Here is a 57671-nt window from a genome sequence, read left to right as displayed (position 1 = left end):
AATGGGATTTGTATTGCAGCAGCCATTTTTGACAAGTGCAATTATTGGTGCAACCACAATGGAACAGCTAAAAGAGAACATCGATACAATTGATGTGTTTTTATCAAAAGAAATTCTAACTGAGATCGCAGCGGTTCAGGCAATAATTCCTGATCCTGCGCCTTAATCAGATTTAAAAAATAAACAAGAATTCCACAAATTTTCACTAATTCATAATGTGAAAGTTTGTGGAATTTTTTATGTAAATAATTTGGGATAGTTAGTCTAATTCGTGTTTACAAATCAAATTCTTCACCAATAGCTAAAGAATCTGTTGGAATTGCTGTTGAATCCGGAGCTTTAATTCGTATTAATGAACGCGCACTTCCTGAGATGTAAACCGGAGAAAGTCCGCCAATAGTATCTTCAGAAACCAAAACGCCACGACGTAACATTAAGTTGCTTAAAAACTTTTGATTTTGTACTGCGAAGTCTTTCAAATTTCCCTGATCGTTAAACTGATACATGAATTTTCTTGGTTTTGGGATAATCGTTGCCAGAAATAAACATTCATTTAAGCTCAGGTTTGAAGGGCTTTTTTGAAAATAGAAATGACTTGCTTCGCCAATTCCGTATACATTTGGTCCCCATTCTATAATGTTAAAATATACTTCGAGCATTCTTTCTTTGCTTACTACACGATTGTTCTCGAGGATATAAACCAGTAGAATTTCTTCCAGCTTACGAGAAAGTGTTTTTTCGCGAGTCAAAAAGACATTTTTAATCAATTGCATGCTTATAGTACTGGCGCCACGCGAGAATTTTTTGGTTCTGATATTCTTCAGAATAGATTGTTTGAAGGCTTCATTTATAAATCCGCGATGCGAGAAAAAAGAAGGATCTTCAGTTGTAAGAACACATTTTCGTAAATAAGGCGAAATCTGGTCTAATGGCGTATAATTAGGATTGCCATTTCCAACCAAAACGGGACGTTGCAAAACATTTTGAATAATCGCACGATAAACAAATTCTCCATTGAGCTTGTTAAGATCAGCTTCACCGTATTTAGTGATTTTTAAATCTTCTTTATTCAGTTTACTGTCAAAAACTAACGTATTTGGTTTGTTTTTATTGAATTTAAAATCCAGTTTATAGTCAAAATTTCCCGTTGCTTCCATTCCCTGAAAATGTGTAAACAATCCGTCAGGTAAAGAAACAATAAAGTCCTGTGCCTGCATTTTAGGAATATTGACTTTCAAAGTATAAATCGTATCCTTTTCTGTACTATACGAGATATAAGGTTTTACTTTTATCTTGTTCAGTTGCATGCTCGAAGTGCTGTCAATAGAGATAAAATCATCTCCCAATAAAAAGCGATAATCAAAACGTGCATTTTTAATGATTACATCTTTGCTGGCAATTTTTGGGTGGTTGATTTTTAAATTGGTAATAGATGTGTAACCATCAATATGCAATTCACTGCCATCTTTTTCTATGTTCTGAACGTTTAGGCGAATCGAATCAAAACTTGCTTTTAAGTTGTAGCGTTCGTCTAAATAGGGAACGCGGATCGCTCCGGTATCTAGGTTGAAAAAACGAATATCGGCTTTTTTATTTCTTGGGTCGGCAAATCCTTTTATGTTCCAGCGCTGATCAAAATCTTTGCTTTGTACATGAAGATTAGTTTCGAGCTGTTTGTTGTCTAAAACAAGTTTATTGACTGCTACAGAGGTTTTTTTGCCATTATCATCAATCTTAAAATTCAGGTTTTCTAATCTCATGTCTGTTGGAACAAGATTCAGCAATTTTGAGATAATTCGATAGGCAAAAGTCGCGTATTTGCGTTTTTCGTTTTTATCAGTATCCGTTTTATCCTTTTTTAGGAAAGCATCAAAATTACGGACATTTCCTTTTTTGACTAACTGAATATAACCGTTGTTTACTTTTAAAGTTCCAATCTGGACATCGCCAATTAATAAGTTAGATAAACTTATACTGGTTTCAATTTTTTCGATGTTGCAAAGTGTATCAGCATTTTTGGGAACTAAAACCACATTGGTTAATTTAATTCCGTTAAGTCCGTCAAACGTAGCTGATTTTACAGAAAATGTGCTGTTATATTCTGTATTCATTTTGTTGGTTACTTTTGCAATTGCTTGTTTTAAAAGCGAATCACGAAAAAAGTAAAAACCTAAAAAAAGCACTACCAATACTGTGACAAGTATTATTAGTGCTTTGAATATTTTTTGTTTTGGAAATTTCATAAAGTAAAATTATAACAGAATTACCCAAAAAGAATGCCGGCAACATCTTCGATTTTAGCGACAAGCTCAATCTTGATTCCGGTATTTTTTAAGGCAATTTTGTTGTACTTAGATACAAAGATAGTGGTGAAACCTAATTTTTCGGCTTCCTGAATGCGTTGATCCACGCGATTTACAGGGCGAATTTCTCCGGAAAGTCCTACTTCGCCGGCAAAACAAAAGCCTTTTGTTACCGGAATATCTTCGTTTGATGATAAAATGGCGGCAACAACTGCTAAATCAATTGCAGGATCATCAACAGAAATCCCTCCGGTTACATTCAAAAAGACATCTTTTGCCCCTAAACGAAATCCGGCTCTTTTTTCTAAAACGGCCAGAATCATGTTTAATCTTTTTGCATTATATCCTGTTGTGCTTCTTTGTGGAGTTCCGTAAACTGCCGTACTTACAAGCGATTGTATTTCGATCATTAGCGGGCGCATACCTTCCATGGTTGTGGCAATAGCAGTTCCCGACATTTCTTCGTCTTTGTGTGAGATCAGTATTTCTGACGGATTGCTTACTTCTCGTAAACCGCTTCCCAGCATTTCATAAATTCCCAATTCGGCAGTAGAACCAAAACGGTTTTTTAGAGAACGCAAAATTCGGTACACGTGATTTCGATCGCCTTCAAATTGCAAGACAGTATCTACCATATGTTCCAGAATTTTTGGTCCGGCGATATTACCGTCTTTTGTAATATGTCCAATTAAAATAACCGGAATATTGGTTTCTTTGGCAAATTTGATAAGTTCAGCGGTTGTTTCTCTAATTTGAGAAATACTTCCGGCAGTTGATTCGATGTAATCCGTATGTAAAGTCTGGATAGAATCTATAATAACAATTTCAGGCTGAATTGCTTCAATTTGCTTGAATATATTCTGCGTTTTTGTTTCCGTCAAAATATAGCAATTATCGCTATTTGGCGTTATTCTTTCGGCACGCATTTTTATTTGTTTCTGACTTTCTTCACCGGAAACATATAAAGTTTTGTAAGGTAGTTTTAATGAGATTTGAAGTAAAAGTGTGCTTTTTCCAATTCCGGGTTCTCCTCCTAAAAGGATTAAAGATCCAGGAACAATTCCGCCACCCAAAACACGGTTCAATTCACCATCTGTAGTGTCCATTCGGATTTCCTGAGCCGAATCGATTTCGTTAATTTTTAATGGGCGAGGTGCTTTGCTGCCTGAGGTTGGTTCACTTTTCCAGGCTACTTTTTCTTGTTTCTGAATAATTTCTTCAGCAATAGTATTCCATTCCTTGCACGCATTGCATTGCCCTTGCCATTTGGCATATTGGGTTCCGCAGTTTTGGCAAAAAAAGGAAGTTTTAACTTTTGACATTATTTAGTAGTTTTTTCAAGTGTTTTCATCTGGTCGATTTTCTCATACATCAGATCTTTGTTCAAATCTCCAATTGGCTCCATTTGCGAGGCATTTTGGTATTTTTTTGATGCTCTTTTCGGATCCCCCATTTTTTCATACATCAATCCTAATTCATATTCACCTAACATTGCTTTTGGATAGTTTACATTTCCAATTTCGGCCATTTTGCCTAATTCGTCGTAAGCATTCTTTTTCAAAATAAGTGTTTCTATGATTTTGAAATCACTCATTCTTACCGGAATCTGAACTCCCATAACTTTAGACATAACATTGTATTTGTTCTCCAGATAATCTGCATATCCTGTTTCAAGAATAGCAATTTTGTTGTTGTATTCGGCAGAATTTATTGGTCTGTAAACTTCAAATATTTGATATAAAGCACTTGGGATTGCGTGTAAAACCTCAGTATAATGTGTTGTGCCTTTAAATAAATCATATTTATAATTGACTAACGGATTATTGGCAATTTTAATGTTGCTGTCTAATTTTTCGATAGGCTCTTTTATTTTTTTATTGTCTCCGTCAGCCACAGATAAGTAATAAAACAATGGTTCCGTTACTTTTGCAAATTTCTCCGGAATTCTAACTTCCATTTTATTTGCAAGTTCAGGACTAAAAGAAATATAAGCATTAAAAAGAGGCTTTTCTTTATATAAATAAAAATTAATAAAGCTTGCTGTTACATCATGTCCGGCAATAATCCTAAATGGCGTTGTACGGTATTTTTTTTCGATGTAAGGAACTAATTCCGCACCAATAAATTCAAAAAAATCAGCTCCTTTTTCAAACGGAAGTCCGGTATTTTGATCAATTGTTGTGTCGTCTTCACGTTCATCGTTTTTATTTTGATGAACACCAATTATAATTACTTCGGGCAAATCTCCCCAATATGAGCCATAACTTAATGCTCCGGAAAAAGGGTCGAATAAATAATCTCCATCTAATAAATATAAAACAGGATATTTTTTTTCAGGATTAGCTTCGTAAGATTCGGGAAGACCTATGGTTATTCTTCTTTCTGTACCAAGTTTTTCAGATTTGATGTTGTCGAATGTTTTCTGCGAAAAGACAGAAACAGAAATTAAAGTAAGCAGTAAATAAACTTTTTTCATGATTTGGGCATTTCAGTGAATTAAAAAGTATTGAAATAGTGTAGCAATATAATACTTTATTTGCTTTTTTGTTTATGTAGGAATTTAAAAAAGCAATGGTACTATTAGATTAAGCCTATTTTGATCAAGGCATAAGAAATCGTGTTTGTTCAAAAATTATTTTTGACAAACAAATACAGATAGTAAAGTGTAAAAGGAAAACTTAGGTTAGCGAATTATCGTTTTCATTAGGGAAAATGATCCATGGCTTGAAGGTTTTAGCTTCTTCAAATTCCAGGGTTGCATAGGATATAATGATAATGATATCGTCTTTTTGAACTTTTCTTGCAGCAGGTCCGTTCAGGGTGATTTCTCCTGAGTTTTTCTCTCCTTTTATAGCGTAAGTTTCAAAGCGTTCGCCATTATTGATATTTACAATAGATACTTTTTCACCTTCAATAATGTTTGAGGCTTCCAGTAAAGTTTCATCAATAGTAATACTGCCAATATAATTTAAATCAGCTCCAGTTACTTTTACACGATGAATTTTTGATTTTATAACTTGAATTTGCATGGTGCAAAGGTAATTTAATTTAATGAAATGGTGTCAATCAACCTTATAGAATTAACAAATACTGCTATAAATGCACGGTAGTTTTTGTCTTTACTTTTGTGATCGATTGGTAATAATGTAGATTCGTCAGCTATTACAAAATATTCTAAGTCAAAACGTTTGTTGTCTTTGAAGGAATTTTCTACAAATTTTATCGTTTCTTCAGGACTTCCGTTTTTAAAAATTTCTTTTGCTTCAGTCAAAGTTTTATAAATAATAGCTGCTTCTTTGCGTTCTTCCGGAGTTAATCGTTCATTTCTGGAACTCATTGCTAATTGATTGTCTTCTCTAAAAATAGGACAGCCAATAACATTTACGGGCAGATGTGTTTTTTCGACCATTTTTTTAACAATCTGCAATTGTTGAAAATCCTTCTCTCCAAAATAAGCATTTGTTGGTGTTACGATTTCAAATAGCCTTTTTACGATCGTGCCAACGCCATTAAAATGTCCGGGCCTGAATTTTCCTTCCATTTGATTTTCCAATCCGTCAAAATCAAAAGACTGTGAAATGGTATGTCCTTCGTAAATATCATCTACAGTTGGGGCATAAAGAATTATTTTGTCACTTAGATTACGCATTTTTTTTACGTCTTCTTCAAGTGTTCTAGGATATTTCTCCAGGTCTTCAGGGTTGTTAAATTGGGTTGGATTTACAAAAATACTTACAACGGTATCGTCGTTTTCTTTAATTGATCTTTGCATTAACGCCAGATGACCTTGGTGTAAAGCGCCCATTGTTGGTACAAATCCGATGGTTGAATTTGTGGTTTTGATAGTTTTCAAATAGGCTATCAAAGCTACTTTACCGTAGAAAATATGCATGGCAGTATTATTAAAATTTAGTGCAAACATAATATATTAGTTATAAACTGCATAAATTTTTGTAATTTTGCAACGTTTTTATTACCAAAAATTAAGTAAAATACTATTATGAAAGATAAGAGGATATTATATGTATCATCTGAAGTCGTGCCTTATTTGGCTGAAAATGAGGTTTCTTTAATGTCTTATGACGTTCCAAAAATGATCAACGATCAAGGAGGCCAGATAAGAATTTTCATGCCAAGATATGGAAATATCAACGAAAGAAGACACCAGTTACATGAAGTTATTAGACTTTCAGGAATGAATTTGGTAGTGAATGACTTAGATATGCCGTTGATTATCAAGGTGGCTTCAATTCCTAAGGAGAGAATTCAGGTTTATTTTATTGATAACGACGAATATTTTAAACGTAAGGCAACCTTTGCTGACGAAGAAGGAGTTCTATATCCTGACAATGACGAAAGAGCGATATTTTTTGCTAAAGGAGTTGTTGAAACGGTTAAAAAACTAAATTGGGTTCCGGATATCATTCACGTTCATGGCTGGCTGGCAGCAATGTTGCCAATTTACATGAAGCATTATTATAAAAATGAAGCTTTATTTTCTGAAACAAAAATTGTAACCTCTGTTTATGGGCAATCTTTTGATGAAAATCTTGATTTAGAAATGATTAATAAGGTGAAATTTGATGGAGTTCCGCATGAAGCGGTCTCTGATTTAGAAACGCCAAATTATGAAAATGTATTAAAAGCCAGTATATTACACTCTGATGCTGTAATTATTGCATCAGAAAATGTATCTCCAAGTTTAACAAAATTTATAGAATCTTCAGGAAAACCTTTTTTACCTTTCGCCACGAAAGATGCATTCGCTGAAGCGTATACAAATTTCTATAAAACGATGGGTCTTTAAATTTTAACTTTATTATTAAACATGTATAATACTTCTTTTATTAAGAAAATTCTATTAGTTGCAACAGTTGTTCTTTTATATTCTTGCGATAAAGATTTTAATGCGATTGGTGATGGTTTGATCGGAGACGATCATTTTGGTCTTGAATCTGAAAACTATGATGTTTTAGCGTATAATCAAGAAGTAACTCCGGTTCAGTCAAATGGACTTACGCTTAATGGATTAGGTATTTATGATAGTGATGCTTTTGGTACAACTACAGCTGGTTTTGTATCTCAGGTTGCTTTGTCTACAGATGCTCCAACTATTGGCGATATAACAGGAATTGATAATGTGATTCAAAGTGTTGTTCTTAGTGTTCCTTATTTTAGCCATGTTAAAACTACAAATACTGACGGAAGTCGTGTTTATGCTTTAGACTCTATTTATGGAGACCCGAACGGTAAGATTAAATTAAGTGTTTACGAGTCAGGTGTTCAAATGCGTAATTCTTATTTTGAAGGAGGTTCGCAATTTGCTCAATTGTATTATACAGATCAGAATACTGATTTTGACAGTTATAAAATAGAAAATGCGGATACTGGTAAACCTTTAAATGATGATCCAAATGTATTGCAGAACGAAGAATTCTTTTTTAGTGCTGCAGAAATTGTAGATATAACTAAAGATGACGCAGGTAAAGACGTTACCACTAGAGTTGCTCCGGAAATGCGTTTGAACTTAAATAAAAATTATTTCCTGAATAAAATTCTCAAAGCCGATGCTTCAAAGCTTTCTTCTGCTACTATTTTTCAAGAGTATTTTAGAGGATTGTATTTTAAAGCAGAAAGATCAGGAAGTAATCCTGTGAATATGGCATTGTTAGATTTTGCCAAAGCTGGTAATGCAAAAATTACGATTAAATATAAAGCTAAAACAGCCAGTACAACAGATGATGCAAATTTAACTGAAGATAAAACGTTAGTTATAAATTTATCAGGAGCTCAGGCGAGTTTGTATCAGGATAATAAAAATCCTGCTTTTGACACTGCGATAAAAAATCCTAATAAAACTGCAGGTGACGAAAGACTTTATCTAAAAGGAGGTCAGGGTTCTCTTGCTGTGATTGAACTTACCGGATTTGCTGCTAAATTAGCTGAACTAAGAACTAATAGCTGGCTGGTAAATGAGGCAAATTTGATTTTTTCTATAGATTCAGATAAAATGAAAAATACCTATGAGCCAAAACGAGTTTACTTATACGATTTAGATAATAGCATACCAATTTTAGATTATAGTACAGATGGAACATCAAGTATTACTACTGATTCTAAAATGACAAAGGTGGTTTATAGCGGTATTATCAATGTAGATGCTACTACTAAAAGAGGAACCACATACAAAATTAGATTAACGAGCCATATTCGTAATATAATTAAAAATGCAACTGTAAAAAATGTGAGGTTAGGATTAGTGGTCACTGGAGATATAAATACGATAACTTCAGGTAAATTGAAACTTAAAAATGATGTTATTTCAGATGCACCACGAGCTTCAGTAATGAGTCCGTTAGGCACAATATTATTTGGAGGAAATATTCCTTCAACCGATGTGAATTATGCTAAAAGACTTCAGCTGCAAGTGTACTACACGAAACCAAATTAATAAATAATATATGTGTGGAATTGTTGGATATATCGGTCATAGAGAGGCTTATCCTATAGTTATAAAAGGATTAAAGCGGCTAGAGTACAGAGGATATGATAGTGCCGGTGTCATGTTATATGATGATGAAACTGGCGTAAAAGTTTGTAAAACTAAAGGTAAGGTTTCAGATCTTGAAGCAAAAGCAAAAGAAGATCTTACTACAAACGGAAATATAGGGATTGGTCATACACGTTGGGCAACGCATGGTGTGCCAAATGATGTAAACTCACACCCTCACCTTTCTAATTCAGGTGAGTTGGTTATTATTCATAATGGAATCATTGAGAATTATGCACCGCTTAAAGAAGAATTAATCAAAAGGGGATATACTTTTAAGTCAGATACAGATACTGAAGTTTTAGTTAACTTAATTGAAGAAGTTCAAAAGAAAGAAGGAATAAAGTTAGGGAAAGCAGTTCAGATCGCTTTAAATCAGGTAGTAGGAGCATATGCAATTGCTGTTTTTGATAAAAAGAACCCTAACGAAATTGTTGCTGCAAGATTAGGTAGTCCGTTAGCAATTGGGGTTGGAGAAGGGGAATATTTTATTGCTTCTGATGCTTCGCCTTTTATTGAATATACTTCGAATGCAATTTATCTTGAAGATGGTGAAATGGCAAACATTAGATTGCACAAGCCTCTTAAAGTTAGAAAAATTAAAGACGACTCTTTAGTAGATCCTTATATTCAGGAACTTCAAATGAATTTGGAGCAGATAGAAAAAGGAGGTTACGATCATTTCATGCTTAAAGAAATCTACGAGCAGCCAAGTGTAATTAAAGATACGTACAGAGGAAGACTTCATGCAAACGAAGGTATTGTTCAAATGGCAGGTGTTGAGGATAATTTAGAAAAATTCTTAAACGCTGACAGAATAATTATTGTGGCTTGCGGTACTTCATGGCATGCAGGTTTAGTAGCTGAATATATTTTTGAAGAGTTTACACGTATTCCTGTTGAAGTAGAATATGCTTCTGAATTTAGATACAGAAACCCAATTATCAATAAAAATGACGTGGTTATCGCAATCTCTCAATCCGGAGAAACGGCAGATACTATGGCAGCTATTAAATTAGCAAAAGAAAATGGTGCTTTTGTTTTTGGGGTATGTAATGTTGTTGGTTCTTCTATTTCAAGAGAAAGTCATGCAGGTGCTTATACACACGCAGGACCGGAAATTGGAGTAGCTTCTACAAAAGCATTTACAACACAAATCACGGTTTTAACGATGATCGCATTGCGTTTAGGTAAAGCTAAAGGTACTTTGTCAAACACTGATTTTCATACCTACTTACAGGAGTTAGAAATAATCCCTGAAAAAGTAGCAGAAGCGTTAGAAACGAATGACAGGGCAAAAGAGATTGCAGCAGCTTTTAAAGATGCTCCAAACTGTTTGTACTTAGGTCGTGGTTATAATTTTCCGGTTGCGTTAGAAGGTGCTTTAAAACTTAAGGAGATCTCTTATATTCATGCTGAAGGTTATCCTGCTGCCGAAATGAAACATGGTCCTATTGCTTTGATCGATGAGCATATGCCGGTTATTGTTATTGCGCCTAAACAAGGACATTACGATAAAATTGTAAGTAACATTCAGGAGATTAAATCCAGAAGCGGTAAAATTATCGCTGTAGTTACCAAAGGGGATACTCAGGTTCGTGAATTGGCAGATTATGTAATTGAAATCCCTGAGACTTCAGATGCATTGTCTCCATTAATTACCACAATACCTTTGCAGTTGCTTTCGTACTATATTGCTGTAATGAGAGGCTGTAATGTCGATCAGCCACGTAACTTAGCAAAATCAGTTACTGTAGAATAAGCAGATTAAAATATTTATAGGTTAAAAAAGCGAGATTTAGGTCTCGCTTTTTTTTTGTGCCTTATTTTAGATGTTAACAAATGGAACTAAACTGATTTAATAATATAATTTATGAGGTTTTATCCAGCGGGTCTGTTAATTGTATGATTTTTATTTTACTTTAATGTTATTTAACAGTAATTGTTTTACTTATTGAAATATATAAAACATTTTTGTAAGAAATATTCTAGTATCTGCCATATGATAAAATTTCTACTTATAATTTCGTTTTTATTGTGTTTCACTTCCCGGGCTCAGACAAAAATTACCTTTAGTTATGATGCTGCAGGAAACCAGACCAGCAGAATATTGTGTATAAATTGCCTTTCTAAAACAGCAAAAGAAGTTAAAGAAATTGAGGTGATTACAAATGATGATTTAGATCCGTTTTTCGAAAAAGATGTAATCTCCTATTATCCAAATCCTGTAAAAGAAGAGTTGTATCTGCAATGGCAATTAATTAAGGAGAATTATGTTACCTCAGTTAATGTCTATTCTGTCACAGGACAACTTTTAAGATCCTATTCAGGAAATGAAAGGCTTAATAGTTTAAATATCCCTTTTCAAACTTATCCTGCCGGATTTTACCTCGTATTGCTTTCGTACAAAGACGGAGGGGAGAAATCAATTAAAATCATCAAACAATAAAGCCATTAACTATGAAGAACTTTTACTATACAATGTTATTTTTAATAGTGAGCTTATTTGTTTCTGCGCAAACATCGTCTGAAGTTGGTATTACTGAAGGGCAATTGTCTGTTTCATTATCAGGAAGTGCTAATTACACCATTCCTATTGCTGTTCCTCCGGGCATCAATGGGGTTGTGCCACAAATTAGTTTGTCTTATAATAGTCAGTCCGGTAATGGTATAGCAGGATATGGATGGAATGTTTCCGGGGTTTCTGCCATTACCAGAATTCCTGCAACAAAATTTCATGACGACGTAGTTGGTGCTGTTGCATTTAACGATTTAGACCGTTTTGCCTTTGATGGTCAACGCTTGCTGGTAAAAAACGGAACTGGTAGTGCTTATGGAGCAAACGGGACAGTATATGAAACGGAGAGTTTTTCGAATGTTAAGATTACATCTTATGGTGTTCATCCTAATGGTTCAAATTACGGACCTGCTTATTTTATAGTTGAGTATCCTGACGGATCAAAAGCATATTACGGAAACTCAGGTGATTCCTGTTCCATAACAGATTGGGCAATTACATATTGGGAAAATCCTCAGGGTGTCAGAATTAGTTATACCTATTTTTTATCTGATAATATACTAAGTATTGCCAGTATTAATTACGGAACCCTGCGAACAGCAACGCCAATTAATCAGGTAAAATTTATCTACAAGCAAAAGCAAAGGCCTGAACAAGTATTTGTGGGAGGAAAAAGTATGGTGAGAAATTCTATTTTAGATAAAATAGAAGTAACTGGAAATGGTATTGGATTTAGAAATTATGTATTAAGTCATGATATTACATCCCTGGGATATCAAAGGTTAAATGGTATTACGGAAAAAAGCGGCGATAATACCAGAAGTTATAATCCAACAATATTTGAATATAGTACTGAAACGAATGATAACGCCTTAAAAGTCAAAAATTCAGGAACCATTGATATAGCCGGTGTTGACTATACTAATACGGAATACGTTTCAGGTGATTTTGACGGGGATGGTCAGCTGGATCTTATTTTATATCCTAAAACGGGAGATAATAAAAAAAAGGAATATCGCCTCTATACAAATATCGCGGCTAATCTTAATTTAAGCACTAAACAGACCGTTGGTTCATTCGAAGAAATTTTTCCTTTAACAGGATTAAGTTCGGATAATAAGTTAATGGCCAGGCAGGCTTGGGTAGTGGTCAAAACAAATAGCTTTGCTACTCATGTTAAAGGGCCTACGGGTATTTATGTAGATAATGAAAAAGAATATATTTTTCCACAATTTACGCGTAAGTATATTTATCCTTGTGGCGGAGCAGAGCCAATGCTACAATCTGTTGACACTAAAAATACAGCATCTAATTTAACGGCAAATCCGCCTAAATATAAAGACGGAAGCGTAGAAAGTGATATTGCTAAAATATATGTCAGCGGAGATTTTAATGGTGATGGGCTTACCGATATTGTTGTTATAGAAAAACCGCTTACTTATTATATCCATAAAGATTGCTCAACCACAATTGCTCAGAAATATACCGGTGGTAAAACCTATTTTGTGAATCTGGATAAAAGAGTATCATCAAATTTTGTAAATCAATCGGGATTCCTTGATATCTCAGAGGACAGTAAAGTAATTGTAGCAGATTTTAACGGAGATGGCAAATCAGATATATATGTATTTGATAAAGGGAAAGTTTCTGTTTATGAGTTAGATCAGGCTAATCAGTTTAAATTATTATTTACCCAGCCTGATGAGGGAATTGTTTTAGATAAGCAAATTTTGATGGGCGATTTTAATGGTGATGGAAAAACTGATTTTGTTATACCTAATGAGTTAAATAAAGACAGCTGGAACTTTTTTCTTGCTACAGGTTCGTCATTTAATAAAATAAATTCACCTATTGGAATTTTATATGAGTATGGAAAAGTAGATTATTTTCAAGTAGTAGATAATGACGGTACTATCAGATATCCTTATAGCCTAAAAGAAAGCAGCTACATTGCTAATGATTATAATGGAGATGGAAAGACAGATATTTTGTACCAGCAAAATTTGACAGCTGCACAGGATGGATTTTATGGTAAGACGGGATCTCCAATAATAACAAAATTGATTTTGTACGAAAATCAAATTTTTGCAGATAAGCAAATCAAATTTGCTGCGATTGGTGCTCCGGAGGAAGTTACAGGAATAAGAAGAAATTCTGTCGCCATATTTACCAATCATAATGAAATAAATAAAAATTTAGAATATTCCGTAATTAGTGATAATCTTATTCGGTCATTTAACAGTCCAAAAGACAATCGACAGGATGTCCTTGTCAGAAAGATTATTACCGGAAATAAAGTAGAAGAAGCCATTACTTATGAACCTTTAAAATATGCCTATAATAAAACATATTCTGGAAGCCCTGCTGTAGAGTACTATCCTAATTTTGATGTTCTGGTTGCTCCGGGTTTTCAGGTCGTTTCAAAATTAGAAAAACGCAGTCAGGACGTTTTTAAACAGCAATCTTTTAGTTATTATGGTGCAGTATCAAATGTTCAGGGTCTGGGATTTCTGGGTTTTAGGTCCACAGTCAGAACCAATTGGTACGATCGTGATGATGCTGTCATTTCAAGTATTTCTCGCAATGATATTACTTTAAGAGGTGCCAATACTGAAAATTATACTGTATTAGGAATGCACGACCCTTTGAGGGTTACAGATAATCAAATCGATAGTGTAATTATAAAAGAAGGATCTTATACCGTAACAGGAACAGATAATCTGGTGGCGACACAAAGTATCATCTTAAAGCCGGATACCTGGATAAAACCGGGCAGTACATTTTTAGCAAAAATAGATGAAGAAGCTAATAATTCATTTAATACCCCGATTAATTACATCACTAAATCCAGATTGAATTATGAAAGCGAATTACTGCCTAATAAAGTTTTTAAAATAAAAAACACAAATACCAAGCATTATAATGGCTTGGATAATACGAGTTCAGAAACGTATGCAGAATATGATTTTTATAACAATCCGCTAAAATCTACGACGCTTTTAAAAGAATCAGGAGGTATTGTACAAACGACGGTTTCAAATGTTAGTTATAATGCCCCAACCGTATCTCCGTATATAATAGGGAGACCTTCCGGAAAAAATCAAAGGGTTGCGATTTCCGGAGATGTGATGACTACCGAAGAATTGTATTTTTATGAAAATAGCTTATTAACCCAAATTAAGAAAAAAGGAACCAATACAGATTATATTACAGAAGACAATAGCTATGATGCTTTTGGTAATATTACGCAAAAGACAATCACGGCATCCGGGCTTCCGGCAAGAATTACCAGTTATGGATACGATCCTACAGGGCGTTTTTTAACAAAAAGTACAGATATCGAAGGATTATCAACATCATTTGTTTATAATGCGGACGGTTCATTACAATCTGAAACAAACCCTTACGGGTTAACTACATCGTATTTGTATGATTCATGGTTTAAAAAAACAACCACTACAGATTATCTCGGGAAAAAGAATAGTTATGCTTATGCACGATCAGGTAACAAAACAATTGTAACGACTACAGCTGATGATGGCAGTATCATTCAGGAAACATTTGATGATTTAGGCAGAAAGACAAAAGCAGGCAGTAAAACCATAATGGGCACTTTTGCCTATGTTGATTATGTATATGATATTCAGGACCGCAATTATAAAGTAAGTGAACCTTATTTTGGATCATCAGGAACCCAGTGGAATGAAACTTTATATGACGTTTACGGCAGGGTAAAACAAAATATATCCTTTACAGGAAAAAGTACAGATATCAACTATTCCGGGCTTACCACAACTGTAAACGACGGAACAAAATCTAAAACATCTGTAAAAAATGCCATAGGCAATGTAGTATCAATGACAGATACTCCGGGCGGAACTATCGCATACACCTATTTTGCTAACGGAAATCTTAAAGAATCAAATTATGCCGGTGTAAAAACCACTATTAAACAAGATGGCTGGGGACGAAAAACAGAACTGAACGATTCCTCTGCAGGAGTTTACACCTATGCCTATAATGCATTTGGGGAAACCACAAGCGAAACTACGCCCAACGGAGCGACAACTTACCTATTAAATGCCGTTGGTAAAGTCACGCAAAAAACAATCAATGGTACACTTACAAATTCTAAAACAACGTATGATTATGATTCTTTAAGCAAGTTATTATCAGGCAGTACGTTTGAAGATTTTAATAATGACAGAAGTAAAATCAGTAATTTATTTGGTTATGATGATGCAAAAAGAATTGCTGCTACAGTCGAAACAACACCTTATGCCCAATTTACAAAGGAATTTAAATATGATGATTTTGGACGCATTGATACCGAGACTTCAACAGCATTTGCAGGAGGGAAATCAAGTTCAAAAACCATAAAAAACACCTATAAATATGGATTGCATTGGCAAATAAAAGACAATGCGACGGGTGCACTGTTATGGCAAACCAATACAGTTAATGCAAGAGGACAGCTTATCAATGCACATAACGGACCAACCATCGTAACCAACGAATATGATACTTATGGTTTTGCGTCTCAGTTTAAGTATACCAAAACAGCGGGTGGGGCAAATATTTTGATCTTAAATACTGTTTTTGATGCTAAAAAAGGCAATCTAACCAGTAGAAGTAATAGTTTGTTTAACAGGAACGAAAGCTTTGCATATGATGCACTGGACCGCTTAACAGAGTTTACAAATATTCAGGGCGCGCAGGAAAAACAATTGTACGACGATCAGGGCAGGATTACGCAAAACGGTCTGGGAGCCTACAGTTACTCAAAAGAAAAGCCGTATCAAAATGAAGCAATTGCACTTTTGCCGGAATCACTATCATATTATACGACCAAACCAAGACAAATTATTACCTACAATGCTTTTAAGAGTCCGGTACAAATTGAAGACAAAGACATTGATAAAATAAGTTTTTTATACAATGATGACAATAGCCGTACAGCCATGTTTTATGGAGGATTGCAGGATAAAATAAAGGATAGGCCATTACGCAAATATTATTCTGCTGATGGCAGTATGGAAATTAAGGAAAACAGCGTAACAGGTACCTTTGAGTTTATAACCTATATTGGCGGTGATGGCTATACTGCACCAATAGTATTTAGAAGTAACGGGACAACACAAGATTATTTATATTTACAACGGGATTATCAGGGATCGATAGTGGCGATAACGAACCAGGCAGGTACAGTTGTAGAAAAAAGATTGTTTGATGCCTGGGGAGCCATTGTAAGCGTACAGGACGGTGCAGGAAATATATTGGCAGGATTAACGGTTTTAGATCGAGGTTATACCGGTCATGAGCATTTGCAAAGTGTAGGGCTCATTAATATGAACGGTCGTATTTATGATCCTAAATTGCATCGTTTTTTACAGCCGGATAATTTTGTGCAAGACCCATATAATACACAGAATTTTAACCGTTATGGATATTGTTGGAATAATCCATTAAAGTATTCAGATGTTAGTGGAGAATGGATTCATATTGTTGTCGGGGCAATAATTGGAGGTGTCGTAAATTGGGGAGTTCATGGTTTCAGGATGGACATCGAGGGGCTTAAAGCGTTTGGTATTGGAGCTGGGGCAGGAGCTATTGGAGCAGCGACAGGAGGCGCGGCATTTGCGGCTGCAGGAGGTGCTGCAGGCGGTGTTGGTGGGTTTGCTGCCGGAGCATTTAGCGGTGCTGTAGGCACAATGTATTCTTCTATGTTTTTAAGTATAGGGAATAATGCTGCTTTTGGTGATCCTATGATGTCGGGAAAGGAATTTATCGTAGGAATAGCTTTTGGGGCAATTACCGGAGGGTTAATAAATGGTGTTACAGCAGTAGCAAATGGAAAAACATTCATAACCGGGGGTACGCCAAAAATTGCCGTACAACCCATAACAATTGCACCAGCAGGTATAACAGAGGCAAAAGGTGGAGCACAAATAGAAGGAAAAACAGATCTTAAAATTGCAAACGCTGCCAAAACTACCACCGCACCAACTGGAGAAGCTAATGTTGCAAAAAACATTAATATTGATAATGGCTATGTTGATGTTTCTAAAAATCCAGATTTTAAGAAAATTGTAGATTTAGAAGAAGTAGTTGTACATGGAAATTCTTTAAAAAGTACAAAACCAACATGGGGATATAAACTATATGATAATGATGGGACTTTCTTAAAAAATGGAATAACAAATAAGTTAATTCCTGAAGCGAGATATACTAAGACTTTTATGTTGGATAAGAAAATGGTTCCTTTTAAACAATTTTCAAATAGATTAGATGCGTGGAATTGGGAATATCAACAAAACTTAATAGAAAGAGGTCCATTAAACTTAAATATGCACTAATTATGAATGATAATATTTTTGGTTGTTTTATGAAAATTGGTTTTGACTCAAATAAAAATGAGCAAGACTTTATAAATTTAGATAAGGTGTTTACGCCATATATATGGGGAGATAGAGGGATTAGTAATAATTTAAAAAAGTTGAAACATGAAGATTATGGTAAAGATCTAATTCTTGGATTATTTCAATTTAACGTAGAGCCAACAGCCTTTGAATTGGAAAAACTTAAAGAAATAGAATCCTATAGAAAAAAGGAAAAATCTATTGGTATGCCGATAATTATTAATGATGAGAATTTCTTTAGTAAAAGTGAATCAGAGCGTTATGCCTTTTTAAAAGAATCTATTTTGCAAAAAATGGATTTGCTTTCAGAAGTCGTAAAAAAGAAAAAATTAGATACTAATATAGAGTTATTAAAATCTGATTTAAAAAATATTTTAATAACAATATGAAAACAGTATTGATAGAGATTTATTTAAGCAATAATCTGGAAAAATCAGATTTAGAATTTCGTCAAATTATCACAGGTACAATTGAGGAAAGGGGTTTAGGCGAAGTAGTTGAGGAAACTTCTGCATCAAATATGTTAGAAATCGTTATTGAAGTAGAAGAAAACAAAGAAATTACAGAAGATTTAGAGGGTTTACTGTTGTCTTTAGGATTTACGAATTTTAAAATACAAGATATTTTTATTGATGAAGAGTAATCTTCTGTAGAATATAATGTACTGGAAAATTAAATGAATTTAAAGATAATAAAATATTATATATAATAGAAAATGAAAAAGAAGTGTTCAAATTGTGAAGAAGAAAATGAAGGAAATTCAAAATATTGTAGAACCCGCTCTACGAAGTGTTCCTAATCAGTGCTGCGCGAATGTCTCTGACTTCGCTAAATATGATTATAGAAATGGGGTAAGTGAAAATTTAAATATCACATATTTTTTTAAAGAATATGATATAAATAAAGTTCTAAATTCTAAACCTAAACGAGTTTTTTTAAATAATTAGTAACGGATATGTTAGAAAAATTAAATTTGATTTATAAGAAATCATGCTATACAAGATCAAGCAATTCATAATTTAAAAATTGGACTATTGGATAAAAGACAAAGAGGTTTTGAAAATCAATCTTGGGATTGGAAAGGTTATAGTCAATATAGAACAGATAATATATTCACATCATGGTAAAGTTTTCAATAGTATTAATATTAATTGCGATAGTTTCATGTAATTCAGTTATTCATAATAAAAGTGACCTTATCGATCCCAAAATCGTGAGAAGTCAAATTGTGACATTAAAATTAAATGGCTTTTATTACTGTGAACTATCAAAATTAAATATTATCGATTCAAAAGCAATTATGACATTTCTTTTGTATGAAAATGGATATGTAATAAACGATGGAATATATTTTGGTAACTCTACTAACTATTGCACATCAGTTAATAATAATGAAAATTCAATCGCAAATTCAATAAATAAATATAAATCAAGGCTTAAACTACTTGGTAATGCTAAATTTAATTCTTGTAAGATTAAAAATGGAGATATTAATGGGAAAGGTTTATTTCTAATAAAAAATGATTCAATCATAATACAATATTTTAAAGCAGAATTGAAAAATGAAAAAAAAGATTCTTTTAACGATTACTTTTTATACGAATTAAAAGGAATTATCATTAATGATCAATCATTTCATTTAATGAAATTAAAAGATTATAGAAGAAATAAAGAATATGAAATAGATCAACTGTATAAATTTGAAAATGATGAAAATGTACCACGGATAGATAATCGATTTCTTTAATTGTTATTCTTGATATTTGAACCCTAGCTTTGCGAAGTCTCGTGACTATGTAGAGATAACGATGGGTTAAGATTTGAGAACTGTAAAAAGAATATTAGAATAGGTACGAAGTCGGGAGACTTCGCAAAGCAATAGTGGCTTTTAATTTACACTTCGAAGAGCTGAGGACAGTTTGGAATGTCAATATTAGGAGGTGCTGTTATTGGTGGCATAAGTGGTGGAATTAATCCTGTAAGTTTGACAGCAAGTGCAGTAGGAGAGGCGGTTGCTACCGGTTTTGTAGCGGCAATTCTGCCAGCATATGGAGTACAGGTTGGCGATTGGAGTTTTAATATCTCACCAGCGATTGCATTTGGAAATGTTTCAGGAATAGGAGCGAGTATATCAGCAAGTTATAGTAGTGGGGATTTTAGTTACTCAGCAGGTGTTGGTATTATGAGTAACAGTAATTATAATGGTTTTGGGAAAAATGGTTTAGAAATAAGAAAATCTATTCTTGTAGCTTATGATGATGGAAAAACTGGATTTAGTTTAGGTACTAATATCTGGAGTGGAAACGGTGGTATCGAAGAGTTTAAGCAAAGAACAGGAATGTTTGGTATTCATAGCGGAGATTTTAGGGCTATGTATGAAAATGATGGTGGACCAATTTTAAAAAAAGGTCTTGGTGATGCTGGGGATAGTTATAGAACGGCAGCTTTGAATTTGTCTATAGGAAAATTTACTGCTGGGTTTAATTTGTTTACTGGAAGAAGAAGCGAAGCAGATCAGTTAAATGAAACAAACAATTATGGTATTGCTTATAAAGATAGATTTGGCGTTTATCACAAAAATGCAGCTGTTAATGAGCAAGGAAATAAATATAGATTAGGAGCATTGACTGTTGGATATGGTGCATATAGAGTTGGAGTAAATAGCGAGCATGTGCGTCATGCTATACAGAATAGTGTTATCCACAGAATGATTGATGATAGAGAATTTATGAATACTTCTTGGGACTGGAAAGGATATGGTCAGTATAAAACATCTAATATATTTACATCATGGTAAAAAAAATATTAATTTTCAGTTTATTGTTGTTTTTAACAAATTGTTATTATCAGCGGACTAATTCTGGAAAAAAAAGATATACAATTAATTTGTATAAGATGAAACTAATAAATAATGATAATACAGTTAAAGTGGTTGACACAACAAAACTATATGAATTACAATCTGTTTTCAGCTTAACTGATAATAACTATCTAAATCCATTTAAGCGCAGATATTTGAAATTTTATAGAGGGAATAAAGTTGCTATGTTTTATTCTTTTAATATAGATGATATCGGTACTTTGGATCCTGAAAAAGCAGATATGGGATATTATAATTACAGTAATGGAAAAATTACGACACAAATATATTTTGAAAGTCCTCAAAGTGAAGGATATATTAAAGAAAAATATATAATAATTAAAAATGATGCAAACATAATCAAATTTAAAGGCAATAATTATATTGATGAATACAAAATTCTAGATTTACCCAAAGAGTTTTTAATTTATAAACCTGATTGGTAGGGCTATAGTCCCTAACTCTGCGAAGTCTCCTGACTTTGTAGCGACAAAGATTGGTTAAGATTTGAGAAGTGTAAAAGGAATATTGGAATAGGTACGAAGTCGGGAGACTTCGCACAGCGGGGAGTATGTTAGGTTTTAGCGCTATTGGCGGTGGACTAACAGGATTGAATGAATTTAAATCACAACCGTCATACATACCTCAAACACCATCTCCATTAATAAATTCCTTAGAGTTAAGACCAATAACTCCTTTGAATGTAAATCCTAGTTTAGTAATTCCAAAATTTATAATTCCAACACGAAATATTATTCCTCCTACTTCTTATGCTCCTAAGTTCAAGCCACAATTTAAAGGATAATTTATTTAAACATTATTTATTATGAAAGATTTTTTTAATCAAGAAAATCATACCAAAACAGTTGTAGTGATTTTTATATTTATAATCATATGTGTCATTTTTTATTTTGTAAAGAATTTTAAATCAATTGATAATCAGCTTAAAATTTTATTAATGATATTAATTGTAGGATTAGTAGCGGGTATTTGTTTAATTCGTGAACAAGATAAAAATGTTGAATTGTTAAAAAATAATTTTTATTTAACTACGGGGAGTATAGAGCAATATATTGTTACTAATCTTAAAGGAAAAGGAGATACAGGCAATTCCATAAAATATATTTACTCTGTTGATAATCATTTTTTTGTTCATTCTTATGGTGAGAACTATTATGTTGACATTCCAAATGATAAACCTGATTTAAGTCTTTTATATCTTGTTATTTACGAAAAGGTAAATCCTAAGAATAGTTTTATTCTTTTGAATTATCCTGTTAATTCGTCTCAGGATTTAGAGCGGTACAAAGATCTATTTAAGGATAAAATTCCTGACGATGCTATTAAACAAAATTAAATAAGTGTCCTGCGAATTTATAACTTCTAAAAGTCAGTTCTTCGAAGTTCCCTCATGAAAACGTATTGCTCTGCGAAGTCTCCTGATTTTGTAGCGACAAAGATTGGTTAATATTTAAGAACAGTAAAAAGATATTAGAATAGGTACGAAGTCGGGAGACTTCGCAAAGCAATAGTAGCTTTTAAGTTACACTGCGAAGAGTAGGGTACTTTATATTAAATAGAAATATAATACCACTTAATATTTCCATATCAATCCCAATAAGATAAAGTTCATTGTAAATGAACAGGAAATAATGCAAATAATACCAGTACACTTTTTATAATTCATAGATTGTGTTCAAGAGGTAAATCCTCACTTATCGATGTTTTTTCTCATCGATTACAATACCAAATTTCATAAATACCACCAAAAACTTTATTACTAACCACACTTTCTATTTGCAAAAAATGGAAGGTGGATTTTAAATTTAAAACTATGAAAATTAGAGATTTTTTTGATTTCCAGAACGGGCCAAAAACCACAATAAACCTATTGATTTTGATGTTGCTTTTTGGTTTCTATTTTTTTATAAAAAAATACCTGTTTTGAGAAGGATTTAATGAAATCTCTGTTATATGTGATTTTGAGGATGTGTTCAAAAATTAAAAAAATTGCTGGATTTTATTGCGTAGTGGTAGATCCTAATTAATATAATTAAAAATAAAAGAAATGAAAGCTAATAAAATAATAACTTTTGCAATTGCCTTAGTTTGTATAATGACAACGAAAGCGCAAACTTTAAACCCGACTAATTTTATAACAGTTCCTGGTGCTGCAGATGCTTTTAAGGGAGGATATACTTTTTCTTATGCAACAGCAGGAACACCGTGGAACGGTGCATTAATAAGTTTTGGAGGGTTAGATAATAGATACGACTGTCAAATTAGTGCTGATTACGGTCCGCATGGGGGTAATCGAATTTCTTTTAGAACTAAAAGTTCGGATTTTAATCCTGAAGGTACTTGGAATTCATGGAACGAATTAGCCACTCGCGGAGAAAATAATTTTGAAGGGATTCAAACATTCTATGGTGGTTTATCGGTTAGAAATTTATCAAATAGTAATAACAGTTCTGCTATAATGATTTCACATTCTATTGCAAATGGCAATCTTGTAACTTTTGGTACCTCTATTAGGTCAATCACGGAAAGTGAAGGTTCTAATATTTACGGAATGCAGTTTTTTACACAGGATTCGCATGGAACCGGTCAAACAGAAAAGGTGAGAATTCAGGGAAATGGTAATGTTGGTATCGGTACCACAAATCCGGACTCTAAACTTACAGTTGCTGGAAACATTCATGCCGGTGAAGTAAAAGTAACCGTAAATGCTGGACAAGTTCCAGATTATGTTTTTGCAAACGACTACAAATTAAAATCATTGCAGGAAGTTGAAAACTATATTAAACAAAATAATCATTTACCTGAAATACCATCAGCTCAGGAAATAGAGAAGAGTGGTTTGATGCTGGCAGAAATGAATATGAACTTGCTTAAGAAAATGGAAGAAATGACTTTATATATGATCGAACAAAACAAGAAATTATTGATTTGAAAAATCGATTAGAAAAAGTAGAGAATAAGTAAAAGTAACTATACGAAAAGATGAATGTTAAAAAAGCGAGATTGAGGTCTCGCTTTTTTTTATTGTCATATTTTTTTTCTTGAAGGTGTATTTTTATTAAATCCTCATTTTTTTAATTAAAAATAATATGTATGCATAGTATTAAGGGTTTTGAAACTTTGATATTTGATTTTAATTTAATAAATCTAATTGACGAATAGTTAAAATTGTAACGAAATTAATATAGAATATTGATTTTATTTAACATTTTTTTATTAATATCAAAATTATTTGTATTTTGGCTATATAAACTAACCAAAAACAAACCTAAATGAGAGTATATTTACTAATTATGTTGTTTTTCAGCGGAATATCCTTCGCTCAAAATACAATTACCGGTTCTGTTACTGATGGTAACAAACAATCTATTCCTGGTGCTAACGTAAGTGTTGTGGGAGAACGAAGCGGTACTTCAACCGACTTTGATGGTACATTTAAACTAAGCACTTCTGTAAAGTTACCCTTGACGATTAAAGTAACGGCAGTAGGGTTTGAATCTAAAACGATTAATGTAACGTCGACGAATCAAAAAGTAGATGTAGTTTTAAAAGATGAAGAAACTAAACTGGATGAAATTGTTGTTTCGGCTTCGAGGACTCCTGAAAGGGTAATTGAGTCGCCTGTTACTATTGAAAGAATGGGGATTCAGGAAATTAGAAATACTACCGCGCCAACTTTTTATGATGGTTTGGAAAATTTAAAAGAGGTAAATTTTAATACAAGTAGTATTTCGTTTAAATCTATTAATACGCGTGGTTTTGCTTCTGTGGCTAATACTCGTTTTATGCAATTAGTTGACGGAATGGATAATTCTTCTCCGGCATTAAACTTTGTGTTAGGAAATTTAATAGGGATCTCGGATATAGATGTAGCTAATGTGGAACTTTTGCCTGGTGCTTCTTCGGCACTTTACGGAGCAAATGCTTTTAATGGTATTATGTTTATGAATAGTAAAAGTCCTTTTACAAATGAAGGAATTAGTGTTTACTATAAATACGGTCAGACAACTCAAAAAGCTGCCGGAACAAATGATTATAATGATTTTGGAATTAGGGCTGCAAAAGCATTTACCAAACATTTTGCGTTAAAAGCTAATTTCACATATATGGAAGCAACAGAGTGGATTGCTGCCGATACCAGAAGTATGACAGGTGGTTCTATTGGACATGCAAATAATCAAAATTATGATGGATTAAATATTTATGGTGATGAGGTAACTACTTTTATCCCTAATGTGGGGCAAGTAAGCAGAACCGGTTATCGTGAACAAGATGTGACTGATAATAAAGTTAAAAACGTAAAAGCAGATTTCTCTGCTCATATCAGACCTTTTGCTGATGATACAGAAATTATCATGCAGTATAAAATTGGTTTGGGAAGTACAATTTATCAGGGAGCTAATAGATATGCTTTGAAGGATTTTATGATGCAACAAGGAAAAGTTGAAGTAAAAGGGAAAAACTTTTTTGCGAGAGTATATGCTACAGATGAAGATGCTGGAAATTCATATGATATGAGATTTGCTGCATGGAATGTTAACAGAGCTGCAAAATCAGATCAGGAGTGGTTTACTAATTATGCAACAGCTTATCAGTTATCTGGTGCTGTTATGGGTACAAACGCAAATGAATCTGCTGCAATCGCAAGAAATTTTGCAGATTATAATGTACTTCCTGCTCAAATTTCTTTTATTCCTAAACCTAAAGGTTCTGCAAGATTCGAACCAGGTTCTGCTCAATTTAATAATGCTCTTGCAACGGTTGTTTCTAATCCTGATTTAACTCAGGGGGCAAAATTTATTGATCATTCAAAATTATATCACTCTGATGTGAATTACAATTTCAGAGACATGATTAAATGGGCTGAGATTCAGGTTGGTGGTTCATGGAGAGAATATGTAATGGATTCTGAAGGAACTATTTTTACAGATTATGACGGTCCAATCAGTTATAGAGAATATGGAGCTTATGGTCAGTTGACTAAAAAATTCATGGACGACAGATTGAAATTTACAGGATCATTACGTTATGATAAAAGTCAAAACTTTGACGGTAATTTATCTCCAAGAGTTTCATTTGTTTATTCTGCCGGAGAATCTAAAAGACATAATTTCAGATTGTCTTATCAAACAGGTTTCCGTAACCCAACAACACAAGATCAATATATTGGTTTAGATTTAGGGCCATTTGCATTAATTGGTTCAGCTCCGGAAAATTTAGATCGTTTTCAGGAAACTGTTAATGTAAGTGCTGCAGGACAAACAGTCGCAGGTCAGCCTGCTACGATCGCAATGTCTGGTCAAAATGCGTATCACAATGCATATACAGTAGCTTCTGTTCAGGCATTTGCTGCATCAGCTAATCCTGCTGATCTTAAAGTAGCTAATATTGGATTGGTTAAACCGGAGCAGGTTCAGGCTTTTGAAGTAGGATATCGTTCAGTGGTTCAAAATGATTTGTCAATCGATTTGAATGCTTATTATAATATTTATAATGATTTCATGAATACGGCCAGAGTAATATCTCCTTATTATGGAACTGTAGGAACGGATGCAACAAATCCATCAGTACAACAAACATATCAGGCACTGGCTTTTGGAGATCGAAGAGTTTATCAGGTGTATACTAATACTACTGCTCAGGTTTCGTCACTAGGTTTTGGTGTTGGTTTGTCTAAAAAAGTATATAAAGATTTTGAAGTAGGTGCAAATTATAACTATGCGCAGTTTGATTTTAATCAGGCAGACGATCCAAGTTTTATAGCAGGTTTTAATACGCCAAAACATAGAATTAAAGCATCTCTTGGAAATGCTAAAGTGATTAAAAATTTAGGTTTTAATATTAATGTAAGATGGAATACAGAATATTTATGGCAATCTTCTTTTGGAGATGGAATTGTTCCGGAAAACACAGTGCTTGATGCTCAGATAAATTATGCTTTGACAAAATGGAAATCAGTTTTTAAAGTTGGGGCAACAAACCTTTTCGGATCAGATTATATCCAGGTAATTGGGGCAGGAGCAATTGGTCAGCAATGGTTTGTTTCCTGGACAATTAATCCGTAATTATAAAAGTAGTGAGATGAAGCAGGTTTCTTTCTTTTTGTTTTTTAAATAAATAAAGTGGAAAGACGTAATAATTTTAAACTTAATAAGATGATAAAAAATATGAAATGGCTATTATTGGTTTCTTTAACCTTTATGGCATGTAATAATGATGATAGTAATGATACTCCTGCCGAAGTTCCGGTTGTTCCAGGATCAGCAGTTTTTACAAAATACATAGCACTTGGAGATTCGTTTGCTGCCGGTTATAGTGATGGTGCTTTGTTTGCAAAAGGACAGAGTAATTCATATGCCAATATCTTATCGCAGCAATTTGCAGCGGCAGGTGGCGGAGCTTTTACAACGCCTTTAATGCTGGATAATACCGGAGGGTTTTCTTCCGGAGGTGTGCAAGTGGCTAAATTTCCAACAAGATTAATCTTTAATCCGGCTACAAGTGCTCCTGTGAATATTCCGGGGGTTTCCGGAACTGCAATAACCGCGCATTTAACGGGAACTTTTAGTAATATGGGAATTCCTGGTGCAAAAAGTTTTCACTTAATTGCACCCGGATATGGAAATCTTGCCGGGGTTTTTGCAACTCCTGCTACAGCAAATCCTTATTTTGCACGTTTTTCTTCTTCGCCTACGACTAGTGTTCTGGCTGATGCTGTAGCGCAGGCTCCTACATTCTTTTCTTTGTTTATTGGAGGAAATGATGTTTTGGGTTATGCTACAAACGGAGGAGTGCCTACTTCTCAGGATCCTGTTTTGGGAGACGATATAACCCCAACAGCAACTTTTAATTTTGCATACAATACATTGGTTACTACCTTGACTGCAAATGGTGCAAAAGGGGTAGTTGCAAATTTGCCTTACATTACAACTTTGCCGCATTTTACAACAGTTCCTTATAATCCGCTTACGGCAAAATCAATTGGAAAAGATAATGAAACAGTTGGTCTGGCAACTATTAAGTTGCTTAATGCGCAATTATATGGTCCGCTAAAACAAGCTTTAACTGCTTTTGGTGCGGGAGACAGAATTAATTTATTGTCTGAAACGTCTACAAGTCCTGTGTTGATAAAAGATGAAACACTGCCTAATTTGTCTGCACAGTTAGCAGCAGCATTTACCCCAACACTGGGAGCACAGACTGCAGCTTTTTATGGGGCAATATTTGGTCAGGCAAGACAGGCCAAAGCTACAGATTTGTTATTGTTAACGACCAGAGCTGCTATTGGTACAGCGCCAACTGCTCTTGATTCTGGTGTAGGAATTGCACCTCCATATCCATTAAATGCATTTGGAGTATCATTTCCATTACAAGATAAACATGTGTTGATTCCATCTGAGATTGCTGAAATTAAAGTAGCAACAGATGCTTATAATGTCATAATTGCCGCCGCCGCAGAGGCAAAAGGATTGGCTTTTGTTGATACAAGAAGTGTATTGACGCAGTTGTCCAGCGGAGGAATTCGTTTTGGTAATTTTACAATGACTTCTTCTTATGCTGTTGGTGGGGCTTTTTCTTTGGATGGTATACATCCAAGTCCAAGAGGTTACGGTTTAATTGCAAATATATTTATAGATGCTATTAATGCAAAATACGGCTCAACGTTACGTTATGTAGATTTGGCTTTATATCCAATTCAATATGGTGCAACGATAAAATAATGCCAATTTTTTTAGTAAGAAAGTCACTCATTTGCAAAATGTAGTGGCTTTTTTTATTTTTGTAAAAAAATGCTTTTTTCGGTATTTGAAGCCTGACTTTTAGGAATCAAACAAAATAATAGTATTTTTTATAAAAAAAAATTGATTTTATATTTTAAAAAATTATCTTTGCGCTCTGAAAAAAGAGGTATTTTCGATAAACCTAAATAGCTATTTAATAAATACATAAGTAATGTCAAAAGTAATAGGAAAAGTTGCTCAAATCATTGGACCAGTAGTTGACGTAGTTTTCAACGGTAAGGATGTTGAACTTCCAAAAATTTATGATTCACTAGAAATCACTAAAAAAGACGGAACATTATTAGTTCTAGAAGTGCAATCTCACATTGGAGAAAACACTGTTCGTACCATTTCTATGGACTCTACAGACGGTTTGTCTAGAGGATATGAAGTAGTTGGAACTGGTAATCCAATCCAAATGCCAATCGGTCCAGATGTATATGGAAGATTATTTAATGTAATTGGAGATGCAATTGATGGTTTAGGAAACTTGCCAAAAACAGGAGAAAACGGTTTGTCTATTCACAGACAAGCACCTAAATTCGAAGATTTATCAACTTCATCTGAAGTTTTATTCACAGGTATTAAAGTAATCGATTTGATTGAGCCTTATGCAAAAGGTGGTAAAATTGGATTGTTTGGTGGTGCTGGTGTTGGTAAAACTGTATTGATTCAGGAGTTGATCAACAATATCGCAAAAGGTCACGGTGGACTTTCTGTATTCGCAGGAGTAGGAGAAAGAACACGTGAAGGAAATGACTTGCTTCGTGAGATGTTAGAGTCAGGAATTATTAAATACGGGGATGATTTCATGCACTCTATGGAAAATGGAGGATGGGATTTATCTAAAGTAGATATGCCAGGAATGAGAGAGTCTAAAGCTACTTTCGTTTTCGGACAAATGAATGAGCCTCCTGGAGCTCGTGCACGTGTGGCACTTTCAGGATTATCTATCGCTGAGTATTTCCGTGATGGAGCTGGAACTGATCAAGGTAAAGACGTATTGTTTTTCGTTGATAACATCTTCCGTTTTACACAAGCAGGTTCTGAGGTATCAGCACTTTTAGGACGTATGCCTTCTGCAGTAGGATATCAGCCAACTCTAGCAACAGAGATGGGAGCAATGCAAGAGCGTATTACATCTACAAACAAAGGATCTATTACATCTGTACAAGCGGTTTACGTTCCTGCGGATGATTTAACTGACCCGGCACCGGCAACAACATTTGCTCACTTAGATGCTACAACTGTATTGTCTCGTAAAATTGCTGAGTTAGGTATTTATCCAGCGGTTGACCCGTTAGATTCTACTTCAAGAATTTTGACTCCTCAAATCTTAGGAAATGAGCATTACGACTGTGCACAAAGAGTAAAAGAGATTCTTCAAAAATACAAACAATTGCAGGATATTATCGCGATTCTTGGTATGGAAGAGTTATCTGAAGAAGATAAATTATCAGTATCAAGAGCACGTCGTGTTCAACGTTTCTTGTCTCAACCTTTCCACGTAGCGGAGCAATTTACAGGTATTCCTGGAGTTTTGGTTGACATTAAAGATACTATCAAAGGATTCAACATGATTATCGACGGTGAGTTAGATCATCTTCCTGAAGCAGCTTTCAACTTAAAAGGTTCTATTCAGGATGCTATCGAAGCTGGAGAAAAAATGTTAGCTGAAGCATAATCTAGTTCTCAGTATTCTGTCGCAGTATTCAGTACTGAGACTCTTAACTGAGACTGTTAACTAAAAAAATATGATTTTAGAAATAGTATCACCAGAGGCAAAATTATTTTCAGGAGAAGTAACATCTGTTACATTGCCTGGAGTTGATGGAAGCTTTCAAATATTGAATAATCACGCTCCTATTGTTTCTATTCTGGAAAAAGGAACTGTAAAAATTGCAGCGCCAAGTTTTAATTTTTCTAAAGACGTAGCGAGTAAATTCACGAGAGTAAACGACCAGACTTATACATTAGAGATTCAGTCAGGTACTATCGAGATGAAAGACAATAAAGTAATTGTTTTAGTTGACTAAGACAATTTTAAAATAATTTTTAAAAGCCATTCGCTGCGGTGAATGGCTTTTTTTATTTTTGAAAAATGAAAAATCCTCAGCAATATAAATTAGTTTACAGTTCAGATCGACCTTTCTGGCATTTTTTGATTTCTATTCCCCTGTATTTTTTTATGTTTCATACAATATGTAAAACAGTTGAATTGTTTTATTATGGAAGAATTTGGCATGCGGTATACTTTATCACTGCTGTCTTTTTTTTATTTGTTTGTGCTGCAGGAGTAACATTTACGAAGAGAGTTTACACTGATTTAAAAGACAAAAAAGTTCGCTTTAATTTTACATTATTTGGAATTCCTTTGTGTAAAGACACCGTATTTGAGGATGTTAAATATGTTTCGGTTTACAAAAATCACACAGACAGGGATTTTGAAGTAAATATTTATCTCACAGAAACTAAAAAGAAACCCATTTCGGTATATTTAGATTCAAAACAGGCTTTCAAACTGGCAACGAGTATTGCAGCCGGATTAGAGGTTGATTTACTCGATGCAACAGAAAAAGGAAATTTTATCTGGGTAGAAAAAGAAAAACTGAAATAAACAGAAGTCGATAATCAAATCTGTCTTTTTATTTTTACATTTGAACTATTAGAATCTCTTTATAAAATATTGATTATTTATAAAAGCTCAGTAAGCTTTTATTATTTCGTTTTATCAGCTTGATAAAACGCAATTAATTATGTCAAATTTTATAAAGTAATATATGAAAAATATAAAAAAAGTTGCTGTTTTAGGCGGTGGCGGAAGAACTGGAAATTATCTTGTAAACCAGTTATTAAAAGAAGGATTCAGCATAAAACTTCTGCTGCGAAATCCGGAGAATTTTACCATTAAAAGTTCACAAATCGAAATTATCAAAGGTGATGCCCTGGAGATTGAATCCATAAAAGTATTACTAGAGGATTGTCAGGCTGTAATTAGCACGGTTGGTCAGCGAAAAGAGGAACCTCTTGTTGCAAGTTCAGCCACCAACAATATTTTGAAAATAATGAACAATTACAAAATTGAACGTTATGTTTTATTGGCTGGGTTAAACATTGATACGCCATTTGATAAAAAAAGTCCCAAAACTACTTCGGCTACAGAATGGATGAAAACAAACTTTCCTGTAATTCAGGAAGACCGTCAAAAAACATATGATCTTTTGGTCGAAAGTGATGTCAATTGGACTCAGGTTCGGGTTCCGTTTATTGAATTTAATGATATGAGTTCTCAGATTTCAGTAAGTTTAGAGGATTGCTTGGGCGATAAAATCAGTGCAATTGATATTGCTAAATTTATGATTCAGGAAATGTCTGAGTCTAAATTTAGCAGAGAATCACCTTTTATAAGCTCGATTTAGAAAGTAAATTAAAAACAGCGGGTATTATCAAACCCGCTGTTTATTTAATATCAACTTCAATTTCATAACTTTGTTTTTATGAAATTACCGGAAAACCTTATTCAGAAGCTTGAAAACCGAAAGCAAAATAATTCATTAAGACAATTGCCAAGTTTTAATAACCTTGTTGATTTTTCGTCTAATGATTATATTGGATTTTCTAGGTCAGAAACGATTTTCAGATTATCACACCATTATTTAATAGAAAATGATATTATACAAAATGGTGCAACAGGTTCTCGTTTAATTTCGGGCAATCATGCCGCATATCAAATTGCAGAAACGTTTATTGCGCAATTTCATGAGGCTGAATCGGCTTTAATATTTAATTCGGGTTACGATGCCAATGTTGGTTTTTTTAGCGCTGTACCGCAGCGTAATGATGTTATACTTTATGATGAATTAAGTCATGCATCTATTCGCGACGGAATCATAATGTCTAATGCCAAATCGTATAAATTCAATCACAATGATTTTGAAGATCTGGAGCATCTTATCCTGAAATTTCCGGATACGAATATTTATATTGTTACTGAAACCGTTTTTTCGATGGATGGTGATAGTCCAAATCTGGAAGAATTAGTAGAGTTGTCTGAAAAATACAATTGCTATTTAGTCGTTGACGAAGCTCATACTTTAGGTGTTTTTGGAGAAAAAGGCGAAGGTTTAGCACAATACCTTCAAATACATAACAGGATCTTTGCCAGAATCATGACTTTTGGGAAAGGTTTAGGGTGCCACGGTTCCGTAATTTTAGGAAGTATAGATCTTAAGGAATATTTAGTAAACTTTGCCAGAAGTTTTATTTATACAACAGGATTATCACCACATTCAGTTGCTACAATCCTGGTAGCATATCAGCAATTAGAAGTTGAAAAACAAACTATCGAAAAATTGCGTCAAAATATTATCTTGTTTAATCAACAGAAAAATTTATTAGGACTGAAACCAATGTTTGTTCGAAGCAAATCAGCAATACAATCAGCGATAGTTCCAGGAAACGAAAACGTAAAGCGATTAGCACAACAATTGCAAGACAAAGGTTTTGATGTAAAAGCAATTCTTTCGCCAACAGTTCCGGAAGGTCAGGAGCGTTTGCGTTTTTGCATCCATAGTTATAACTCTGAAGATGAAATTAACCAAATATTAGAATTGTTAAGGGATTTTGTGTTTTAAGATTTAACATTGTCTCACAGAGTATAATCCCGTTCCAATTATCCAGCCTTCGACTCCGCCCCAAGATGACACTTAGATCTTTTGAAGGACCTTATTTTTATAGGTTTTCTAAAAAACTTTAATTTTTTTTGTAACGTTTTGACTGTTTGATTACTTACGAGTCGTAATCAAATAAACCAAAATAATTATGAAAACTATAATCACTTCAATTAAAAGAATCATTTGTAATGTATTGCTTTTTTTAACCTCATTGCAAGTAACCTATTCATTGGTAAACCATCATCTATACGGTAAACCTTATCCCCATCTTTTTATTATAATTGTTTGTTTGCTTGTGGCGACTTTCGCTTCGATAAAAAAAGAACAATACAGTAAAAAATAGAGGAGTTTTAATTATCAAATCAATCTATAACATTAATCAATCTACAAAATGAAAAATTTATTTAAAGCAACAGTAATCGTAATCGTTTTAATTTTTAGTACAACGACTCAGGCACAAACAAACTCACCAAAACTAGAGAATTCACTTTTATGGGAAGTATCAGGAAACGGATTATCAAAGCCTACTTATTTATATGGAACGATACATATGATTTGTTCAGGAGATTATTTTCTTTCGGAAAAAACAAAAAAAGCATTTGATGTATCTGAGAAATTAATTTTAGAAGTTAATCTTGATGATCCAACGCAAATGACTGATATGCAGCAAATGGTAATGGGAAAAGAACCTTTAAGTAAAAGTTTAACTCCGGAACAATTGACTAAATTAGATGCGATATTGAAAAAATCCGGCGGAATAACCCTTCAGCAAGTTGATTCTTTTAGTTTAATGAGTGTTATGAGTTTGATCTTATCAAAAAGTTTTGAATGTAGCGATATGAAGTTTTATGAAATGGATTTTATAGCAAGTGCAAAGAAACGTAAGGAACAAATTGGGGGATTAGAAACCGTAAAATCTCAATTTAAATCGTTTGAAAATGCTTATTCTGTAAATGAAATGATTGCAATGCTGGAGGAATCTGATACAGAATTATCGAAAGATATGGTTGTGGCTTACAAACAAGAAAAATTAGAAGATTTATATGAAATTATAACAGCCGAAAAAGTAATGAACGATAAAGCAAAAAAATATATGCTTTATGAGAGAAATATAAATTGGGCAAAAATTTTGCCTGAAATGATGAAAAATGAAAGCTTATTTGTGGCAGTTGGATCGGCACATTTAGCGGGTGATTTAGGATTAATTAATTTACTGAGAAAAGCAGGATACATAGTAAAACCAGTAACGAAATAGTATCGTTTTGAAAGAGAAAGAACAAGAATTTTTAAAAAGGATCGAAAGTCATAAAGGAATTTTATACAAGGTTTCTAAAATGTACATGGATAATCCTGATGATCAGCAAGATTTGTTTCAGGAGATTATTTGTCAGCTTTGGAAATCGTATGATTCTTTTAGAAACGAAAGTCAGTTTTCGACCTGGATGTATCGTGTTGCAGTAAATACAGCAATTGTTTTTTTAAGAAAAGAAAAACGAAAAGTAGATAAATATGAAATAGCTTCTGAAAATATCAAAGACGATGAAAGCGATTCTAATATCAAAGAAAGTCAGATCGATCATTTTTATAAAGCTGTTCAGAAATTGGAGAAAATAGATAAGGCAATTATTTTCTATCAGTTAGAAGGCTTTTCTCACAAAGAAATAGGAGAAAACCTGGGAATATCAGAAGGAAATGCAAGAGTAAAATTAAACAGGGCAAAAGAAAAATTAAAAGAAATAATTAAAAATCAAGGATATGGATTTTAACGATATACAAAACGCATGGAACAACGAAAAGACAGATAATATTATTGTTCCGGATAATTTGTCAAAAATACAATCAGCGAATATGCCATTGGATAAGATTAGAAAAAATTTACGTAAAGAGCTTTTCGGACAGATTTTAGCTTTGTTAGTTATAGGTTTTTTGCCATTACATAGTGAGTTTCCGTCAAGATTAACAGGCCCTTATTATTTTATATATGGAATAATCATCGCAATAAGTATTTATTATCTGGCACAACTCTTTCTATTTTACAAGAGATTGGATAAAGCTGCATTGACTACCAAAGACAGTTTATATGAAACCTATTATGATATTAGGCTTAATATGCAGCTTTATAAAACCTTTACCTTTGTACTGGCTCCTTTTTTGATGATTTATCTGGCAGGCTATTTATTTTTTAAAAATCATGAGTCAATAGAAATTTTGAATGGAAATTTTGAAAACGGAAAATTACTTGTAAAAGTTGCTATTTTAGTGATAACAATATTACTGATTGGTGTGTTTACAGAATGGTGGGTGAGTTTTTATTATGGAAAATATGCCAGAGAAATCAAGAAAGTAATTGATGAACTAAAAGAAGAAAAATAAAAAATAATCCAACCCGTCGTAATGATGGGTTTTGTTTTTTAATGGTATTTTTGTGGCATTGCCCACACATAAACTGATCTAACAATTTACACAGATTATTTGTTTTGAGTTAGCAATTAATTTAAAAATCCGCTTTGATCTTTTTAATAGGTGTTATCCGGAATCTATTTATTATGAAAATATTTGTAACAGGAATTTCTACCGATGTAGGTAAAACGATAAGCTCTGCAATTATTGTTGAGGCTTTAGAAGCTGATTATTGGAAGCCCATTCAGGCCGGAGATTTAGATAATTCTGATAGTCATAAAATAAAATCGAAAATTTCCAATAAGAAAACTAAAGTCTTCGAAAATAGTTATAAGCTAAATACACCAGCAAGTCCGCATTTAGCAGCAGAAATTGATGGAATCAGGATTACTTTAAATCAAATCGCTGAACCGGAAACAAATAATCATTTAGTGATTGAAGGTGCAGGAGGAATTTTTGTTCCCTTGAATGAAACAGATACTATTATAGATTTAATCAAACCCAATTATAAAGTAATCGTTGTTTCCAGACATTATTTAGGAAGTATCAATCATACATTATTGACCGTTGAAGCAATTAGAAATCGTGGTTTTGAAGTTGCCGGGATTCTCTTTAGCGGAAACGAAAACAAATCGACTGAAAGTTTAATTCTAAATAAAACCGGAATTAAATTGATAGGAAGAATTGAAGAGGAGCCTTATTTTGATCAAAATGTAATTCGTGAATACGCCGATTTGTTCAGGGATAATTTACTTGGCTTGTAGAAAAAGAACATAGAATAAAGAAAATAGACTTTCCTATCTTTGTCTGAATTATAGAGTTTAGTCTTTTTTCTATACTCTGATATCTATATTCTAAATATGACATTAACAGAAAAAGACAGCCAATACCTTTGGCATCCTTATACACAACATAAAACTGCACAGGCTCCAATTGCAATTTCAAGAGGTGAAGGCGCTTTGTTATGGGACGAAAACGGAAAGGAATATATTGATGCAATTGCTTCCTGGTGGGTGAATCCGTTTGGGCACAGTAATACATTTATTGCCAATGCGATTTACAAACAATTAACAACTTTAGAGCATGTTTTGTTTGGAGGTTTTACACATGAACCCGCTATAAAAGTGGCTGAAAAACTAATTGAGATTTTACCTAAAAATCAGCAAAAAATCTTCTTTTCTGATAACGGTTCAACTGCAGTTGAAGTAGCGATAAAAGTAGCGTTGCAATATTTTTTTAACAAAAATGAAAAACGAACAACAATAATTGCTTTCGAAAATGCATTTCACGGAGATACTTTTGCAGCAATGGCAGCAAGCGGAATCTCATTTTACACACAAGCTTTTCAGGGAATGTTTATAGATGTTGTTCGAATTCCTGTTCCTGTAAAAGGTAAGGAACAGGAAAGTTTTGATGCCTTAAAAAATGTGATCGAAAAACATAATTGTGCCGGTTTTATATTCGAACCTTTGGTACAAGGAGCAGCAGGAATGGTAATGTATGAACCGGAAGCTTTGGCAAAATTAATCCAGATCTGTGCAGCAAACAACGTGTTGACTATTGCTGATGAAGTCATGACGGGTTTTGGCAAAACAGGAAAAACCTTTGCAATGGATTATGTTTCTGAAAATCCGGATATGGTTTGTCTTTCTAAAGCTCTAACCGGAGGAACAATCCCAATGGCAATTACAACTTTTACACAAGAAGTTTTTGATGCTTTTTATGATGATGATATTAACAAAGCGTTGTTTCATGGACATACTTTTACTGCAAATCCTACAGGTTGTGCCGCAGCATTGGCAAGTATGGAGTTGCTGCAGACTGAAGAAATGCAGGCTAATATAAAAAGAATCAATGCAAGTCATTTGAACTTTCAAAAGAAGATTGAGAAACATTCAAAAGTAATTACAGCCAGAACATTGGGTGTTATTTTTGCTGTCGAAATCAAATCAGATTCTGTAGAAAGTTATTATGGATCAATGCGAACTAAACTTTATAATTTCTTTATAGAAAAAGGAGTCGTTTTACGTCCGGTTGGCAATATTGTTTACATCTTGCCTCCATACATTATGACTGATGAACAACTTAGTAAAGTATATAAAACAATCGAAGAAGCGATCGAAATGGTATAAATTTTTCTAAACCATATATTTTCCGAACTTTACGATTAAAAATCCACAACATTGAATAATAAAATTGCTATAACAGCTTTCTCTTCTATTTCGCCTTTAGGAAATACTTCTGAAGCAGTGTGGAAAAAGTATCTGGATAATCAACATTGTTTTTCTAAACAGTTTTTAGATCAGCAGCAAACTTCAGTAGCTGCTCTTGAAGCTGAATCTGAACAAATCATTGCTGAAATACGGGAATCAGATATTAAATATAAATTTTTAGACGATTCGGTTTTGTTTGCAATAGCGGCTTCTCGAAAAGCGGTTGACCAGGCAGGATGGAATGCTGATGCTGTTTTTGGAATTAATATTGGTTCATCACGTGGTGCAACAGACTTATTCGAAAAACATTATAGAGAATATCTTGATACTGGAAAAGCACAGACTTTAGCTTCGCCAACGACCACTTTAGGAAATATCTCTTCCTGGATTGCACACGATTTACAAAGCACAGGACCAGAAATTTCACATTCTATAACATGCTCAACAGCACTTCATGCTTTATTAAATGGTATTGCATGGTTGAAATCCGGAATGGCCGATAAATTTTTGGTTGGAGGAAGTGAAGCTCCATTGACTGATTTTACTATTGCCCAAATGCGTGCTCTAAAGATATATTCCAGAATCGATCAGGATAAAGATTTGTGGCCAAACCTGGCTTTTGATTTTGAGAAAACTCAGAACACCATGATTTTAGGAGAAGGTGCCGCCGTTTGTTGTTTAGAAGCGGGTGAAAAAGAAAAAGCAGTTGCATATGTTACAGGAGTTGGTTATGCTACAGAGATCTTAGAACATAACATCTCTATTTCGGCAGAGGCAACCTGTTTTCAGAAATCAATGAAAATGGCTTTAAAAGATGTAGCTTTAGAAACTATTGATGCAATCGTAATGCATGCACCGGGAACTATAAAAGGAGACTTAACAGAACTGCGCGCCATCGAAAAAGTCTTTGGATCTAAATTACCTTTATTAACGACAAATAAATGGAAGATTGGTCACACCTTTGGAGCGTCCGGAATATTGAGTTTAGAATTGGCGCTTTTAATGCTTCAGCATGATACTTTTATTGAAGTGCCTTTTGGACCCAAACAAACTCAGACAAAATCTATAAAAAGAGTATTAATTAATGCAGTTGGTTTTGGTGGGAATGCTGTTAGTATTTTGATTGATAAATCGTAATTAAAAAATAGGATAAAAACAAAAAACCATTCGCCGCAGCGAATGGTTTTTTGTTTTTAAAGAATTATTTTCTTCGTGATTATTTTGTTGTCTTCTGTTCTGACCTTCACAATGATTACTTGTTTTTGAATCGATAATTGATTCGTGCTATAAGTAGTATTGTGGATATTTTCTTTACTAAAAATATTTCTGCCTAAAACATCATAAACATAAACCGATTCAATGTTAAGAAGATCAGACTCAATCAATACCTGATTATTTGATTGGTATATAATGATCTCTTTTTTAGTAATTTCCGGTGTTTCAGGAACTTCTAATGTTGGGTTTTCAGGAGTTGGACTTCCTCCCGGAACTGTTGTACTTGGTGTTTCAGGCTCCGTTACTGGTGTATCAGTCGTAGGTGCTTTAGGATCAGTTGCCACAGGTGTATCTGTCGCAGGATCTTTAGGATCAGTTGCTACAGGGATATCTATTGTTGGATCTTTAGGATCAGTTGCTACAGGGGTATCTGTTGTTGGATCTTTAGGATCAGTTACCACAGGAGTATCTGTTGTAGGGTCTTTAGGATCAGTAACTACAGGAGTATCTGTCGCAGGATCTTTAGGGTCTGTTACTACAGGAGTCTCAGTTGCTGGATCTGTTGCTACAGGTGGAGTTACTGTTTCTATTGTTTTTTGATAAAATGAAAGCACAAAACGATCATTAAATGTTCCTGGTTCAGTTTTAAAAGTGTATCGCTCACCAGATAAGTTGGTTACTACATTATTGGTTTTATCTAATAAATAAACATTTTTATCTTTAAAGAAACCATCTACACTTTCAATACCAATTGTATATTCAGTTGCTGAGCTTGCTATATATCCTAACGGAATTATTTCTTTTTGCTCTTCAAAAGGTAAAGCACGACCTTGAATAACTAAATTATTTTCTCCTAAAATAGAGTATAAAGCAGTTCCGGATGCATACGTATCCCCGTCATAAGCGTCATCCAGCTCATTCGTTGCTCCAGTTACATAACCTAAAAGCATTTCGTTATAAGCACCATCATTATTTTTAAGGTTTAACCAAACTCTGTTTTTTTCTACAGGAGTAGTTTTAGCTGTTCTTGAAAACTGATTGTTACTGGCAGTCGTTTTTACTCTTAATGCATTATTAAAAACTACATTTCCGGTAGTTTTAGCTTCTACAAAGAATCCTTGCCCTGATGCAATGTTTCCGGTAAGTTTGTTTCCGCCACAAGTTGTACAATTAGTTGTGTCTCCCGCACCTGTTGAACCCGTTGCGTTATAAGATATATAGCTTGAATCGCTGTAAACAAATTGACCATTTGCATTTGGTACCGGCGTAATTGAATGCGTCCATAAGTAAAAAGTTCCTTTTATAACTGAACTATTATCTGCATAAAACTGATCAGCATTTAAAGCCGAAGGATAAGGATTACCCAATAAGTTTGTTGTCGTTGTATTACCGGCTTTATTTGTTACCGGTGTTGAGATTATACCATTATTTGGTACACCAACAAATTTACCTGTATAAATTTGTGGATTTCCAATAGCGGCATAAGATTGAGGCCCTCTGATAATGTATCCTTTTCCTGGCTGCATTACATAATTTCCTCCATTTAGATACTTCCAGTCATTAATCGATGCATCAAATTCTAAATATTTGTCGAATAAAGTATTTGGAGATAAATTATATAAAGTCTGATTTATTACCGGAGAAGACCAGTACGTATAATCAAAACGATTTATAGGAGTCGTATTTCTATAAAGTTCAAATGAAGTAGTGTTACCTGTATAAGTAGAACTGTTGTTTGTTTGTACAAGAGAACCACTGTTTTGAACCACTATTTTACCAGTTGAGTTTACTGTAACATTTTCATTTACGGTAAGTACTTTATCTGTTGCAATGGTTAGTGTTTTACCTGCAGCAACTGTACATGAACATACCTCTAAATCATTTGTTAGCGTAAAATCATTATTTATGATAATAGAAGAATTTGCTGGCGGAGCAGTTGATCCATCGTAGCTAAAAGGCACATCGATAAAATTGATAGCAATATTTGCATCTCCCGCATCTTCTCTAAGACGAACATCAACTTTAGAGTTTTTGTTTAAAGAGTATTGTTGTCCGTTATTTATTAATACCGAGGCATTAGTGTAACCTGATTGTGTAAAAACTTTTACACCATCAATATAAATTTCACCAACATCATCACAATTTACCAATTGTATCTGGTAACGGCCACAAGGAAACCCCTGGCGTTTGTAAGCAATTGCAAATTGATCAATACCCATAGGAGCACCTTGCCAACCAGAAGCGTATGATGGTGACTTAGTTCTGTCCCAAGATGTTTGTGTATTTATATTTAGATTATTATCTACATAAGTTCCTGCATAGCTTGAAGCTGGTAATGATATATCCGGCAATGTATAACCGTAAACATTCCATTTAAAATCTCCATAAACAGTTGGGTTACCTTTTACGGCACCATATGAAAAAGAAACTCTTGAAGAACCTGCATTTTCATAGTATTCTAAAACAAAATCATGTGTGCCTGCAGTAAAAGTATATTGAGCTGAGTAGTTTACATAGCTATGATCAGTCCATGAATTTGCAGGAGTTACAGGAACTAAAGTTCCGTCAATATACAATCGAACACCATCATCAGCACCAAAAGAAATATTATAAGTTTCTGCTGTTGTTGTAGCTTTCATTAAATAACGTACAAAAAACTTGTCGCTTGGTGCAGTATTACAAAATACATTTGCCTCAACACTAGTGTCACCTGTTATTGCACCGTCGGCTACATTGCGGTCAAAAATAGCTTTTTCAGCTACTGATCCTGCATACGTTGTAGCAGCCGGAGTGTTTCCTGTATAGTTATAAACATATCCTTTCCAGTAGTTATTTCCAGCAGTTAAAGCTGCAGTACAAGCTGCGGTTAGTCCAACAGTTGCAGATGAATAATTTGAAGCAGCATTTCTTAATGTATAAGTAAATGAAGTTGTTCCGTTAAAGTTACTTGCAGGAGTAAAAGTTACACTTGAAGTACCATTTACAGTTACAGTTCCATTTGTTGGCTGCGTTACTGTTATTTGTTGTAATGCAGAACCCCCTATAACATCATTTGAAATGATTGGGATAACAGTAGCTTGACCCGTTGGGACTGTCTGGTAATCGTTGTTCGCAGTTAAAGTATTAATGTCTTTTACAGTTCCGGTGATAACTGGACCTACGCTATTTCCATTTCCATTTAATATTTCAAAAGTATTGTAAGTGCTGTAAACGTAAAATCTCACATATACTGTTTCATTAGGAAGAACAGGGCTTATATCTGATGCAAAAGTATTCGTTAAAGCGGTCCACGTTGTAGCGCTATTAGTTTCAGGAATTAAAGTCTTTACTCCGGTAACGAAATTTATATCCTTTGAATATCTAACTTGAAATTTTTGACCATTTGCACCTCTGTAACTAAAATTAAATTGCTTTAGATTTAATTGATGGTTGGCATCTGCAGGATTAATTTTAAATTGAATGTATTTATTAGCATCAAAACTACCTCCATTTTGAGATGGATCAGGCCAATTTCCTGTTTGAAAAAAAGCGCTTGTAGTATTTTCATAAACATAAGAAAGTGATGCTCCAGTTGCTGTTAAAGGTGAATTAGGATTTACATAAGTATTTGTAACAGGATTAAAACTTGATGAAGCACCATTCCAAAGAGATAAATTATCATCTGTAGTATTTGTAATTGTTACTTTTATGGTAGCTGTAGAAGTACCTGTAGGTCCTGTAATTGTATAGTTAAAAGAAGAAGAACCGGTAAATCCCTGAGCAGGATTGAAAGTGATGGTTTTATCCGGATTAATTATAGCAGTTCCCTCAGATGTGGCTGGATTAGAAATTGTTAGTGTAGTAACTGTTTCTTTTTTAACATCATTACTTAAAGGATTAATGTTTACCGCCAATTCTTTTGTAGTGCTTACATAATCATTGATAGCTAATATTTTAGAAGAGTCAAAACTAGTGACAGTTCCTCTAATAAGAGGTACAACATTATTGGTATCAGTTCCTGTTTTTACCTCAAAAGTATTGTAAGTACTATAAGAATAGATTCTTACATACACAGTTTCAGATTCTAATACAGGATTTATCTCTGCTGAAAAACTTAAGTTATAAGATGTCCATGAGCTTGGAGTTGTAGTTTCTGTAATTAAATCTTTTACTCCGGTAGCAAAAGAAGCATCTTTAGAATATTTAATTCTAAACTTTCCTGAACCAGATCTAACCTGAAAAATAAAGTTGCTTAAATCTGCTTTATAACCAGTATTAGGTTTTAAAGTAAACTGAATATATTTTGTTGGGTTATACTCACCACCATTATCAGCGGGAGTTGGCCATCCTCCTGTTTGAAAAAAAGTATCACTACTGTTGTATGAAGTGTAATTGATGTTTACTCCGTTATTTGAAGATAAATTTTGGGAGGTAACATTTGCAACTGAGTAAGTTGGGCTTGAAGTATTAGCATTAGCTGCATTCCATTTTACCAAATCAACTTGGCTGAATCCTAAAAACGGTAAAAATAAAAATAAAAGTAAAGTTTTTTTCATGTTAAATGTTTTCTATCAACTTGTTATGCTGGCATAATAAAAATAGCCCGCGCAAATATAGATACATCTACGGGTTGTAATTCAAAAGGGTTTTTGGAAAGGCCATTTAATCGATGAAATGTTAAAATAGTCGATGAAATGCATCATAAAAATGAAGGATTTGTGGAATTTCTTATAAAATCACAATTTTTAATATAAGAAAAATCGTAAAATAAGACTAAAAACGAGACTCTTTTTATGCTTATAGTTATAAAAAACGTCTATTGAGTGAATAATTCGCAGAAAAGTTATAAAATACAATGAATTAGATTATAGGAAAAATCATGCTGCTTAACCACTTAGGAGTAAATAATTTTAATTGTCTAAATTTTTTTCTAAAAAAGTTACTTTATCATAAACCAGAAAACTTTCATAACCTCTTCTCAACATATAATCACAGTATTTCTTTCTTTTTTTTAAAGTGTTTTTTTCCGTAATACTATTCCAGCATTTTTCAGAAAGCAAGTCAAAAGTCGTTTCATACTCTTCCGGCGAGATTTCTTTTAATGCCAAAGTAATATTGAACGTAGAAATGTGTCTCAATTTAAGTTCATTTGTTATCCTGATTCTTCCCCAGCTTTTAATACGGTGTTTTCCTCGTGCAAAACTACATGCGAAACGAGTCTCATTCAGGAAATTATTTTCAATTAATTGAACCACAATAGGATCAATTTCATCAGGAGTCATCTTTAAGCTATAAAGCTTGCTCACAACCTCTGAATGACATCTTTCCTGATAGGCGCAAAAGTGCTCTAATTTTAACAAAACCTCTTTGTTTATCATGACTTTGGCTATTTAATTATTCAAATTATAAAATTTTGTCTATTATCTACAAAAAGTAAGAATTTACAACTATAACGATATTTTTTTGGGAAAACTTTGTTAAATAATTTAAGAATACATAATTTTTGTAAGTAAATTTTACTTTTTATTTCATAAGTATCTTTATTTCAGTAACTTAGACTTAATGCTTTCTTTAAGAAAATTAAGATTTTCAATTCAATCTTAAAACCGCAAAAAAAATCTTTTTTTTCAGGATTTCCTACTGGCAGCACACAAAATATGCATTAATCTTAAATTCCTACTATTATGAGACGAAAATTACTATTACTCGCCTTTTTTTCTATTTTTTATTCATGGTCTCAGACCACTAACACATTTACAAATAATGGTTCATTTGTCGTTGCGGCAGGACTTACATCACTAACAGCAGAATGTTGGGGAGCCGGAGGATCCGGAGGAGGTAATGATACAAGTACTTCAGCAGGCGGCGGTGGCGGTGGCGGTTACAGTAAAGCTACAATAACTATAACTCCAAATACAACAATAAATTATTTGGTTGGTGTCGGCCCCACAGGTAATACTGCAAGCGGTGTTAGCGGACCAGCATCAACATTTTCAACAGTCTCAGCAAATGGCGGCGGTGGCGGTACAAGTGGTACAGGTGGAGCTGCAGGTATTGGTGGCGCAGCTGGTACAGGTACAACTTTTTCCGGAGGGAAAGGATCTAATGGAAGTGTTGTAATCGGATTATTATATTCAGGGGGCGCTGGTGGTGGTGCAGGCACAGCTTCAAATGGTAATGATGCAGCTGCCGGTGGTGGTGGAGCTGCTGTGACAGGTGGTGGAGCCGGAGGTAATGGTGCAACTTTAGCCGGAAACGGAGCTAATGGTGCTACACCCGGAGGTGGCGGCGGCGGCGGTCTGGTTTTGCTGGGCATTGGTAACAACAAAGGAGGAAATGGTGGAAACGGCCAGATAAAAATAACATACACATGTCCAACTTATGGCATGACCGGAGCTACAGGATCCAATGCCTGCGCTACTGACGGAAATTCTACAATAACCGTATCAGGAAGTGCTGCAAATTTACCTGTGGGTACTTATACAGTAACTTATAACCGAAGCAATCCTGCACTTACCGGATTAACAGCAACAATGACCGTTGGTACAGCTGGTACAGGAACTTTTACAGCAGTTGGTTTGGCTAACATAGGAACTAGTGCTATTACTATTACGGCAATAGCATCAGGAACTTGTTCCTCTACTATTTCAACAACAAATGTGGCTAATGTGACAATTTTTGGTGCAAGTGCAGGAGGATCAGTTGGTGGAGGTACTACAATTTGTAGTGGTCTTACAAGTGCTTCATTATCCTTGACCGGACAAACTGGGACCATTGTAAAATGGCAATATTCAGTAACTCCTTTTTCTGCCTGGACAGATATTGCAAGTACCGCCGGACTTACAGCTTACACTTCTGGAGTTCTAACACAAACAACTCAATTTAGAGCAGTAGTACAAAACGGACCATGCAGTATTTCAAATTCTAACTTTACAACTGTTACTGTAAATGCTTTACCTTCTGCTCCGGTGATAGGTACAATTACATTACCTACTTGCGCTGTTCCTACCGGAACTGTCGCTTTAAGCGGATTACCTTCCGGCGGAGTCTTGACGATGTATCCCGGTGCTATTGTAAAACCGTATAGCGGCACAACAGCTAATGTAACCGGACTTTCTGCCAATACTTATACGTTTACAGTTAGTAACGGAAGTTGTACTTCTCTAGTTTCAACTAATGCTTTAGTAACAGGATTGGTTACGAATACGTATACAACTTCTTGGTCAAATGGTACACCAAGCGCTGATCAGAATATTATTTTTGCAGGAAATTATACTTCTGCTGGTGCTGGTGCAGGAGATATTACAGCCTGTAGCTGTACAGTTAATTCCGGAGTAAATGTTTCTATTCAGTCCTTTGATACACTAACGTTAACAAATGCATTAACAAATAATGGAGGTACGGTAACTTTTCAGAATAGTTCCAGTTTATTACAAAATACAACTGCTGTTAACGTAGGTAATATTGTTTATAAACGTACCGCTTCGAACGTTCGTCTTGCTGATTTTGTCTATTGGTCTACACCGGTTAATCCGCAGAAATTGGTAGACGTTTCTCCTTTAACGCTGTATGATAAATATTTTGCATTTGACGGAACCAATTGGGTTGGAACTAATGCGAATTTGAGTATGGTAATTGGTAAAGGATATATTATACGCGGACCGCAAACTTATTCGACTACAGTAGGAGCAGATTATACAGCCTCATTTATTGGCGTGCCAAACAATGGGAATGTATCTGCTGAAACAGTGCAGACAGGTAATCTTTATTTAGTTGGAAATCCATATCCATCAGCTTTAAAAGCAGAAACTTTTCTGGGAGCAAATACATTTTTAGATGGCACTTTATATTTTTGGACGCATAATACGGCAGCGGTTTTTGGTCCAAATTATCAATACAACTCTGGAGATTATGCAAGTTACAATCTTAGTGGTGGCGTTGGTACAGCTCCTGCTCCAACTGGAAGTATTCCCGGAAATAATAATAATACACCTTCAGGAAGAATTGCTGCCGGGCAATCGTTTTTTGTAACAGCTAATAGTCCTGGAACTATTGCATTTACAAATGCAATGCGAATAGGAGGGAATACTAATGGTCAGTTTTTTAAAGCCAGCGAATCATCTAAAGAAACAGAAGTTGCAGCAAATCGTATCTGGCTGAATATGACCAATGAAGAAGGAGCTTTCAAACAATTATTGGTAGCATATGTCGATGGCGCAACAAATGATTTTGAAAATAGATATGATGGTATAAGCTTTGATGCTAACCCGTATTTGGATTTTTATAGTGTGAGTAATGAAAACAATTATGTTATCCAGGGACGTTCATTGCCTTTTATAGATACAGACCAGGTGCCTTTGGGCTATCGTAGTACCATTACCGGTGATTTTACAATAGCTATCGATCATGCCGAAGGGGGTTTAAGTAACCACGCTATTTATCTTGAGGATAAAGAGACTAATGTTATTCACGATCTGCAAGCCAGCAATTATACATTTTCTACAGGAACAGGAACTTTCTCAGACAGATTTGTTTTACGTTACAGTAATTCGACATTGGGAGTTATAGATAATGAACTTATTAATCAGGATTTGACAGTGTCAGTTAGTAATAAAATAGTTACAATAAATGCTGCGGAAAATGAAAATTTAAGTACTGTTTTTGTCTATGATTTATCCGGAAAGTTGATTTATAAAAAAACAAATATTTCGGATAACATTTTAATAATTAACAATTTAAAAGTCAATAATCAGGTGTTATTTGTAAAGGTCATTTCAGATGACAATAAAGTCACTACAAAAAAGATAATTTATTAAATAATTCACTTTTGAGTTAAAAAAATCCATTTATAGATCTATAAATGGATTTTTTTATGCAAAAAATCAAAAAATCACGATTCAAAAAGTAAGTTTTTTTATCTGAATCATTTTTCAATTTGCCAAAAAGATGCATTTCATCGGATATTTATGTTGTTTATCGGAAAAGAGTGTTTTTCAAAAAAAAGACTTGTGAAACACTCTTTTTTATACTTTATTTGAAGTGAAATTTCTTAAAAGAAGAATTTACGTTCTTTCAAGTGTTGAAATTTAAATAGTTATCTTTTTGATGTAGTTGAGGTATATTTTGCCTGTTTTATTTGAAAATTATTTTGTAAATAAAAACTTTCAGATGAACAGAAAAATGTTTTAGAAATTAAACATGCAAAACAGTGGTGATGGAAATTAGTAGAGTATTAAATAACAGCACTTTGGTTTTTTAAGAAAAATACAATTCCAAAAACAAAAATAAACACCAATACCTGTATGATTCAAAAACTACTTTTGTTCGTTCGTTCGATCTTTTTTCTGAAATTAAATTCTTCTTCGGGAAGGTCCTTTGCTCCAAATGTAAAATTGCTTTGTTTGGGGATGTTTTTTGTTTTTTCAAACAATTATGGGCAATGTGCTTATCCATCATCAACTACCACTAAAATTGGATCTGATCAAACTTTTTGTATTGATGGAACGAATCTTCCTAATATTTCTTTACGTGCACAACAATATGTTGTGGTTAATGTTATATCAGGTTATAATTACACGTTTGGGATATCAAATATTTGGGCTGGAGGTGGCACAACCAATGTCGAATATTTAGGATTGTATAATGATGCAACTAATGCATATATAACTCAAAATAATGGGACAAATGGTACTAGTGTTACATGGACAGCGACATTTTCAGGGAAAATAAAAGTGTTATTGTTAAGAAACAACAATTGTTCAACAACGACTGATACTACCGCAGGTACATTCACATTCACATTAAATTCTTCTACTAATAATCTCGATGACCAAACGTTTGCAGGAAACAATGTATGGAGAGGACATGTCTACAATTTTACAAGTGGCGTGCCTCCGGGAGGAAGTTCTCCACCAAATCCGGCAAATACAAATCCGTTTGCAGCTGCACAATATGCAGGTTATTATGATGTAGGTTCAGAAACAATACCAACAAATTTTAATTTTGGTGGTAATACAGCTTGTTTTCCTATTTATTCAAATGGAGCACAACTTACAAATATTTATACAGAGCAGTTTGCTGTAAGATCCCGCATGAAATCTACAAGAGCAGCAGGTTGTTATTTAGTAACCATAAAAGGAGATGACGGTGTACGTTTGTATGTTGATAATGTACTTGTCTTTGATGAATGGATACAACAAAGTGCTGCAACGTACTCAAGTTTACTCGTTTATTTAAATGGAAATTCTGATCTTATATTAGATTATTACGAAAATGATGGGGCAAACGAACTTAGTTTTAGTATAACTCCTTTCTCTGCTTCGTCAAATACGGTTACTGTTCCTGCTGCAACAACAGTTTGTAGCGCAACTTCTCCTGGTCTTTTAGATGGGTCTTCTTATCCTTATAATGGTTCTACTGTAAATAAAACTATAAAATTCCAATGGCAATCAGCTCCGGATGTTTCAGGAGTTCCTGGTACATGGTCTAATATTGCATCAGCAACAGCAGAAGACTATACTCCCGGAGCAATAACTACAACGACAACTCCTAATGTTACATGGTATAGACGTAATGTTTCGGCAGTGGCATCAAATGCTTCTTCTTGTACTTACAATAGTAATGAATTTGCTATAACTACTCGTGCTGCAACTGTAGGAGGAACAGTTACTGGCGGAACAACAATATGTTCAGGAACACAGCCCGGAAATCTTACTTTGGCAGGAAATACAGGTTCTGTTACAAAATGGCAAAAAGCAAATGATGCTGGTTTTACAGTAGGTCTCACTGATATTGCAGTAACAACCAATACACTAACAGGTGCTACAATTGGAAACTTGACTGCTACGACGTATTTCAGAGCAGTAGTTCAAAATGCAGGTTGTCCGGCAAATTCCGGTTATGATACAGTCACAGTTACTCCGGTAAGTGTGGGAGGTACAGTTTCAGGAAGTAGTTCAGTATGTGCAGGAACTAATAGTACTGTACTAACTTTAGCAGGAAATACAGGAAGTGTTGTTCGATGGGAATCCTCTACAGATAATTTTGCATCAGTGATTACACCAATAACAAATACAACAGCAACATTAACAGCAACAAATGTTTTAGTTACGACTTATTATCGTGCAGTAGTACAAAATGGGACTTGTCCTGTTCAGGCTTCATCAACAGGGTCTGTAACAATAACAAACCCAGTTGCTACGGGCGTTAGCATTTGTCAGGGAGGTTCAGGTTCTCTAACCTCTTCGGCTAGTTGTGGAGCAGTTGCACAAACACCTTCAACTGCTACCGGATCAGGTGGTACATCTAATGCTACAACTTATGGAGGTTCAGGTAATACAAATATTACTGTAAATTTTCCGGCATTACCGGCTGGTGCTGTGGTAACAAGTACTAATATTACAATAAGCTTTAATTCAGTAAGCCCTTCTTGGAAAAGTGAGTTGCTGGTTAGAGCAACACCACCTGCTGCATTTGGTGCAGCACAGTCTGATTTAAATCCAGCTCCTACATCTGCTGCTAATGATTCGCCAGGTAGTGTTTCTAATCTTCCATTAGGGACATGGGGAACTGGAAATCCTGCAGGTAACTGGGTATTTGCATTTAGAGAAAGTTTTGATGATAATGGTGTTAATCCGGATGCGACTATTTCAAATATTACAATTACAGTTAATTACACTTTACCGGGAACAATAGATTGGTATACTGTAGCTTCTGGAGGTACAAAAATAGGTTCAGGATCTCCATTTAATCCGGTTGGAGTTGCAGGTTCAGGTCTTGCAAATACAAATACTGCCGGTACAACATCTTACTATGCAGCCTGCTCGGGCGATTCAGGTTGTAGAACAAAAGTTGATTTTGTTATTAATGACACAACGGCTCCCACAGTATCAACAACTCAGCCAACTTGTACAGTAAATACAGCAACTATTACAATTACGTCACCATCACCTGCTCCGGGTATAACTTATAGTATAAACGGATCAACGTATACAAATACCACAGGAGTATTTACAGGAGTAGCTGTTGGACCTTATAATGTTACAACCAAAAATAGTTCAGGATGTACCTCTTTGGCAACACCAGTAAATATTAATGCAGCAACTGTTAAAACATGGACAGGTACAACCAGCACCAATTGGAATGTTGCAGGAAACTGGAGTCCAAGCGGCGTGCCAACAGCTGCAGATTGTGTTGTGATACCAAATGTTACTAATAAACCAATTATTACCGGAAGCGGAGTAAATGGTTTTGCACAAGCGCTTACCGTAAATAATAGTGCCTCTTTAACTGTAAATAGTGCGAATACTTTAACAGTTACAGATGCTGTAACAGTAGTAGGACCACTAGGATCATTGGTATTCGAAAACAATGCAAGTTTGATTCAGGTAAATGATAGCCCTACAATAAATTCAGGAAATATTAATTATAAACGTATAAGCCCGCAAATTCGTCTGGCAGATTTTACGTATTGGTCTACTCCGGTAAGCCCTCAAACATTATTTGATGTTTCTCCTCTAACTTTATTCGATAAATATTTTGGATATGATGGAGACAATTGGGTGGGAACAAATTCAAGTACCGTAATGACTGTTGGTAAAGGATATATTATTCGTGGTCCTCAAAACTTTTCAAGAACTGCAAAAGCAGATTACCCGGCAACTTTTATCGGGGTACCAAATAACGGAAATCTTGTTGGTGAAACACTAGCTGCAGATAAAGCTTATTTAATAGGGAATCCTTATCCGTCTGCTTTAGACGCGAAGAAATTTTTAGATGCCAATCTCTTTTTAAATGGTACTCTTTATTTCTGGACCCAAAATACTGCAGTAGTTTTTGCTCCCGGATACCAATATTATTCAACTGATTATGCAGCTTATAATGTTACGGGAGGTACAGCAACTTATGCAGCACCTAGCGGTAGTACACCAGGAAATGATTCTCGTATCCCATCAGGTAAAATAGCCGCAGGACAATCATTTTTTGCAAGCACTGGCAGCAGCGGAGGAACAGTTGCGTTTAACAATTCAATGCGTTTTGGCGCTGTAGATAATACGCAGTTCTATAAACCTGGTAAAACATCAGACAATGCAGAGGCAAATCGTGTATGGTTAAATCTAACAAACGAAGGTGGAGCCTTTAAACAACTGCTTGTTGGTTACATAGACGGAGCTACAAATGAATTTGAAAACAGATATGACGGTGTAAGTTTTGATGCCAATGAATTCGTTGATTTCTACAGTTTCAATAACGGTAATAAATATGTAATTCAGGGTCGTGCATTACCATTTACAGATTCTGATGTGGTTCCTTTAGGATATCGAACTACAATCGAAGGAGATTTTACCATTTCGATTGACCAGACAGATGGAAGCCTTACGAGTCAAAATATTTATATTGAAGATAAAACAACCGGAAAAGTACATGATTTAACTGCTTCTAATTATACTTTTACAACAGCAATAGGAAGTTTTACAGACCGTTTTGTTTTACGTTATACAAACAAAACATTAGGAGTAGGAGACGTAGAAAACCTTGATAGCAATCTTCTGGTTTCTGTTGAAGACAAAGTGATTAAGATAACTTCGACAAAAGAAGATATCAAACAAGTTACAATTTTTGATGTGTCAGGAAAACTTCTTTATGATAAAAATAAAGTAGCAACAACCGAATTGCAATTGCAAAATTTACCATTTAGCAATCAGGTTCTTTTGGTTAAAGTTCTTTTGGAAAACGGATCTACTGTAACCAAAAAAGTAATATTCAAATAAAATATAAATACTTTTATAGAAATCCATTCCGCAAAACGGAATGGATTTTTTTATGCATTGAATTTAAAAATATCACTTAAAGTAGGTATTGCAATGATTGATTTAAAAGATTATAATTGCAGTTAATTCTTACAATTAAAAACAATTGTAATGCAATACTCTTTGTTTTGATAAAAAAAATCATTCTCACATTCATTCTGCTTAGTTTCTTTTCAGAGGTTAGTCTTTACGCGCAACAAGGAAAAGTAGATATTACATTCAATACAATCGATAACGGATTAAACGGAGATGGTTTCGATAAGACCGTTCGAACTTTGTCTTTACAATCAGATAATAAACTTATTGTTGGTGGAGATTATCTCAATATAAACGGAATCCCAGCTTCTTATTTATGTCGATTGAAACCAGCTGGGGTTATTGATAATGATTTTGATACCGGAACCGGTTTAAATGGTAAAGTCTATGATTCGTATATTCAAACTGACGGAAAAATAATTGCAGCAGGAAGTTTTACTGCTTATAACGGAAATAGTTCAGGAAGAATTATTCGATTAAATGAAGATGGTTCACAGGATTTTACATTTAATACTTCGACAGGAGCAACTAACGGAATTATTTATAAAGCTTGCCCTCAGCCAGATGGTAAAATTATAATAGTTGGAAGTTTTACAAAATATAATAATGTTACCGTAAACAGAATAGCGAGACTTCTTCAAAACGGAACTTTGGATACTTCTTTTAGTACAGGTTCAGGTGCAGCTTTGAATATAACAAATGTGGAGATATTGCAGGACACAAAAGTTTTGATTTCAGGTAATTTTACTTCTTTGAACGGAGTTGCATTAAATAGAATTGCCCGTCTTTTTTCAGACGGAACAATAGACACAGACTTTAATAGTGGTTCTGGATTTAATGATGATGTCAATGCTATGGCTTTGCAACCTGATGGTAAAATTGTATTAGGCGGAAAATTCACTGATTATAATGCGAACGTATCAAATCGTATTATTAGACTTAATGCAGATGGAACAATTGATGATAGTTTTTTGGCAGGATCAGGTCTAAATACAGACGTTATTCAGGTTATTAAAACAGATCGCTATGGTAATATTATGGTTGGCGGATCTTTTAAGGGTTCTTATAATGGAACTGAGGTTAACCGAATCTTTTTCCTGAATTCAAACGGAAGTATAAAGTTAAATTTTGATATTGGTTCAGGACCCGGTTCGGCATCTGTTTTGGCCTTGGCAAATGGCACAGACGGTTCTTGGTATTTTGGAGGATCTTTTTCGGTTTTTGATGGTCAGAATCAAGGGAGACTTGCAAAAGTAAATGAAGAAGGAGAACATGATACAGCTTATTTAGCAGCAGGAATTGGTTTTGATAATGCAGTGCAAAAAGTACTGTCATTGCAGGATAAAAAAACAATGGTGTTTGGTAATTTTACTAAGTTTAATGGTAGTACAGCGTCACGAATAATTAGGCTTTTAGAAGATGGATTGTCTGACGATGCTTTTAATACACGACAATCAGCAGCAAATAATGGTGTAAAGACCGCTGTTTTACAATCAGATGGGAAGATAATTATAGCAGGGAATTTTACGAAATATAACGAAGCAATTTCGAATCGTATCGTTCGAATTTTTCCAAATGGGGCAATTGATAATACATTCAATATCGGTTCAGGATTTAAAAGTCAGGTATATGCACTCGCTATGCAGGATCAAAAAATAATTGCAGCAGGAAACTTTACAAGCTTTAATGATGTGCCAGCGCCAAGAATCGTGAGATTGCTAGGAGATGGGTCTAGAGATACCGGATTTGATCCCAGTCTTGGTGCTGATGCTATAATTGAAACCATTCTGGTTCAGCCTGACGGAAAAATTCTGGTTGCGGGAAGATTTAATACATTTAATGGTCAGTCATTTTCCCGTTTAGTTCGACTGAATTATAACGGAAGTATTGATTTGAGTTTTAATATTGGATTGGGTTTTGATAAATTTGTATATGCCCTGGCATTGCAATCTGACAATAAAATAATTATTGGCGGTTCTTTTTTAAGTTATAACGGATCCTCTCAAAAACGAATTCTCAGGCTAAATATCGACGGTAGTTTAGACACCACTTTTGAGTCTGGTTCAGGCTTTAGTAATGGAGATGTTTTGAGTCTTTTAATACAGCCTGACGATCGAATTTTAGTTGGCGGAACTTTTTCCGGAACCTATAATACTACTCCTTCTTTTCGATTAATACGTTTGTTGAAATCGGGTGATTATGATGGTTCATTTCATACAGATCTCAACGGCAAGCTTAATACAATGAGTTTTGCATCAGATCATAAACTTATGATCGGGGGAGATTTTAATTCGGTATCTGCACTTTCAAAACACAGGATTGCAAGGTTGAAACTTTGTCTGGACGCAACTATATGGAACGGAGTTTCCTGGTCAAATGGTTTGCCTGCGGGAGGAAAAGAAGTAACCTTTAAAGCAGATTATCCAAATTTAACAACCGCTGATATTTGCAGTTGTACAATTGATGAAGCAAAAGCAGTAACACTTTTAAGTGCAAATGCTTTAGGTCTCGAATTTGATTATTCCGGACTTGGAACTTTGGTTTTAGAAGATTCAGCCAGTTTATATCAGTCGGATGATGAGATCATTAATACAGGAATTGTTCATGTAAATAGAAAGTCTTCCCCTATTTTAAAATTTGATTATACCTATTGGTCTTCTCCAGTTGAGAATCAGAAATTAGTTGATGTTTCTCCAAATACTCTACCGGACAAATATTTCTCTTTTGATTATGTTTTAGGCGATTGGAAAGAAGAAAATCCATCACATAACATGATACCCGGAAAAGGATATATTATTCGAGGACCTCAGGACTTTTCTACAACTGTTGCATCCAGGTTTGAAACCACGTTTAAAGGAGTTCCAAACAACGGAAAAGTTATTTTGAATTTAGGAGGAATCGATATTTTCAACTTAATAGGAAACCCATATCCGTCCGCTTTAAATGCTGACTTATTTTTGTTTGACAATAGATCAAACTTAAAAGGATCACTTTATTTCTGGACTCATAATACACCATATATTAACAATGAATACTCTTCAGACGATTACGCCGTATACAATTTGTTGGGAGGAGTGGGAACCAGAGAATCCTTATCTACTGGTGTTAATGAAACGCAACCTAATGGAGCAATTGCTTCCGGTCAGGCTTTTTTTATTGCCAGTAAAAATTCAGGCAGTTTAGAATTTAATAATAGTATGCGAATTCGCGAAAGAAACGCAGCTTTTTTTAAACCCGGAAAAGACAGCAACATTCCTGTAAGCAAAATTGAAAAACATCGTATCTGGTTGAATTTTGAAAACAATCAAGGCATCTTCAAGCAAATTTTAATTGGTTATATTCAGGGAGCAACAAATTTATACGATGAGGATTATGATGCAACTTCTTTTAATGGCAATAAATATGTAGATTTTTATAGTAGAGCAGATAATGAAAATTTGGTCATTCAGGGACGTGCTTTACCATTTGTAGATGCAGATGCAGTTCCCTTAGGATATCGTACAACCATTGCCGGCGAATTCACTATTTCTATAGATAAAGTAGATGGCGATATGAAAAATCAGGCAATTTATGTCGAAGATAAAACTACCGGAATTATTCACAATTTAAAAAATGGTAAATACAACTTTGTTTCTGAAATTGGAAATTTTGCAGATCGTTTTATTCTGAGATATACGGCTATAACATTAGCAAATGAAGATTTTAAAAACCTTGAAAATGATTTATTAATTTCAGTAAAAAACAAAGTAATCAAAGTAGCCTCATCAAAGGAAAATATAAAAGAGGTAACCGTTTTTGATATTACAGGAAAAATCCTTTACAATAAAAAGAAAGTTGAAAGTAAAGAATTGTATATTCAAAACATACTATCAGGTACTCAGGTATTAGTCATAAAAGTGATTTTAGAAAACGAATATACATCAACAAAGAAAATTATATTTTAGAATAAAGACAAAAAGCAGTTGCAGTTTTATATCTGCAACTGCTCTTTTTTATGAAACCTTTCTCAAAAAAGTTCTTTCTAAATTTTCATGTGTATTCCGGATTGCTTTTTCGTTCTTATAATCAATCCACTTCTGACCTTTAAACTTTCGCATTAAAATATCAAAATGTCTCATGATAAAAACATTATAAGCAGCTTTTGATAAATTAGAAATGCTTTTTGGAAAAGAGCGTAAACTCATTGAAAATCCCGGAGTCAGGTATTTCATATAATGCCAATAACCCTCCGGCATGTACAGCATTTCACCATGTTTAAGATTGGTAATATAGCCTTGGGCATTTTTAAGGGCTGGGAATTTTTCGTAATCCGGATTGTCAAAATCAATATCTTCCCTTGAAATTAAGGCATGCGGAATTTTATACATGTACTTAGACTGATCAGGAGCAAAAATCATACACTGCTTTTCTCCATGAAAATGAAAATGAAGAATATTCGAGTAATCAATATCATAATGCATAAATACTCTGGCATTTTCTCCCCCAAAAAACAACATAGGCATTTGCTTGACTAATTTTAATCCAATATCCGGCCATAAAAAGTCATTTCTAAGCGCGGGAACTTGTTTCATGAGATTATAAAGAAAGATTCGGTAATTGGTGGGTTTTGATTCTAATAGCGCTATATAATCGCTCATTTTCATTCTAGTGTGAGCTTCATTAAAACCCTCTTCATGATTTACAGGTCTGTCGTCATATAAAGGCACAGTGATATCACCGGCAATATCATTAATATAAGATAATTTCCATTTATGGTAAGCAGGCCAGTCTTCGGTCAGCTCCTCCACAACAACTGGTATTTGTTTTTTTACATATTGGGAAATAAAATCCGATTTTGAGATTTTTTTTACCCTTTCAATTTGCGTTAATTTCATATTTATAATAAAAAAAAATTG

The 57671-nt window shown here is 34.2% G+C and carries 39 protein-coding genes (1 of these 39 only partly in view); 31 read left to right on the top strand and 8 right to left on the bottom strand.

Translation table 11 applies throughout. The features are described from left to right. On the top strand, positions 1-166 hold the final stretch of the coding sequence (locus tag RC62_RS07740; RefSeq protein ID WP_055094202.1) for an aldo/keto reductase. 872 nt of this gene lie to the left of the window's left edge; 166 of the gene's 1038 nt are visible here — the last part of the coding sequence; its start codon lies off the left edge, out of view; it ends in the stop codon at positions 164-166. 109 nt (positions 167-275) lie between these two features. Here RC62_RS07740 and RC62_RS07735 read toward each other — a convergent pair whose 3' ends face one another. The 5 genes from RC62_RS07735 to panC form a co-directional block, all read right to left on the bottom strand. Continuing rightward, on the bottom strand, positions 276-2243 hold the full coding sequence (locus RC62_RS07735; protein WP_055094200.1) for a transglycosylase domain-containing protein: 1968 nt from the start codon (positions 2241-2243) through the stop codon (positions 276-278). Positions 2244-2263: 20 nt separating this feature from the next. Then, positions 2264-3625 (bottom strand): DNA repair protein RadA, encoded by a 1362-nt coding sequence (radA, locus tag RC62_RS07730; protein ID WP_055094198.1) that lies wholly within the window; start codon positions 3623-3625, stop codon positions 2264-2266. Beyond that, positions 3625-4779, bottom strand: a complete 1155-nt coding sequence (locus tag RC62_RS07725) for an alpha/beta hydrolase (RefSeq protein WP_055094196.1) — start codon at positions 4777-4779, stop codon at positions 3625-3627. Before RC62_RS07725 ends, radA begins: the two co-directional genes overlap by 1 nt. Before the next feature lie 202 nt (positions 4780-4981). Further along, complete coding sequence (gene panD, locus RC62_RS07720) at positions 4982-5332, bottom strand: aspartate 1-decarboxylase (protein WP_026727479.1); 351 nt, start codon at positions 5330-5332, stop codon at positions 4982-4984. A 14-nt stretch (positions 5333-5346) separates the two neighbouring features. Beyond that, entirely contained in the window at positions 5347-6225 is an 879-nt protein-coding gene (panC, locus tag RC62_RS07715) for a pantoate--beta-alanine ligase (protein WP_055094195.1), read from the bottom strand. A gap of 78 nt (positions 6226-6303) precedes the next feature. Between panC and RC62_RS07710 the strand changes: the two genes are divergently transcribed. The 27 genes from RC62_RS07710 (at position 6304) to RC62_RS07580 (ending at position 38875) form a co-directional block, all read left to right on the top strand. Beyond that, positions 6304-7110: a glycogen/starch synthase gene (locus RC62_RS07710; protein ID WP_055094193.1), complete on the top strand. Its 807-nt coding sequence runs from the start codon at positions 6304-6306 to the stop codon at positions 7108-7110. Positions 7111-7131: 21 nt separating this feature from the next. Further along, positions 7132-8754, top strand: coding sequence for a DUF4270 domain-containing protein (locus RC62_RS07705; protein WP_055094191.1), 1623 nt, complete (start codon positions 7132-7134; stop codon positions 8752-8754). A 10-nt stretch (positions 8755-8764) separates the two neighbouring features. Continuing rightward, positions 8765-10615, top strand: coding sequence for a glutamine--fructose-6-phosphate transaminase (isomerizing) (glmS, locus tag RC62_RS07700; RefSeq protein WP_055094189.1), 1851 nt, complete (start codon positions 8765-8767; stop codon positions 10613-10615). Between the two features lie 240 nt (positions 10616-10855). Beyond that, positions 10856-11302, top strand: coding sequence for a T9SS type A sorting domain-containing protein (locus RC62_RS07695; protein WP_055094188.1), 447 nt, complete (start codon positions 10856-10858; stop codon positions 11300-11302). A gap of 11 nt (positions 11303-11313) precedes the next feature. Further along, positions 11314-17727 carry an RHS repeat-associated core domain-containing protein gene (locus RC62_RS07690; protein ID WP_082421240.1) on the top strand — a complete coding sequence of 2138 codons (6414 nt, stop codon included), beginning with the start codon at positions 11314-11316 and terminating at the stop codon, positions 17725-17727. A 2-nt stretch (positions 17728-17729) separates the two neighbouring features. Next, positions 17730-18179 carry a hypothetical protein gene (locus RC62_RS07685; RefSeq protein ID WP_157472427.1) on the top strand — a complete coding sequence of 150 codons (450 nt, stop codon included), beginning with the start codon at positions 17730-17732 and terminating at the stop codon, positions 18177-18179. Further along, positions 18176-18433, top strand: a complete 258-nt coding sequence (locus RC62_RS07680) for a hypothetical protein (protein WP_055094182.1) — start codon at positions 18176-18178, stop codon at positions 18431-18433. The genes RC62_RS07685 and RC62_RS07680 overlap by 4 nt, the downstream gene beginning before the upstream one ends. A gap of 477 nt (positions 18434-18910) precedes the next feature. Then, the gene (locus tag RC62_RS07670; protein ID WP_055094178.1) at positions 18911-19537 is read left to right on the top strand and encodes a hypothetical protein; all 627 of its coding nucleotides are present in this window, start codon (positions 18911-18913) and stop codon (positions 19535-19537) included. A 177-nt stretch (positions 19538-19714) separates the two neighbouring features. Then, positions 19715-20587: a polymorphic toxin type 23 domain-containing protein gene (locus RC62_RS07665; RefSeq protein WP_055094176.1), complete on the top strand. Its 873-nt coding sequence runs from the start codon at positions 19715-19717 to the stop codon at positions 20585-20587. 98 nt (positions 20588-20685) lie between these two features. Beyond that, entirely contained in the window at positions 20686-21096 is a 411-nt protein-coding gene (locus tag RC62_RS07660) for a hypothetical protein (RefSeq protein ID WP_157472421.1), read from the top strand. 125 nt (positions 21097-21221) lie between these two features. Further along, on the top strand, positions 21222-21455 hold the full coding sequence (locus RC62_RS07655) for a hypothetical protein (protein WP_055094173.1): 234 nt from the start codon (positions 21222-21224) through the stop codon (positions 21453-21455). A 153-nt stretch (positions 21456-21608) separates the two neighbouring features. Then, on the top strand, positions 21609-22007 hold the full coding sequence (locus RC62_RS07650) for a hypothetical protein (protein ID WP_157472418.1): 399 nt from the start codon (positions 21609-21611) through the stop codon (positions 22005-22007). Positions 22008-22718: 711 nt separating this feature from the next. Beyond that, positions 22719-23603 (top strand): tail fiber protein, encoded by an 885-nt coding sequence (locus tag RC62_RS07645; protein WP_157472415.1) that lies wholly within the window; start codon positions 22719-22721, stop codon positions 23601-23603. 340 nt (positions 23604-23943) lie between these two features. After that, the gene (locus tag RC62_RS07640) at positions 23944-26736 is read left to right on the top strand and encodes a TonB-dependent receptor (protein WP_055094167.1); all 2793 of its coding nucleotides are present in this window, start codon (positions 23944-23946) and stop codon (positions 26734-26736) included. Positions 26737-26838: 102 nt separating this feature from the next. Beyond that, the gene (locus RC62_RS07635; RefSeq protein ID WP_316932853.1) at positions 26839-28392 is read left to right on the top strand and encodes a G-D-S-L family lipolytic protein; all 1554 of its coding nucleotides are present in this window, start codon (positions 26839-26841) and stop codon (positions 28390-28392) included. Between the two features lie 232 nt (positions 28393-28624). Beyond that, on the top strand, positions 28625-30136 hold the full coding sequence (atpD, locus tag RC62_RS07630) for a F0F1 ATP synthase subunit beta (protein ID WP_047777068.1): 1512 nt from the start codon (positions 28625-28627) through the stop codon (positions 30134-30136). Between the two features lie 70 nt (positions 30137-30206). Beyond that, a complete protein-coding gene (locus tag RC62_RS07625) occupies positions 30207-30488 on the top strand; it encodes a F0F1 ATP synthase subunit epsilon (RefSeq protein WP_055094163.1) in 282 nt (93 codons plus the stop codon). Between the two features lie 65 nt (positions 30489-30553). After that, the gene (locus tag RC62_RS07620; RefSeq protein ID WP_055094162.1) at positions 30554-31069 is read left to right on the top strand and encodes a hypothetical protein; all 516 of its coding nucleotides are present in this window, start codon (positions 30554-30556) and stop codon (positions 31067-31069) included. A gap of 163 nt (positions 31070-31232) precedes the next feature. After that, positions 31233-31871: an NAD(P)-dependent oxidoreductase gene (locus RC62_RS07615; protein WP_055094160.1), complete on the top strand. Its 639-nt coding sequence runs from the start codon at positions 31233-31235 to the stop codon at positions 31869-31871. Positions 31872-31949: 78 nt separating this feature from the next. After that, entirely contained in the window at positions 31950-33086 is a 1137-nt protein-coding gene (locus tag RC62_RS07610) for an aminotransferase class I/II-fold pyridoxal phosphate-dependent enzyme (RefSeq protein ID WP_055094158.1), read from the top strand. A gap of 187 nt (positions 33087-33273) precedes the next feature. Continuing rightward, on the top strand, positions 33274-33468 hold the full coding sequence (locus RC62_RS22850; protein WP_157472412.1) for a hypothetical protein: 195 nt from the start codon (positions 33274-33276) through the stop codon (positions 33466-33468). Between the two features lie 48 nt (positions 33469-33516). Then, complete coding sequence (locus tag RC62_RS07605) at positions 33517-34380, top strand: TraB/GumN family protein (RefSeq protein ID WP_055094156.1); 864 nt, start codon at positions 33517-33519, stop codon at positions 34378-34380. Positions 34381-34387: 7 nt separating this feature from the next. Continuing rightward, positions 34388-34891: an RNA polymerase sigma factor gene (locus RC62_RS07600; RefSeq protein WP_055094154.1), complete on the top strand. Its 504-nt coding sequence runs from the start codon at positions 34388-34390 to the stop codon at positions 34889-34891. Further along, complete coding sequence (locus tag RC62_RS07595; RefSeq protein ID WP_055094152.1) at positions 34881-35498, top strand: hypothetical protein; 618 nt, start codon at positions 34881-34883, stop codon at positions 35496-35498. Before RC62_RS07600 ends, RC62_RS07595 begins: the two co-directional genes overlap by 11 nt. Positions 35499-35671: 173 nt before the next feature. Then, on the top strand, positions 35672-36289 hold the full coding sequence (gene bioD, locus RC62_RS07590) for a dethiobiotin synthase (RefSeq protein ID WP_055094150.1): 618 nt from the start codon (positions 35672-35674) through the stop codon (positions 36287-36289). 96 nt (positions 36290-36385) lie between these two features. Then, positions 36386-37657, top strand: coding sequence for an adenosylmethionine--8-amino-7-oxononanoate transaminase (bioA, locus tag RC62_RS07585; RefSeq protein WP_055094148.1), 1272 nt, complete (start codon positions 36386-36388; stop codon positions 37655-37657). A gap of 51 nt (positions 37658-37708) precedes the next feature. Further along, positions 37709-38875 (top strand): beta-ketoacyl synthase N-terminal-like domain-containing protein, encoded by a 1167-nt coding sequence (locus RC62_RS07580; RefSeq protein ID WP_055094146.1) that lies wholly within the window; start codon positions 37709-37711, stop codon positions 38873-38875. A gap of 56 nt (positions 38876-38931) precedes the next feature. Here the strand turns inward: RC62_RS07580 and RC62_RS07575 are convergent, their stop codons facing one another. Both RC62_RS07575 and RC62_RS07570 read right to left on the bottom strand, forming a co-directional pair. After that, complete coding sequence (locus RC62_RS07575; RefSeq protein ID WP_055094144.1) at positions 38932-43488, bottom strand: Ig-like domain-containing protein; 4557 nt, start codon at positions 43486-43488, stop codon at positions 38932-38934. Positions 43489-43842: 354 nt separating this feature from the next. Next, positions 43843-44310 carry a regulatory protein RecX gene (locus RC62_RS07570; RefSeq protein WP_055094142.1) on the bottom strand — a complete coding sequence of 156 codons (468 nt, stop codon included), beginning with the start codon at positions 44308-44310 and terminating at the stop codon, positions 43843-43845. A 306-nt stretch (positions 44311-44616) separates the two neighbouring features. Here RC62_RS07570 and RC62_RS07565 point away from each other — a divergent pair, with 306 nt between their 5' ends. The 3 genes from RC62_RS07565 (at position 44617) to RC62_RS07555 (ending at position 56720) form a co-directional block, all read left to right on the top strand. Then, positions 44617-47748, top strand: coding sequence for a T9SS sorting signal type C domain-containing protein (locus RC62_RS07565; RefSeq protein WP_055094140.1), 3132 nt, complete (start codon positions 44617-44619; stop codon positions 47746-47748). 486 nt (positions 47749-48234) lie between these two features. Then, positions 48235-52701, top strand: coding sequence for a T9SS sorting signal type C domain-containing protein (locus RC62_RS07560; RefSeq protein WP_157472408.1), 4467 nt, complete (start codon positions 48235-48237; stop codon positions 52699-52701). Between the two features lie 167 nt (positions 52702-52868). After that, positions 52869-56720: a T9SS sorting signal type C domain-containing protein gene (locus RC62_RS07555; RefSeq protein ID WP_055094538.1), complete on the top strand. Its 3852-nt coding sequence runs from the start codon at positions 52869-52871 to the stop codon at positions 56718-56720. 48 nt (positions 56721-56768) lie between these two features. Here the strand turns inward: RC62_RS07555 and RC62_RS07550 are convergent, their stop codons facing one another. After that, entirely contained in the window at positions 56769-57650 is an 882-nt protein-coding gene (locus RC62_RS07550) for a cupin-like domain-containing protein (RefSeq protein WP_055094136.1), read from the bottom strand. Positions 57651-57671 lie beyond the last annotated feature (21 nt).

The sequence above is a fragment of the Flavobacterium aquidurense genome, from assembly GCF_001404985.1.
GTDB lineage: Bacteria > Bacteroidota > Bacteroidia > Flavobacteriales > Flavobacteriaceae > Flavobacterium > Flavobacterium aquidurense_B.
This window is presented reverse-complemented; position numbering and strand designations above follow the sequence as displayed.

Coding starts and splice junctions, on each gene's coding strand:
- RC62_RS07735 (WP_055094200.1), bottom strand. CDS start 2,243: ATGAAATTTCCAAAACAAAAAATATTCAAAGCACTAATAATACTTGTC.
- radA (WP_055094198.1), bottom strand. CDS start 3,625: ATGTCAAAAGTTAAAACTTCCTTTTTTTGCCAAAACTGCGGAACCCAA.
- RC62_RS07725 (WP_055094196.1), bottom strand. CDS start 4,779: ATGAAAAAAGTTTATTTACTGCTTACTTTAATTTCTGTTTCTGTCTTT.
- panD (WP_026727479.1), bottom strand. CDS start 5,332: ATGCAAATTCAAGTTATAAAATCAAAAATTCATCGTGTAAAAGTAACT.
- panC (WP_055094195.1), bottom strand. CDS start 6,225: ATGTTTGCACTAAATTTTAATAATACTGCCATGCATATTTTCTACGGT.
- RC62_RS07710 (WP_055094193.1), top strand. CDS start 6,304: ATGAAAGATAAGAGGATATTATATGTATCATCTGAAGTCGTGCCTTAT.
- RC62_RS07705 (WP_055094191.1), top strand. CDS start 7,132: ATGTATAATACTTCTTTTATTAAGAAAATTCTATTAGTTGCAACAGTT.
- glmS (WP_055094189.1), top strand. CDS start 8,765: ATGTGTGGAATTGTTGGATATATCGGTCATAGAGAGGCTTATCCTATA.
- RC62_RS07695 (WP_055094188.1), top strand. CDS start 10,856: ATGATAAAATTTCTACTTATAATTTCGTTTTTATTGTGTTTCACTTCC.
- RC62_RS07690 (WP_082421240.1), top strand. CDS start 11,314: ATGAAGAACTTTTACTATACAATGTTATTTTTAATAGTGAGCTTATTT.
- RC62_RS07685 (WP_157472427.1), top strand. CDS start 17,730: ATGAATGATAATATTTTTGGTTGTTTTATGAAAATTGGTTTTGACTCA.
- RC62_RS07680 (WP_055094182.1), top strand. CDS start 18,176: ATGAAAACAGTATTGATAGAGATTTATTTAAGCAATAATCTGGAAAAA.
- RC62_RS07670 (WP_055094178.1), top strand. CDS start 18,911: ATGGTAAAGTTTTCAATAGTATTAATATTAATTGCGATAGTTTCATGT.
- RC62_RS07665 (WP_055094176.1), top strand. CDS start 19,715: ATGTCAATATTAGGAGGTGCTGTTATTGGTGGCATAAGTGGTGGAATT.
- RC62_RS07660 (WP_157472421.1), top strand. CDS start 20,686: ATGAAACTAATAAATAATGATAATACAGTTAAAGTGGTTGACACAACA.
- RC62_RS07655 (WP_055094173.1), top strand. CDS start 21,222: ATGTTAGGTTTTAGCGCTATTGGCGGTGGACTAACAGGATTGAATGAA.
- RC62_RS07650 (WP_157472418.1), top strand. CDS start 21,609: ATGATATTAATTGTAGGATTAGTAGCGGGTATTTGTTTAATTCGTGAA.
- RC62_RS07645 (WP_157472415.1), top strand. CDS start 22,719: ATGAAAGCTAATAAAATAATAACTTTTGCAATTGCCTTAGTTTGTATA.
- RC62_RS07640 (WP_055094167.1), top strand. CDS start 23,944: ATGAGAGTATATTTACTAATTATGTTGTTTTTCAGCGGAATATCCTTC.
- RC62_RS07635 (WP_316932853.1), top strand. CDS start 26,839: ATGAAATGGCTATTATTGGTTTCTTTAACCTTTATGGCATGTAATAAT.
- atpD (WP_047777068.1), top strand. CDS start 28,625: ATGTCAAAAGTAATAGGAAAAGTTGCTCAAATCATTGGACCAGTAGTT.
- RC62_RS07625 (WP_055094163.1), top strand. CDS start 30,207: ATGATTTTAGAAATAGTATCACCAGAGGCAAAATTATTTTCAGGAGAA.
- RC62_RS07620 (WP_055094162.1), top strand. CDS start 30,554: ATGAAAAATCCTCAGCAATATAAATTAGTTTACAGTTCAGATCGACCT.
- RC62_RS07615 (WP_055094160.1), top strand. CDS start 31,233: ATGAAAAATATAAAAAAAGTTGCTGTTTTAGGCGGTGGCGGAAGAACT.
- RC62_RS07610 (WP_055094158.1), top strand. CDS start 31,950: ATGAAATTACCGGAAAACCTTATTCAGAAGCTTGAAAACCGAAAGCAA.
- RC62_RS22850 (WP_157472412.1), top strand. CDS start 33,274: ATGAAAACTATAATCACTTCAATTAAAAGAATCATTTGTAATGTATTG.
- RC62_RS07605 (WP_055094156.1), top strand. CDS start 33,517: ATGAAAAATTTATTTAAAGCAACAGTAATCGTAATCGTTTTAATTTTT.
- RC62_RS07595 (WP_055094152.1), top strand. CDS start 34,881: ATGGATTTTAACGATATACAAAACGCATGGAACAACGAAAAGACAGAT.
- bioD (WP_055094150.1), top strand. CDS start 35,672: ATGAAAATATTTGTAACAGGAATTTCTACCGATGTAGGTAAAACGATA.
- bioA (WP_055094148.1), top strand. CDS start 36,386: ATGACATTAACAGAAAAAGACAGCCAATACCTTTGGCATCCTTATACA.
- RC62_RS07575 (WP_055094144.1), bottom strand. CDS start 43,488: ATGAAAAAAACTTTACTTTTATTTTTATTTTTACCGTTTTTAGGATTC.
- RC62_RS07570 (WP_055094142.1), bottom strand. CDS start 44,310: ATGATAAACAAAGAGGTTTTGTTAAAATTAGAGCACTTTTGCGCCTAT.
- RC62_RS07565 (WP_055094140.1), top strand. CDS start 44,617: ATGAGACGAAAATTACTATTACTCGCCTTTTTTTCTATTTTTTATTCA.
- RC62_RS07560 (WP_157472408.1), top strand. CDS start 48,235: ATGATTCAAAAACTACTTTTGTTCGTTCGTTCGATCTTTTTTCTGAAA.
- RC62_RS07550 (WP_055094136.1), bottom strand. CDS start 57,650: ATGAAATTAACGCAAATTGAAAGGGTAAAAAAAATCTCAAAATCGGAT.